Source organism: Rhodoferax potami (assembly GCF_032193805.1).
Classification (GTDB): Bacteria; Pseudomonadota; Gammaproteobacteria; order Burkholderiales; family Burkholderiaceae_C; genus Allorhodoferax; species Allorhodoferax potami_A.
Map to the genome: position 1 here is coordinate 919219 of NZ_JAVBIK010000001.1, position 57021 is coordinate 976239.

Here is a 57021-nt window from a genome sequence, read left to right on the forward strand (position 1 = left end):
TGTGGGCTTGCGCCCACCGACCGCCGAACTGGGTTTGATGATGACCGAAGCCCTGCCCTACTACGACGCAGCGCCCTGGCTGCTAGCCGCACCGGTCGTTGTGCTGGTGCTGGTGGTCAGCGCCCTGCAATCCGCCACCCGGCAAGCTTTGAAAGACAGCGTATGAGCGCCCCCTTGTTACAGGTCGATGACCTGCGTATTCACCTGGCAAGCGCATTGCCCGGGTCCCAAGGACGCGCCTTGCTGGAGGCCTGCAGCTTCAGCCTGCTCGCCGGTGAACGACTGACGCTGGTCGGCGAGTCCGGCGCGGGCAAGTCTTTGTTGGCACAGGCCATCATGGGTACCCTGCCCCCCGCTTTGCAGGCCAGCGGGTCGATCGCCATCGACGGTGTGGCCACCCACGGCCAACGCGAGCGCACGCAGCCTCTGTGGGGCCGCACAGTGATGATGCTGCCGCAAGAGCCGGGCACCGCACTCAACCCGTTGATGCAGGTGCACAGCCAGGTCGCAGAGGCCGGCCGGTACGCACGCGGCTTGCAGTGGCAGCACGCCCGGCAGGACGCGGAGCAGCAACTCCAGTCGCTGGGGCTCGGTGCCGCCGCACGCCTGTACCTGCACCAGATATCAGGCGGCATGGCGCAGCGCGTGGGGGTGGCCTGCGCCAGTGCTGCCGGTGCCCGCCTGCTGATTGCCGACGAGCCGACCAAGGGCCTGGACCCCGAGGCCTGCGCCCAGGTCGCAGCCTTGCTGATGGCCGCCCAAACGCAAGGCCAAGGCCTGCTCACCATCACCCATGACCTGGAACTGGCAGCCCACTTGGGCGGGCGGATCGCGGTATTGCGCCATGGCTGTATCGTCGAGCAAGGCCCTGCCACCGAGGTGCTACAAGCCCCCCGCCACCCTTACACCCGCGAGCTGATGGCAGCCCGGCCGCAACACTGGCAGCCTTACCCGTTTGCAGCGGCTGCAAGCGCAGCACCGGTGTTAGAGGCCCAAGGTCTTACCAAGCGGTATGGCGCGCGCACCCTGTTCGAGAACCTCGACTTGACGCTCCACGCCGGCGAGGTGGTTGCCATCAGTGGCCCCAGCGGCTGCGGCAAGACCACCTTGGGCAATATGCTGCTCGGCCTGAGCCCGGCAGACGCGGGAAGCGTGCGGCGCCCCGGGCCAGCAGCCCCCTGGAAATACCAAAAGCTGTACCAAGACCCACCAGCCGCCTTCTCGCCATTCCGCACCCTCGGACAGGCTTTAGACGATGCGCGCCACCTGCACTATTCCGGCTCTTCGCGCCGCGCCCCGCAGTCGCCTGAGAGCGGGCAATCGCGGTGGATGCAAGCCTTGGGCCTCTCCGACGCGCTGTTGGCGCGCAAGCCGCATGAGGTGTCAGGCGGGGAGCTTCAGCGTTTTGCGCTGTTGCGGCTGATGCAATTGCAGCCGGCCTTTATTTTTGCGGACGAGCCGACCTCGCGCCTGGACCCGATCACCCAGCGGGACACCATGCGGGTCATCTGCGACAGCGCCGCCCAACAAGGCTGTGCGGTGCTACTGGTCAGCCACGATGCCCACCTTGCCCGCCACAGCAGCCACCGCCATGTGCAAATGGCGGACCTGACGATGCAGGCCGCGGCCACTCCAGCCTGAGCACCCTGCGATGGCACGCAGGGGTGCCATCGCAGCTCAGCGGCTGTTTTTGCTATACATTCAGGAGCCCCACCTGTAGATTCAACGGGCTCTCACAGCGCCTGACCTTGTTATCCCCAAGACTGCTATGCCTGATAAAAAAGAACCCAAGCTCTGGCTGACGATCCTCAAGCTAGTAGCCGGTGCTGCGGTACTGGTCACCGCGTTTTGGCTTTTTTTGACGTTTTTGGACGGCTACTCTGAGGACACTTCCCCCGCACCCACCAGCAGGTCCAAGATGGACTGGGGTATAGCCAACGACTCGCCGATCCCGAGCCGCCGCTAAGGCCTGCTACTGGCCGGCCTCCACCCGCAGCCCGGGCTCACGGTTTTTGCAGGCGGGCAAACGTCTTGCGAAACTTTGCCACCTTGGGTGCTGCCACTGCCATGCAATAGCCCTGATTCGGGTTACGTGCGAAAAAATCCTGGTGGTAGGCCTCAGCGGGCCAGTAGTTCTGCAGCGCCAACACCTCGGTCACGATGGGCCGGTCATAGTGCTTGCTAGCTGTCAACTCGGCCAATAGCTCGCGCGCCACTGCCTCTTGCTCGGGCGTTGAGAAATAAATGCCACTGCGGTACTGGGTGCCTGTGTCGTTGCCCTGGCGGTTCAGGGTGGTCGGATCGTGGATGACAAAGAAGATTTCCAGAATCTCGCGGGTGCTGATGACCGCCGGATCGTAGACCAGCTTCACGACCTCGTTATGGCCGGTGGTGCCGGTGCACACGGCTTCATAGCTGGGTTGATGCACATGGCCGTTGCTGTAGCCGGACTCCACATCTACGATCCCTTGCACCTCTACAAACACCGCCTCTGTGCACCAAAAGCAGCCGCCGCCCAGGGTGATAGTTTGGAATGTGTGGTTCATCAGTTACTCCGGAGTTGAAAGACAAGGCCGCGCCCGCGACCCATGCAGTTCAGTCGGCGAGCCGGCCTGCATCTTACGGAGGCGCAGGGCAGCGCGGCTACGGCCCCTGCAAAGCACCTGAACTTTGCACAACTTTGCCAAGGCCATCGCACCCCGGGGGCAGCTTGGATTGACACTCCCTAGGGGCTCCGCTACATTAATAACCAATCAGTCAGTAATTTATGCCCAGTCTTCCCAGCCTCTGTGAAATCACCGCCCAAGCCCGCGCCAAGCGCGAGCGCCGCAAAGATGCGCGCCCCGGCGAACTGCTTGAAGCGGCTTTGGAGCTGTTTGTAGAAAAAGGCTTTGCCGCCACCCGCGCAGAAGAAGTAGCCAAGCTCGCTGGCGTCTCCAAGGGCACTCTGTTTTTGTACTTTTCGAGCAAAGAAGAGCTGTTCAAGGCGGTGGTGCGTGAAAACATTTCGGGTCGCTTCACCGAGTGGAGCGCCGAACTGGAGGCTTTCGAGGGCAACAGCACCGAGCTGCTGCGCCACTGCATGACGGCTTGGTGGGAGCGTGTGGGCTCGACCAAGGCCTCCGGCATCTCCAAACTGATGATGAGCGAAGCGGGCAACTTTCCCGAGCTGGCGGCGTTTTACCAGGAAGAAGTGGTGCTTCCGGGCAACGATCTGATCCGGCGGGTGCTCCAACGTGGGGTAGACAGCGGTGAGTTCCGCCAGCTTGATGTGGAATACGGTGTGTATCTATTGCTCGCCCCCATGATGTTTTTGGCGCTGTGGCGTCACTCGATCGGCTTGTGTACCGCGCACGACGCCACGCTCGACCCGGTGGCCTACCTCAACACCCATATTGACAACCTGCTGTTGGGCCTGCGCGTGCGGCCGGAAGCGGGATCCTAATTTTTTCGGCACTGAAAATGAAACCCTGGATCAAATGGACATCGGCAGCACTCGCTGTGGCGGTACTCGCGGGCGTGGGCCTGCGCTTGGCTGCAAGTAATAAAGCCAAAAAAACCACCCTGGAGGCACAACAAGCCGCCCTGCAGGTACCGGTGCGGCTGGAGCTGGCACCGGGCGACCTGATCCAGGCGCGGACACTGGACCTCACCCGCAACCTGCCGGTCTCCGGCCCGATCAAGGCCGTCAACTCCGCCTTCGTCAAAGCCCGAGTGGCCGGCGAATTGCAGGGCCTCACGGTGCGCGAAGGTGACCGGGTGCAAGCCGGCCAGGTTCTGGCAAGGGTGGACGCCACCGAGTACCAAGCCCGCACACGCCAAGCCCAACAACAGGCGGAATCGGCCAAAGCCCAAGTCGACATTGCGCGCCGCAGCTTCGACAACAACCGCAAACTGGTGGACCAGGGCTTTATTTCACAAACCGCGCTGGAATCCTCCAGCGCCAGCCTCGCCGCTGCGGAGGCCTCGTACCGCGCAGCCATGGCTGCAGCTGACATCGCCCGGAAATCGCTCGACGACACCGTCCTGCGGGCCCCGATCACCGGCCAAGTGGCGCAGCGCCTGGCACAGCCCGGCGAGCGCGTGGCCATTGACGCACGGGTGCTGGAAGTGGTGGACCTGAACCGCCTGGAAGTGGAAGCCAGCCTCGCTGCGGCCGACTCTATCGGGGTGCAGGTCGGCCAAGCCGTGCGCCTGAATGTCGAAGGGTCCAACCGCAGCCTGACCGGCAAAGTAGCCCGCATCAACCCCAGCGCCGTCGCCGGCAGCCGGTCCGTGCTGGCCTACCTGAACCTGGACACGACCGAAGGGCTGCGCCAGGGGCTGTTTGCCCAGGGCAGCATTGCGGTCGGGGTCAGTCGCGCCCTGGCGGTGCCGGTCTCCACCATTCGCACCGACAAACCGCTGCCCTATGTGCAATGGGTACAAGACAACAAGGTCGCCCACCAGACCGTAACCTTGGGTGAGCGCGGCGAAGCCGATGGCGTGCCCATGGTCGCGGTGACCGGGCTGGCTGAAGGCAGCCAAGTGCTTTCGGGCGCCGTGGGCGCACTGCGGGCGGGTACCGCTATCAAAACCGTAGCAGGTAGCAACTGATGTGGTTCACACGCGTTAGCCTGCAAAACCCGGTGTTTGCCACCATGGTCATGCTGGCCCTGGTGGTGTTGGGCATGTTCTCCCTGCAGCGTCTGCAGGTGGACCAGTTCCCCAGCATCGACTTTCCAGTAGTGGTGGTGATTACCGACTACCCCGGCGCATCCCCTGAAATTGTGGAGAGCGAAGTCTCCAAAAAGGTGGAAGAAGGCGTGAACGCGATTGCCGGCATCAACGCACTCACCTCGCGCAGCTACGAAGGCCAAAGCCTGGTGATCATCGAGTTCGGGCTACATGTGGACGGCCGCAAAGCGGCAGAAGACGTGCGCGAGAAAATTGCCACCGTCAAACCCCTGCTGCGCAGCGAAGTCAAAGAACCCCGTGTCCTGCGGTTTGACCCCTCGTCCCGGGCCGTCTGGTCGGTGGCCGTATTGCCCGACACCCAAAGCGGCACCGCCCTGAGCGCGGTAGAGCTGACCAACTGGGCAGAACAGAATTTCAAAAAGCGGCTGGAGAACGTGCGCGGCGTGGGCTCGGTCACCCTGGTGGGGGGCACCAAGCGCGAAATCAACCTCTACCTCAACCCGCAAGCGCTCGAGTCGTTCGGCATCACGCCCGACCAAGTAGTGAATGCGGTCGCCGCGGAGAACCAGGACCTGCCCTTGGGCACCCTGCAATCCGACACCCAGGAACGGGTGATCCAGATCCAAGCGCGCATGCAGCGCCCCGAAGATTTCGGCCGCATCATCGTTGCCCGAAAGAACGGTACTCCTGTGCGGCTGGACCAAGTGGCCCGTGTAGCCGATGGCGCCCAGGAGGCCGAAACCCTGGCCCTCTACAACGGCCAGCGCACCCTGCTGATGAATGTGCAGAAGTCGCAAGACGAAAACACGATCGTGGTGGTGGACGGTCTGGTCAAAGCACTGGCAGAGATGCAAAAACAGCTGCCCCCGGGCGTGCGGCTGGAGCAGATTACCGATGGCTCGCGCCAGATCCGGGTGTCGGTGAACAACGTGCGCCAAACGCTGATTGAGGGCGCGGTGCTGACCGTGCTCATCGTGTTCTTGTTCCTGAACTCGTGGCGCTCCACCGTCATCACCGGCCTCACGCTGCCGATTGCACTGATTGGCACTTTTCTGTTCATGGATGCCTTCGGCTTCACCATCAACATGATCACCCTGATGGCCCTGTCGCTCTGCGTGGGTCTGTTGATTGACGATGCGATCGTGGTGCGCGAAAACATCGTGCGCCATGTGCAGATGGGCAAAAACGCCTTTCAAGCGTCTCTGGACGGTACCCAGGAGATTGGTCTCGCGGTGCTGGCGACCACGCTGTCCATCGTGGCGGTGTTTTTGCCCATCGGGTTTATGGGCGGCATCATCGGCAAGTTTTTTCACGAATTCGGCATCACCATCGTGGCGGCGGTGCTGATCTCGATGTTTGTGAGCTTTACCCTCGACCCGATGCTCTCCAGCATCTGGCACGACCCGAGTATTGAACACCACGGCAAAGCGCGGGATGGCAGCCAAGGCCCCTTGGGCCTTTACGACAAGACCATTGGCCGGGTGACCGGTTGGTTCGACCGCGGTACCGAGGCCTTGGCAGAGGGGTACCAGAGCATCCTGCGCTGGGCGCTGCTGCACAAGCTGGCCACGGTGTTGATAGCGGTGGCCATTTTTGTCGGCAGTGTCTTCATGGTGCCTTTGCTGGGGACGGAGTTTGTGCCCAAGTCCGACTTCTCTGAAACCTCGCTGACCTTCAATACCCCGGTAGGCTCCTCGCTCGAGGTCACTGAAGCCCGGGCCAAGCAGGTCGAAGCCATCATCCGCGAGTTTCCGGAGGTGCGTTACACCCTCACCACCATCAACACCGGCAACGCCCAAGGAAAGATTTACGCCAACATCTACATCCGGCTGGTAGACCGCAAAGACCGTAACCAGAGCGTGGATCAGATGTCGGTGACGCTGCGTCAACGCCTGCGCAATGTGGCGGGCATTACCGTTACCCACGTGGGTCTGCTGGACTCGGTGGGGGGCCAGAAACAGATTCTGTTCTCCATCCAAGGACCGGACACCCGGGAGCTGGAACGCCTGACGACCCTGGCTCTTGAGAAGGTGCGCGATGTGCCCGGCCTGGTGGACCTCGACTCCAGCATGAAGCCCAACAAGCCGACGCTGGAGGTGCAAGTCAAACGCGAAGCCGCCTCGGACCTCGGGCTGAACGTCACCCAGATCGGTAGCAGCCTGCGCACCTTGATTGCCGGCAAAACCGTCGGCAACTGGCGCGCACCGGATGACCAGACCTACGACGTGAACGTGCGGCTCGCGCCCGATGCGCGCAATGCCGCGGCAGACCTGGAGCGACTGCCCTTCACTGTCGGCAGCAATGCCGATGGCAGTGCACGCATCGTCCGGCTCAACCAGGTGGCGAATGTGCGTGATTCCACCGGCCCCAACCAGATCAACCGGCGCGACCTGACCCGTGAAGTCTCTATCAGCGGCAACGTGTCGGGCCGCTCGGCGGGCGAAGTGTCGGCCGACATCCGCGCTGCCATGGATAGCATCAGCCTGCCGCCCGGCTACAGCTACAAATTCAGCGGCTCCACCAAGGACATGGCAGAGGCGTTTGGTTACGCCATCTCGGCGCTGGTGCTGGCCATTGTGTTCATCTACATGATCCTGGCCAGCCAATTCAAGAGCTTTTTGCAGCCGCTGGCGCTCATGACCTCTTTGCCGCTCACGCTGATCGGCGTGGTGCTGGCGCTGATGATGTTCAACTCGACGCTCTCCATGTTCTCCATCATCGGGGTGGTGATGCTGATGGGCTTGGTCACCAAAAATGCAATTTTGCTGGTCGACTTTGCGATCCGCGCCCGGGAAGACAGCACCGACGCGCAGGGCCGCACGGTACCGGGCCTGCCCCGCTCGGAGGCCCTGCTACTGGCCGCCAAAGTGCGCTTGCGCCCTATTTTGATGACCACCCTGGCCATGATCTTCGGCATGGTGCCGCTGGCCTTTGCCCTGAGTGAAGGTGCCGAAATGCGCGCCCCCATGGGCCAGGCGGTGATCGGCGGGGTGATCACTTCCTCGCTCTTGACGCTGGTGGTGGTGCCGGTGGTGTATTGCTACATGGACGACCTTGCGGCCTGGGCCCTGCGCCTGTGGCGCAAAGCCCCCGCCCCCGGCCGGTAAAATTTGTCACACCTGTTTAACGTGACCCAAGGAAACTTCGCCATGCATTCGAACCAAGCCCGCTTCAACATGATCGAGCAACAAATCCGCCCCTGGAATGTGCTCGACCTCCAGGTGCTGGAGTTGCTGGGCACCATCCACCGCGAAGACTTTGTGCCGGAAGCCCACCGCGCCCTGGCCTTTGCCGACACCGAGATCCCGCTCCCCGCAGGCCAATGCATGCTGGCACCCCGCCTGGAAGCCCGCATGCTGCAAGACCTGATGGTGCAGCCCCACGAAACCGTGTTGGAAGTCGGCGCAGGCTCCGGCTTCATGGCCGCGTTGCTGGCCCACCGCGCACGCCAGGTGTTGACCCTGGAAATCGTGCCGGAACTCGCCGCCATGGCCCGCAGCAACCTGGCCAAAGCCGGGCTGGGCAACGTCACCGTGCGTGAAGCCGATGGCTCCAAACTGGGTGCGTCCGAAGGCAAGTTTGATGTGATCGTGCTCAGCGGCTCGGTCGGTCAGGTTCCGCAAGACCTGCTGCAACACCTGACCATCGGCGGTCGCTTGGGCGTGATCGTGGGCGATGACCCGGTCATGCAATGCACCATCGTGACCCGCACCAGCGAAACCGACTTCCGCAGCTCGGTCACCTGGGAAACCATGGTCCAGCGCCTACAAGGCTTTGCAGAACCTGCACGCTTCCAGTTCTAAACCCAAAACGAATCGCATGATCAGTCAAATCCGTCCCACCGACCTCGAGGCCTGGTACACCAGCGTCGAAGGCAGCGGCCAGCCCTTGGTGCTGGATGTGCGCGAGCCCCACGAGCTGGCCCTGGCCAGTGTGGTGCCGGACGGATTCGAAGTCATAGGGATTCCCATGGGGGTGATACCGGTGCGCCTGACCGAGCTGCCCACCGACCGGCCGATTGCCTGCTTGTGCCACCACGGTGCGCGCAGCATGCAAGTTGCCATGTTTCTGCAAAGCCGCGGCTTTGCAGAGCTGGCCAATATCGCCGGCGGAATTGAGGCTTGGTCGGCCGAGCGCGACAGCACTGTGCCACGCTATTGACCGCACCGCCCCGAGACCCTGTTTTTTGACCTTCCGACTGAGAAAGCCCCTCATGCACCGCCTTTTCACCCCCCGCCTGCCTGTGTTGACCATGGCGCTGGCCGTCGCCGGTTTTGGCGCCGCCGTGCCGGCATCGGCCCAAAGCCTGCAAGACCTCTACACCGCTGCGCGCGGTTATGACGCCAGCTACCAGTCTGCCAAGAGCTTGTTTGAGGCCAACCTGGCCAAAGCCGAGCAAGCCAAAGCTTTATTGCTGCCCAGTGCCAACTTTGCCCTCGGCGCAAGCGGCAGCAGTCAAGACGTCAACTCGCCAGCTAGAAGCACCGATTGGGGCTACAAAGGACAAAGCGCCGAAATAAGCGTTACTCAGCCTTTGTACCGTCCTGCCAACAAGGCGAACTACGAAAAGGGCATGCGAGGCGCTGAGGCTGCCAAAGCCCAATTGCTAGCCTCTGAACAAGACCTAATCGTGCGAGTTAGCCAAGCCTATTTTGATGTGCTGGCCTCCACCGACAGCCTGACCTTCGTCAAAGCCCAAAAAGCGGCCGTGGCCGAGCAACTGGCCTCTGCCAAGCGCAATTTCGAGGTGGGCACCTCCACCATCACAGACACTCGCGAAGCCCAGGCCCGCTTTGACCTGGTGGTCGCCCAGGAACTCGCGGCGGAGAACGATCTGCGGGTCAAAACCATCGCCCTCAACCAGCTGGTGGGCATGAGCAATGCCAGCCCCAAGCCTTTGGCAGCGCCGGTCGTTTTGGCACCGCTGGAGCCAGCCAACCCCGAAGCCTGGGTGCAGCAGTCCGAAGGACAGCACCCTGCGCTGGCACAGCTCAAGATCGCGTTAGAAGTTGCCCAGCTCGACACCGCCATTGCCGAGGCAGGGCACAAGCCAACACTTGACGTCAGCGGCAAGTACACAGCGTCCAACGCACAAAACGGCGGCTCCAGTGGACCAGCCGCTTTTGATACCCGAAGCAACGTAGCGACCGTGGGCTTGAGCTTCAACCTGCCTTTGTTTGCCGGCTTTGCCACCCAAAACCGCATCAAGGAAACCCTGGCGCTCGAAGACAAGGCCCGCACCGACCTTGAAGCCAGCCGTCGCACCATCGCGCAGGCCACCCGCACCGCATTCTTCGGGGTGCAAAGCGGGCAGGCACAGGTCAAGGCGCTGGAAGCTGCCGAGGCCTCCAGCCAGAGCGCGTTGGAGGCCAACAAGCTGGGCTACCAGGTGGGTGTGCGCATCAACATCGATGTACTCAACAGCCAGAGCCAGTTGTTCAGCACCAAGGCCAGTTTGTCCAAGGCGCGTTATGACGTGTTGGTAGGCGGCCTGAAGCTCAAGCAGGCCGCCGGCACTCTGAAGGCCGACGACCTGGCACCCATCAACAGCCAGCTGGTGCCGTAATAGCGCCTCGGCGCACGACAGCGGCCACTTCGGTGGCCGTTTTCAATGCTGCGCCCCGGTGCGCAGCACCCAAGCCCAAGGCCGCGTCCTGCATGCCTTGCAAGCGCGCGGTATCACCCGCCGTTGCAGCCGCTTCAGCCACCGCGTGGTCGATGTTTTCGCACCTCAGCGCGGCGCCTGCATCTGCCGCCAGCGTGGAGGCTTCGGTGAAATTGAAAAGGTGCGGGCCCATGAAAACCGGCACACCGCAGGCCGCTGCCTCGATCAGGTTCTGCCCGCCCAAGGGTGCAAAGCTGCCACCCAACAAAGCAATATGAGCCAAGCCGAAGTAGAGCGCCATTTCGCCCAGCGAGTCGCCCACCCACACGTCCGCAGTCTCTGGCGCTTCGCCCCATTGGCTGCGGCGGGACACGGAGTAGCCGGCATCGACAAACAACTGCGCGACTTCGGCAAAGCGCTGCGGATGGCGTGGCACCACCAGCAGCTGGAAGGGCATTCGTAAGCCGGTCTGCGCGCCATTTGCTATCGATTCAGGAGCTGCTCGCGCAATATCCACGGGCGCCAAGGTCCACTTTTGTTTCAAAACGTCGAGCAGCATCTGCTCTTCGCCTTCCCGCGAGCTTGCAAACATCAGCACCGGGCGACCCGCACCTGCACGCCAGGCGCGGCCCCGGGCCAGCAGCGTTGCATCCGGCGTAGCGTCGAATTTGAAGTTACCCAAGACAGCTTGCACCGGCGCACCCAAGGCGCGCAGGCGCTGGGCATCCGCTTCGCTCTGGGCCCACACCGCATGCAGGCCACGATAGGCCGGACCGGCGAGCCAGCGCAGGCGCCGGGATTGCTGGTAGGTCTTGTCGCTCAAGCGGGCGTTGACCAGGCACAGGGGCACGCCGCGCTGTGCGCAGCCGGCCACCAGGTTGGGCCAGACCTCGGTCTCCATCAGCAGGCCCACGTCAGGCCGGAAATGCGCCAAAAAGCGACCCACCGCCGAAGGCGTGTCCCATGGCTGCCAGACCTGCACATCGCCCGGCTGCAGCAAAGCCTTGCCGGCCTCACGGCCCGTCGCCGTGCCGTGGGTCAGCACCAAGCGCATGCCGGGCAGGCTCTCGCGCAAGCGCGCCAGCAAAGCGACAGCGGCACGGGTTTCACCCAGTGACACCGCGTGCAACCAGACCACCGGTGCACCACCCGCTGCAGCGGCAGGCCCTGGGGCGAAGTGAACTGCATCGTCGTAATGGCCGAAACGCTGCTCCACCCATTCGCCATATAGCGGCTCTACTTTGGCGCGGCGGGCCAGTTTGCGGCGCACCCAGGGCTGGGCGGCATAAGTCAGCAGGGAATAAAGGGCACGCATCATCATGGTGGGTGGGCGCAGATTCAGCGGCTCAGCACGGGGGTCGCCAGCGACTCCCAAGCGGACCACACGGACTCTACGTCCGGGTACGGCTCTTCAAAAACGCTGCATTGACGCGCGGGTTTGCCCCGCGCATCCAGCGCTGCCGGGCCGGTGCGCCAGGCGGTGTCGAAGTTGTAGATCTGCACATGCGGCAAGTCGAGTGCGACCGCAATATGGCTCACGCCGCTGTCCACCCCGACCACGCCTGCGCAGTGGGCCAAGGTGTCAGTCAGCACATCCAGCCCCACGGCGGGCAATACCCACGCAGACTCCAGCCCGGTGGCGATCGCCCGGCTGGTTTCCAGCTCGCGGGCGCCGGCATGGGGCAAGGCCACGCAAAAGCCGGCGTTGTTCAACCGGCGGCCTAAGGCCACCCAATGGTCCAGCGGCCATTCTTTGTCGGCCCGCGAGGTGCCGTGCACCAACGCCACCAGCGGCTTGCGGGGCACAAAGGGGTTTTCAGCATGGCCCAGGTGTTTGGGCAGCGGCGCACTCAAGGCGCAATCCTTGCCCACCAGCCCAAAGCGCAGCGCCTCCGCAGGGGTGTAGCCCATTGCCTTGGCACACAGCAAGCGACCGCGCTGCACCGCATGCACATGGGGCTCCAGCGTGATGGCCGTGTCTGCCACCCAGCGCGTGGGCGCCTCGTAGCCCGAGCCTTCGGTCTGGTTGGCCATCGCGTAGCGGCGCCCTTCCGGCGTGGTGCGGGCCAGCCAAGCCACGAGTGCGGATTTGCTCAGGCCCTGCAGGTCAATCACCGCGTCATAGGCGTCTTGCTTAAGGTCGGCCTTGAAGCTGCGCCAAGCGGCGCGGGTCGCTGCGGCAAATGGCTTTTTGCTCCAGGCGCGGATGTCACACGGAATCACACGCGTCACGCCTTCGCAGCGCGCCACCAGCGGCGCAAAGCCGCGCTCCACCACCCAGTCAATGCGGGCGCGGGGAAACGCGGCGCGCAGGTCTTGCACTGCCGGCATCGCGTGCACCACATCGCCCAAGGACGAGAGTTTGACGATCAAAATCTTTTGCGGCGCTTTCAATGGGAAGCCTCCACGAGCACGGCATTTGGCTGGATGCGGCGCACCCATTCCATTAGCAAGGCCTGAATGCGGGCCAGCGCTTCGGGCGTGCGGCCCTCGCAGCGCATCACCAGCACCGGGGTGGTGTTGGAGGCACGCAGCAGGCCAAAGCCATCGGGCCAGTCCACGCGCAGGCCGTCTACAGTATTGAGGCGGGCATCTGCATTCAATGTGAGTGTGGCCAACAACTGCTCTACCAGCGCGTGGGCTTCGCCCTCTTGGCAGGAAATGTGCAGTTCAGGAGTAATGTAGCTATCGGGTAGCGCGTGCAGCACGGCGTTGGCGTCCGCACTGCGGCTCAGCACTTCCAGCAGGCGACAGGCGGCATAGGTGCCGTCGTCAAAGCCGAACCAGCGGTCGCCGAAAAACAAGTGGCCGCTGACCTCGCCGCCCAGGGGCGCATTTAACTCGCGCATCTTGGCTTTGATCAGCGAGTGGCCGGTGCGGTCCATCACCGGCACGCCGCCGGCGGCCTCAATCACCGGTGCCAAGCCTTGGCTGCATTTCGCATCGAACACTACTGCCCCACCGGGGTGTCGGGTCAGCACATCAGGGGCCAGCAACATCAGTTGCCGGTCGGTATGGATGGTTTTTCCATCGCGGGTGATCACCGCCACGCGGTCGCCATCGCCATCGAAGGCCAAGCCCACTTCGGCATCGCCATCACGCAAGGCGCGCACCAGGTCCACCAAGTTTTCAGGGCGGCTGGGGTCGGGGTGATGGTTCGGAAAGTTGCCATCCACCACGCTGTGCAGTTCCTGCACCTCGCAGCCGATGGCGCGCAACAAATCAGGCGCGCTGGCACCGGCTACGCCATTGCCGCTGTCCACCACCACCTTCATGCGGCGGGCCAGCTGAATGTCTTGGACGATGCGCGCGCGGTAGGCGGGCAGCACATCAGCCTTTTGCAGAGGCGTGGCAGGCACGGGCGCTACGTCAGCACCCGAGCTCGCCAACAGCCCTTCCATGCGCTGGCGGAGGTCCTGCACCGCATCGCCATACAAAGCTTGGCGGTGCAGCACCATCTTGAAGCCGTTGTCGTTTTTGGGGTTATGGCTGCCGGTGACCTGAATACCGTGCGGGCACAGGGTGTGGGTTGCGAAGTACAGCTGCGGCGTAGTGCTCTGGCCGATGTCAATCACCTGCGCGCCTGCCGCTGACAGGCCAGAGATCAGCGCCTCTGCCAACGCAGGGCTGCTCAAGCGTCCATCGCGGCCCACCGCCACCGCCTCGCCGCCCTGCTCGCGCACCAGCGCACCAAAGGCACGGCCCAGTAGGTGTGCCACCTCGGGCGTCAGCGTGGAGGGCACGGTACCGCGGATGTCGTAGGCTTTGAAAATTCGGGGGGACAGGAGCATGCAGCGCAAGGGTTCAGAGAGGGCCAAAACCGCCTTCTGGCGGGTGGGCTGGATTGTAGGCGGCAGGCACATGTCCGGAAACGGCTACTCCGGCGGGCGGCGCTGCGTATCATCAGCCGCATGCCCTCCACCCAGCCCCCTGTCAACCTTGCGCCAGAGCCGCCAGCAGATGACGCTGGCCGCTATCTGGCACTGCAGGCGCGGGATGCTCGGTTTGACGGCCGCTTTTTTACTGGGGTGACCAGCACCGGCATTTACTGCCGGCCGGTCTGCCGGGTGCGCACGCCCAAGGCAGAAAACTGCCGCTTTTTTGAGCGGGCGGCCCAGGCGGAAGCCGCCGGCTTTCGCCCCTGCCTGCGCTGCCGCCCGGAGCTGGCACCCGCGCAGAACGCGGCAATGCACTGGAGCACCCAAGACGCCAGCGCCATGCTCGCATTGCAAGCAGCAGACCTGATGGAGCACCCCGCACAGGCCGATGACGCTCCGGGCATCGCAGCCATCGCGGCCCGGCTGGGTATCAGCGAACGGCATTTGCGCCGCATCTTTGAGGCGCACTGGGGCATTACGCCACTGCGCTACTTGCAGACCCGCCGCTTGCTGACCGCCAAGCAGCTCCTCACCGATACGCGGTTGCCCGTGGCGGACGTAGCCCTGCTCAGCGGCTTTGCCAGCGTGCGCCGCTTCAACGCCGTATTTGTGCAGCATTACCGGCTACAACCTACGGCGCTGCGCAAGTCGACAAGCTCCCCCTCACACTCGTCGCCAGCTTCACTGGCAAAGGTCAGCGATCCAGTGCGCGATCTGGCACCTGAGGCCGCAGCTTTCCGTTTCCAAGGCGCTTACCGCCCGCCCTACAACGTCCAGCACCTGCTGGATTTCTTTGCCAACCGCGCCATTGCCGGACTCGAATCGGTGGACCCAGTTAAGGGACTGATCCGGCGCTCTATCAGCTTGCCCCACATAGGCACCATGCTGCGCGGGTGGGTCGAGGCGCAATGGGCCGTGGATCAACACCGTGTGCAGCTGCGCATCAGCGAGTCCCTGGCAAGCGCTCTGCCCGTAGTGCTGACCCGCATACGCGCCTGGCTGGACCTGGATGCAGACCCGGCTGCGATGGACCCGATGTTGTGCCCCGACTTTTCGGGGAGTGAAGGCATACGGGTGCCTGGCACCCTAGACGGGCTGGAGCTGGCTGTGCGCGCCATCTTGGGCCAGCAAATTACCGTAAAGGCCGCCCGCACCCTGACCGAACGGCTGGTGAACCATTGCGGCATTCCACTCGCCCGAGCGCCTGAAGGTTTGGCGCGTTGCTTTCCGGACGCCGCCACGCTCGCTGCGCTGTCGCCTGATGCATTAGTCAGCCTGGGCATCGTCAAACAGCGGCAACAAGCGATTCTGTCGCTGGCACACGCGGTGCAATCCGGCGCACTGCACCTGCAACCCGGCGGTGATGTAGCTGCCACCATGGCCCAACTGCAGACCTTGCCCGGCATAGGCACATGGACCGCGCACTACATCGCCTTGCGCGCGCTGCGCTGGCCGGATGCGTTTCCATCGGGCGATGTCGCGTTGCAATCTGCACTCGGCGTGCGTGAGGCCAATAACCCCGCTGCGGCAGCTGAGGCTCTGTCACACCGCTGGCGGCCCTGGCGGGGCTACGCCACCGTTCGCGCTTGGCAGTCACTATCAAAAACATAGCTATTCGCGCATATTCCATGAGCGCTAGAGGCCTATTTTATGAAAATTCCCACCACCGCACGCCTATCCCGCTGGACCAGCCCCTTGGGCCCCATGCTGCTCGCCGGCCATGATGCCGGCCTGCTCGGGGTCTGGTTTGAACAGCAAAAACACTATCCTGATGTCGCAGGGCTGGCATTCGGCGATCACCCCGCTGTCACCGAGGCACAAGCGCAACTGGCCGCCTACTTTGCCGGTGAGCGCACCCACTTTTCAATGACGTTGGACGCCAGCAGCGGCACCGCCTTTCAGCAATCGGTCTGGCGAGCTCTTTTGGACATTCCTTGCGGCGTTACCATCAGCTACTCCACCTTGAGCCAGCAGATCGGCAGGCCCTCCGCAGTGCGGGCAGTAGCGGCAGCAGTCGGGCGCAACCCCTTGAGCATCGTAGTGCCTTGCCACCGCGTGCTTGGCAGCAACGGCAGCCTGACTGGGTACGCCGGTGGCGTGGACCGCAAAGCAGCATTACTGAACCTCGAACAACGAAAGCCCTGAGTGAGCGCCCCCTCTACCTCCCCATCCTCGCCCGCAGCACCAGCGCGGGTCTTTGACTTCGTGTTGTTAGCCGCGATCTGGGGGGCCTCGTTTTTGTTCATGCGCACCAGCGGCAAGGCGTTTGGTGCACTGCCCACCGCGGGTTTGCGGGTCTGCATTGCCAGCCTGTTTTTACTGCCTTTGCTCGCTTTGCGCGGCCAGATCCCTGCCCTGCGCCAGCACTGGAAATTGTGCTTTACCGTGGGCGTGCTGAATTCAGCGATTCCATTTGCCTGCCTGTCGTGGGCGTTGTTGTCGATTTCCACTGGTCTGTCAGCCCTGCTCAACGCCACCGTGCCACTCTTTGGTGCGGCTATTGCCTGGTGGTGGCTGGGTGACAAGTTGCAGGGTTCACGCGTCCTCGGGCTGGTGGTTGGATTTTTGGGCGTGGCCATGTTGGCACTGAACCGTGACGCTGGCGGCGCTCCGGGGGCAGGCTCCAGTACGCTGGCCGTGATCGCTTGTTTAACAGCGTGCCTGTTCTATGGCATTTCAGCGAGCTTCACACGGCGCTTTTTGCCGGGCGTCCCGTCTTTGGTGCTCGCCACCGGCAGCCAATTGGGCGCCTCTTTAGTCCTGTTGCCACTAGCCATCTGGACGTGGCCCGCCGAACCCGCGCCTTTGCAGGCTTGGGGCGCGGTGATTGCTCTTGGCGTGGTGTGTACCGGCTTGGCCTATGTGATTTTCTTCCGCCTGATCGAGCGCACAGGCCCGTCGCGCGCCTTGTCCGTCACCTACGCTATTCCGGTGTTCGCCATTTTGTATGGCGTGGTGCTGCTCGGGGAGTCGGTCACCCTGTGGATGGGCTTGTGCGGCGCAGTCATTATGTTGGGCACCTCGCTCTCCACGGGCTTGCTGTCCTGGGGCAAGGCGCCTTTGCCACCGGGTGACTAAAGCAACCCGGCCATCACATTCACACTCAAGGCCAACACCATCATATTGAAGGCAAAGGCCGCGAGACTGTGCAGCAAAGTCAGGTGGCGCATGGGCCGCGAGGTGACCACCACATCCGACACTTGCGATGTCATGCCCACCACATGGGCGTAGTACAAAAAGTCGAAATAGTCGGGCGGCAGAACGCCCGGAAACTGCAGGCCACCGCCCGCGGGGTGACCTTTGAGCTCGGTCTGGTAGTACAGATGCGCGTAGCGAAAGGCAAAAATGCACTGCATCAGCAGCCACGAGCTCATCAGCGCCAATAGCGACACCAAAACATGGCCCACTCGGGTCATCAATGCCATGTCGCGGCTATTGGACAAGAGCATCGCAATGGCCGCCACACTCGCGAATGCAGACAAAAGCAAAAGGCTGAACCAGATCACACTGGGCTGATCCTGCGATTGCGCGCGGGACCGGGTGCTCTCCGCGTTGGTGAGAAAACAAAAAAGCCGTTGCAAATACATGCAACGGCTTATTGAATTTGGCGGAGTGGACGGGACTCGAACCCGCGACCCCCGGCGTGACAGGCCGGTATTCTAACCAACTGAACTACCACTCCTGGTAGCGGTAACCATTCGCTCTGTGTCTTTCGACTCTGAGCCAAGTCGCTTCCTTGCAGAAGCTGTTACCGACTTGTTGCCGCTTACCTTGCGGTAAAACTTGGCGACCCTACGGGGATTCGAACCCCGGTACTCACCGTGAAAGGGTGATGTCCTAGGCCTCTAGACGATAGGGTCAAAACCTAGAAAACTCTTCAAGAAAAAAGCCGTTGATTTAACAACGGCTTTTCCAAAATTTGGCGGAGTGGACGGGACTCGAACCCGCGACCCCCGGCGTGACAGGCCGGTATTCTAACCAACTGAACTACCACTCCTGGTAGCGATAACTATTCACTCTGTGTCTTTCGACTCGGAGCCAAGTCGCCTCCTTGCAGAAGCTGTTACCGACTTGTTGCCGTTTACCTTGCGGTAAAACTTGGCGACCCTACGGGGATTCGAACCCCGGTACTCACCGTGAAAGGGTGATGTCCTAGGCCTCTAGACGATAGGGTCAAAACCTTGGAACTAATCCGTTTCAGAAGAATTGGTGGAGGTAAGCGGGATCGAACCGCTGACCTCTTGCATGCCATGCAAGCGCTCTCCCAGCTGAGCTATACCCCCAATTTCCTGATCACATCACTAATTTTTGGTTAGCTTTGTTATCAACTTCCGAGCCTCAAATTATATACAAGTTTTTCAGGCTTTAGCAAGTCGCTCCAAAACTTTTGTTTTACCGCTGAGTTCCAATACGGCATCCAGCGAAGGCGTTTGCGCAGTGCCCATGACCAGTACGCGGACCGGCATCGCCAACTGGGGCATCTTGAGGCTGTGTGCGGCCAAGACTTCTTTAATCACCGCGGCGATCGCAGCCTTCTCCCACGCGCAATCGGCCAGCTTGGCCGCCAGGGCCGCAATGGCGGGCTTAACCGCATCGGTCACGTGCTGGGCCAGCTCTGCCGGGTCCACCTGCAAATCCGCATAAAACTTGGCAGCCCAGGTCGCGAGCGACACGGTGGTGTCACAACGGTCTTTGAGCAAACCGCACACCAAAGGCAAATGGTTGGCAATGACATCGTCTGCCAGCTGAACGCCCTGCTTGGCCAACTGCACGGCCACCAGTGGCGCCAAGCGTGCGTTATCGGCTTGCTTGATGTAGTGCGCGTTGACCCACAGCAACTTGGCGGGGTCCCACTGCGCGGGGCTCTTATTCAGGTGGGTGCCGTCGAACCAACTCACCAGCTGCTCACGGCTGAACAGCTCTTCGTCGCCATGGCTCCAACCCAGGCGGGCCAAGTAGTTCAACATGGCTTCGGGCAGATAGCCGCCTTCCTCGTAGGCAGTGACACTCACCGCACCACGGCGCTTGGACAGCTTCTGCCCATCGTCACCCAGAATGACCGGGCAGTGGCCGAACTCGGGCAAAGGCGCGCCGAGCGCATTAAAGATGTTGATCTGCCAAGGCGTGTTGTTGATGTGCTCATCGCCACGGAACACGTGGCTGATCTGCATATCCCAATCGTCCACCACCACTGCAAAGTTGTAGGTCGGGATGCCATCCGTGCGCACGATGATCAGGTCATCAATCTCGCGGTTGCTGATGGTGATGGGGCCTTTGACCAGGTCGTTCCAGGTCACATCGCCGTCCGGTGGGTTGCAGAAGCGCACCACCGGTTTGACACCTTCGGGAATGGCCGGCAAGGTTTTGCCGGGTTCGGGGCGCCAAGTGCCGTCGTACAGCGCTTTTTCACCACGGGCCTTTTTGGCCTCGCGCACCGCGTCGAGCTCTTCGGGGGTGCTGTAGCAGTAGTAAGCCTTGCCTTCTGCAATCAGCTGTTCCACCACGGCCTTGTAGCGCTCCAGGCGTTGCATTTGATACACCGGGCCTTCGTCGTACTCCAGCCCCAGCCAGCGCATGGATTCCAGAATCTGGTCCACCGAGTCCTGGGTGGAGCGGGCTACGTCGGTGTCTTCAATGCGCAGCACAAATTCACCACCGAAGTGGCGGGCATAAGCCCAGGAATACAGCGCGGTGCGGGCAGTGCCCAGGTGCAGAAAGCCGGTAGGAGAAGGGGCAATACGGGTGCGAATTTTGCTCATGTCAGATAGTTTGCAAACCACGCGCCAGATCGGCGGTGATGTCATTGATATGGTCGAGGCCCACGGCCACGCGAATCAGGCCTTGGCCAATGCCGGCCGCCTGACGTTGCACTTCCGACAAGCGGCCGTGCGAGGTACTGGCAGGGTGCGCCGCCAGCGTTTTGGTGTCGCCGAGATTGGTGCACAGCGAGAGCACCTGCATGCTGTCGAGCACATGGAATGCGTTTTTGCGCGCGGCATCCACGTCCGGTGCTTTCACTTCAAAGGACAACACCGCGCCACCATAGCCGGACTGCTGGCGCATGGCCAATTCATGCTGTGGGTGACTGCTCAAGCCGGGGTAAAACACACGTGCCACTTGCGGCTGCGCTTCCAGCCAACGGGCCAGCGCCAGGGTCGTCTCCGACTGCGCCTTCACGCGCAGGGCCAAGGTTTCCATGCCCTTGAGCAGCACCCACGCATTAAAAGGCGCCAGCACCATGCCGCAGGTGCGGATCACGGGCAAAAACACTTCGTCGCGTTGCTTCTGAGTGCAGCAAATAGCACCCGCCATCACACGGCCCTGGCCGTCCAAAAACTTGGTGCCAGAGTGGATGATGAAATCGGCGCCCATGCTCGCTGGACGCTGCAACACCGGCGTGGCAAAACAGTTGTCCACGGCCAAGAAGGCGCCTACGCTATGTGCAATGTCGGCCAAGGCTTGGATGTCGCACACCTCGGTGAGCGGGTTGGTCGGCGTCTCGGCAAACAGCAGCTTGGTGGTGGGACGCACAGCCGCCTTCCAAGCTCCAATGTCAGTTTGCGACACGAAAGTGGTTTCCACACCGAACTTCGCAAACTCACGGCTGAACATCGGAATCACCGAGCCGAACACCGATTGCGAGCAAATTACATGGTCGCCTGCCTTCAGCAGCGCCATGCCCAGCAACAAAATCGCCGACATGCCGGACGAAGTAGCAATGGCTGCTTCGGTGCCCTCGAGCGCCGCCAGCCGGATTTCCATGCTGGTGACGGTCGGGTTGCTTACGCGGGAATACGTGAAACCCTCTTCTTCCATCGCAAACCGCGCGGCGCTGGAGGCCGCGCTGTGTTGCACATAGCCGCTGGTGAGGTAAAGAGCTTCCGAGTTTTCGCCGTATTGGCTGCGCTCCAGGGCCGCACGCACCGCCAGGGTGTCGTTGTGCAGGCCTTCGGGTAAGGGAATTTGCTTCATGGTGTCAGTCAGCGTGGTTGGGCAGCGCCAGGCGGGAAGTGTCTTCCTGGCCTTCTTCAGCGCCTACACGGTTTTCGTTCAGGCGGGCAATGTCGTCCGACGAAATGTCGCCAGTCACGTACACGCCATCAAAGCAGGACGCATCAAAACCTGCCAAGTTTTTGCTCAAGGAGCCGATGGCTTTTTTCATACCATCCACGTCCTGGTAAATCAGCGCGTCGCAACCGATGATTTCACGCACTTCTTCGACGGTACGGTTGTAGGCCACCAACTCACTGCTGGTGGGCATATCGATGCCATACACGTTGGGGTAACGGACAGGTGGTGCAGCGCTGGCCAGGTAAACATTACGGGCACCGGCGTCACGCGCCATCTGCACGATTTCTTTGGAAGTGGTGCCGCGGACAATGGAATCATCCACCAACAGCACATTGCGCCCCTTAAATTCGCTGGCGATCACGTTGAGCTTTTGGCGCACTGACTTTTTGCGCACGCCCTGCCCTGGCATGATGAAGGTGCGCCCCACGTAACGGTTTTTCACGAACCCTTCGCGGTACGGCAAGCCCAGCAACTGGGCCAACTGCGCAGCGCTGGGGCGGCTGGATTCGGGGATCGGGATGACCACATCGATTTCGTTCGGCGGCACGGTAGAGATCACCCGCTTAGCCAAGGTCTCGCCCAGGTTCAAACGCGCCTGGTACACCGAGATACCGTCCATCACCGAATCCGGGCGGGCCAGGTACACAAACTCAAAAATACAAGGCATCAGCTGCGGATTCGCCGCGCACTGCTGGCTGTGTACCGTGCCGTCCAGCGCGATAAACACGGCTTCTCCGGGCTGCACATCACGCACAAACTGGTGGCTGGTGCCTTCCAGCACCACCGACTCGCTGGCCACCATGTGGGTGCCATCCGCACCCTTACCCAAGCACAAGGGGCGAATGCCAAACGGGTCGCGGAAGGCCAGCAAGCCGTGCCCGGCGATGTGGCAGATCACCGCATACGAACCTTTGATGCGCTTGTGCACTCGCGATACGGCGGTAAACAAGTCTTGGGGCTGCAGTGGCAGACCACGGGTGGAGACTTCGATTTCGTGGGCCAGCACGTTGAGCAAGACCTCGGAGTCGCTCTCGGTGTTGATGTGGCGGTGGTCCAGATTGAACAACTCAGCCTTCAGGGCCTTGGCATTGGTGAGGTTGCCGTTGTGCACCAGCACGATGCCGAAAGGCGCGTTCACATAAAAAGGCTGGGCCTCCTCTTCGCTGAACGCATTGCCCGCTGTGGGGTAGCGCACCTGGCCCAAGCCGGAGTTGCCTGCCAGAGAACGCATGTTGCGGGTGCGGAACACGTCCTTCACCATGCCCTTGGCCTTGTGCATGAAGAACTTGCGGTCCTGCTGGGTGACGATGCCGGCTGCGTCCTGGCCGCGGTGCTGCAAGAGCAACAGCGCGTCATAGATCAACTGGTTAACGGGTGCGTTGCTAACAACGCCAACAATTCCACACATAGGGTTTCACTCACTCAGGTAAATACTTGCCAAAATCTTGCGGTAGCAAAGGCTTCAAGCCTTTGAGGACCATGCCGGTCAGTTGGGGGCCGGTGGCTTCTGTCCACCAGACACTGGTGTGCAGCGGCGTCATGCCCACCACCACGGTCACCGCCAACAGCAGCAGCACGCCGCGCACCAGTCCAAAACCCGCCCCCAGCATGCGGTCTGCCGGGCGCAAACCCACCGCTGCCACCAATTTCTTGAGCAGAAAGGCCACCAAGCCTCCCGCAAAAATAGACGCCACAAAAACAATCACAAAACCGGCGGCATAGCGGATCGGCTCGCCGGCTCCGGACATCGACAGGTGCGCCGCCACATCGGGCGCAAACCACTGCGCCAACACAAACGCAGCAGCCCAGCTCAGGACCGACAGCACCTCAAACACCAGGCCCCGCCAAGCGCCAACGACCAGCGAGACCAACAACACAGCCAGAAAAATCCAGTCCACAGTGGGCATGGCGGGCTCGCTTTACAGCTCCAGAATGGCTGCAGGCAGGTTCAACTTTTTGAGCTTGTCGGCGGCTTTTTGCGCATCTGCCTTGCTGGCAAACGGGCCAATGCGCACACGGGTGCGCTGGCTCTCTTTGGCGCCCACCACCTGGGTATAGGTTTTAAAGCCGGCTTTTTCGACCTTGGAACGAGCTTCCTGCAACTTGGCGGTCTCGTTATAGGCGCCCACTTGCACCACAAAACGGCCGGAGTCCGCAGCGAGCTTCTTGTCGCTCGGTTTTTCGGTTGCTTTCACATCGCTTGGCGCCTTGCCATCCAACAAGGCTTGGGCCTTGGCAGCCTCGGCGGCAGCTTTGTCAGCGGGCTTGTCCGCTGCTTTATCGGCGGGTTTGGCCGGTGGCTTGGGTTCGGCTTTAGGCTCGGGCTTAGGCTCTGGTTTCGCCTCAGCCTTGGGCTCCGGCTTGGGCTCTGGCTTCACAGCAGGTGGCTTGGGCTCGGGTTTGGGCTCCGGTTTGGCGACGGCTACCTTGGTCTCGGCCACCTTGGTCTCGGCCGCCTTGGGGGCCGGTGTGCTGGCTGCTGGCGCTGCGGGCTCCTCGCGCTCCTCGATCACCACACCGCTGGACTGGGTCGCAGCGGGTACGGGCGGAGCACCGAGTGGGCGGACTTTGCCTTTGTCTGGAATCTCGATCGGAATATCTACGGCAATCGGGCGCGGTTGGCTATCAAACAGCAGCGGGAAACCGACTACGCCAATCAGCACCAACACGGCAGCACCCACCAGGCGATGGCGTGCGCGCTTGCGCATGGCCTCTACGCTCTCTGACGCGGTGGGTGGGGTGGGCTGTTCGTCGCCACCTTTGCGAAACTTGAAAAAGGCCATGAGCGGAAGACTTAAGGGTTCAGATGTTTGGCTTGCAGGCGTGGTGTGCCCTGTTGCAGAACGCCGCCCACGGTGTAGAACGACCCAAAGACCACGATTCTATCAGCGGGGTCTGCCGCGGCGATGGCAGCCTCTAGCGCCTGCATGGGGTCGGCGTGGACGGTGGCCGAGGCATCTTTGCGGGTGTTTTGGGCCTGCCACTGGGCCTGCAGGCTGGCACCGCTGGCGGCGCGCGGGCTGGGCAGGTCGGTGAAATACCAGCGGTCAATCATGGGGCCGACCTTGGCCAGCATGGGCGCCAAATCCTTGTCGGCCATGGCGCCAAAAATGGCGTGGGTGGTGGGGAAAAAGCCCATGGCATCCAGATTGGCCGCCAGCGCCGCCACCGAGTGCGGGTTGTGCGCCACGTCCAACACCAGGCTGGGCTGGCCAGGAATGATCTGAAAGCGCCCGGGCAGCTCCACAAAAGCCATTCCGTTGCGAACCGCCTGCGCGGTGACCGGCAGGCGCTCGCGCATGGCCGTCAGTGCCGCCAGCACGCCCGAGGCGTTGACCAACTGATTGGCGCCGCGAAGCGCCGGGTAAGCCAGCCCGCTGTAGCGGCGCCCGCGTCCGGCCCAGCCCCACTGCTGCTTGTCGCCGGAGACATTGAAATCCGTTCCCACCTGCCAAAGGTCTGCACCGATCTCCAGCGCGCGGTCCAGCACGCTTTGTGGGGGCACCGGGTCGCTGACGATGACGGGGCGACCGGTGCGCATGATGCCGGCCTTCTCGCGGCCAATGGTCTCGCGGTCCGGGCCCAGCAGCTCCATGTGGTCCAAGTCGATGCTGGTGATGATGCCGCAGTCGGTGTCGATGATGTTGACCGCATCCAGTCGCCCGCCCAAGCCCACTTCCAGAATGACGGCGTCCAGCCCCTCCTGGGACAGCGCCCACAAAATCGCCAGCGTAGTGAACTCAAAGTAGGTCAGCGCGATTTCAGGGCCGTTTTGGCACCGAGCCCCCTCCACCTCTGCGAAAGCAGCTACAAATTTAGTAGCAGGCGCCGCCTCGCCCAGCAAACGCATGCGCTCCTCAAAGTGCACCAGGTGGGGCGAGGTGTAAACGCCCGTCTTGTACCCGGCCTGCCCGAGAATGCTTTCCAGCATGGCGCAGGTGGAACCCTTGCCGTTGGTGCCCGCCACGGTGAACACCGGGCAGTCAAACCGCAGCCCCAGGCGCTTGGCGACCTCTTGCACCTTGCCCAGCCCCAGCTCTATGCCGTTAATGCCCTTGGGGTGCATGGACTCGATGTAGGCCAGCCAGCAGGCCAGAGAAGATTGCGCGTTCAGGGAGGAGGTTGCGGGTGTGTGTTCCATAGCGGGCGCCATTGTCGCCCACCGGCAATGCACTGCCACAATAGAGGGATGACCATTCTTTACGGCATCCCCAACTGCGACACGGTAAAAAAGGCCCGCACCTGGCTGACCGAACACCATGTTACCCACGAGTTTCATGATTTCAAAAAGCAGGGCGTACCCGCCGACCTGCTACCCGGCTGGATACGCGCCGTGGGCTGGGAAACGCTGGTGAACCGCAAAGGCACCACCTGGCGCAAGCTGGACGAGGCCACCCAAGCCGCCGTGGTGGACGCCACCTCGGCCGCCCAGCTCATGCTGGCCAATGCCAGCGTCATCAAGCGCCCGGTGGTGGTGTGGGCCGACGGCACCGTGACCGTGGGCTTCTCGGACACGGCCTTCCAAACCCGGGTGGCCTAAAATCTCGCCTTTGCCCTGCTGCGCTGTGGCGCGCGGGGCGCCGCCCTCTTCTCTTTACTTTTCCACGTTTGACCATGACCACGACCCACTTTGACAACGTTTCCGTCACCACCAAAGCCAATGTGTACTTCGACGGCAAGTGCGTGAGCCACGGCTTCACCCTGGCTGACGGCACCAAAAAGTCGGTCGGCGTCATCCTGCCCGCCACCCTGACCTTCAACACCGGCGCTCCTGAAATCATGGAATGCGTGGGCGGCAGCTGCGATTACAAGCTCGACGGCTCTGACGTGTGGGTTACCAGCGGCGAAGGCAGCAAGTTCAACGTGCCCGGCAACGCCAAGTTCCAGATCCGCGTGACCGAGGGCTTTGAGGCTTACCACTACATCTGCCACTTTGGTTGATTAGCGGCTTACTCAGCGGTTCAACCGCAGAGCGATTTACTCCTAATTTCATAGCTGCTCGCGCACATTTTGCGGGCGCTACAGCCCGATTAAGGCCTAAAACATGTCTAACACCATTCTGCAAAACATCCCCGTCGGCCAAAAGGTCGGCATCGCTTTCTCCGGCGGCCTGGACACCAGCGCTGCCCTCTTGTGGATGAAGCAAAAGGGCGCCCAGCCCTACGCCTACACCGCCAACCTCGGCCAGCCCGACGAAGCGGACTACGACGAAATCCCCCGCAAGGCGATGGAATACGGCGCCATCAAGGCCCGTTTGATCGACTGCCGCCCCCAGCTGGCTGCTGAAGGCATTGCCGCGCTGCAGGCCGGCGCCTTCCACATCACCACCGCCGGCCAAACCTACTTCAACACTACGCCCCTGGGCCGCGCCGTAACCGGCACCATGCTGGTGACCGCCATGAAGCAGGACGACGTCAACATCTGGGGCGACGGCTCCACCTTCAAGGGCAACGACATCGAGCGCTTCTACCGCTACGGCCTGTTGACCAACCCGTCCCTCAAAATCTACAAGCCCTGGCTGGACCAGCAGTTCATTGACGAACTGGGCGGCCGCTCCGAGATGAGCGCCTTCATCACCGCCAACGGCTTTGGCTACAAGATGAGCGCCGAAAAGGCCTACAGCACCGACAGCAACATGCTGGGCGCCACCCACGAAGCCAAAGACCTGGAATTTTTGAATTCCGGCATCAAGATCGTCAACCCCATCATGGGCGTGCCCTTCTGGCGCGACGACTGCGTGGTCAAGGCCGAAGAAGTGAGCGTCACCTTTGAAGAAGGCCGCCCCGTCGCCCTGAATGGCCAGCGTTTTGACGATCTGGTGAGCCTGATCCTCAAGGCCAACGAAATCGGTGGCCGCCACGGCCTGGGCATGAGCGACCAGATCGAAAACCGCATCATCGAAGCCAAGAGCCGCGGCATTTACGAAGCCCCCGGCCTCGCGCTGCTGTTCATCGCCTACGAGCGTTTGGTCACCGGCATCCACAACGAAGACACCATCGAGCAGTACCGCGAAAACGGCCGCAAGCTGGGCCGCCTGCTGTACCAAGGCCGCTGGTTCGACAGCCAGGCCATCATGCTGCGCGAAACCGCCCAGCGCTGGGTCGCCAAGGCCATCACCGGCACCGTGACCCTGGAACTGCGCCGCGGCAACGACTACAGCCTGCTGAACACCGAGTCCCCCAACCTGACTTACGCGCCCGAGCGCCTGAGCATGGAAAAAGTGGAAGACGCGCCCTTCAGCCCGCTGGACCGCATTGGCCAACTGACCATGCGCAACCTTGACATCACCGACACCCGCGCGAAGCTGGGCATTTACAGCAATGCCGGTTTGCTGGAGCTGGGCAAGGGGGATGACTTCTTGAAGTTGGGTAAGTAATCCGGCTCAAGCCCCAAAATAAAAGCCCGCCAAGCTGTCACTTGGCGGGCTTTTGCGTTTAGGACGTGGTGGCGCAAACATACTGGATTGGGGCATTGGGAATCAGATGTAGTTCAAGTTAAAGTCAGATCGAATCCCTCAAACCTGTTTATCGCGCAATGACTGACTCACTACGTGACCTTGCTCTCGAACTTCAAAGCTTTGCTCAAGAGCGTGATTGGCAGCAATTTCATTCGCCAAAGAACCTCGCTTCAGCGTTGGTCGTGGAGGCCGGCGAATTGCTTGAACATTTTCAATGGCTTACCGAGATTCAGAGTCGAGAGGTTTCTGCAGAAAAACGCGAGGCCATCGGGAACGAAATTGCAGATGTCCTCTTGTATCTGGTGCAACTTTCAACATCACTCGGCATTGACCCCATCGCAGCAGCGCAGACCAAGCTGAAGGCAAATGCGATCAAATACCCCGTTGAAAAGTCGCGGGGCAACAGTAAAAAATACGACGAGCTTTGAGCCTAGTGCGCCAATGATCATTTACCAGGCTACCAAGAGCGTTTTTCTTCATGACACGCTACGCGACGATATTGAAGATGTCATGTCACGGCATTTCCACAAAGCTACCGGGCACGGTGTTGGCCCGTCGGAAGTTCGATCATGGAAATACTCACTCATGGAGATGGCCAAAGTATTGAACGATGATGAAATCCCATCGGATGTTGGGGTAGCGATCGAATATCAGCTTCCACTCCAGAACAAGCGCATGGACTTTGTCATCACTGGCGAAGATGCCAGTGCCAGATCCAAAGTGGTCATCGTCGAATTGAAGCAATGGTCTGCGTCACGTCGCAGCGAAAAAGATGCGATCGTCTGGGCACATCGAGGCGGGCGAGCAGGTGAAACAGAGGGTCCGCATCCCTCCTACCAAGCATGGTCCTACGCTGCATACCTGGAAGACTTCAACAGTGCTGTGCAAGAAGGGGATATCAAGCTTCAGCCTTGTGCCTACTTGCACAACCATCCGCGAAACGGGGAAATCGATCACCCCCATTACCAGGAGCACATCAAGCGAGCACCTTTGTTTTTGGCGCATGAATGGGGAAAGCTGCAGAAGTTCATTCGACAACATGTGGTCTACGGTGATCGTAAGGGGATTCTCTACACCATAGAAAACGGACGCATCAAGCCATCGAAGATGCTGGCTGACAGCGTTGTCTCATTGCTTCAGGGGAAAAGCGAATTCATTCTTCTTGACGATCAAAAACTAGTCTTCGAGACTATTCTTCAGGTCGAGGCGAAGGCAGAGCAGCAAAAGCAGGTTGTGATCGTTCAGGGTGGGCCCGGAACAGGCAAATCTGTCATCGCCATCAACTTGTTGGGCGCTATGCTGAGCCGCAAACGCAATGCGCGGTATGTCTCCAAAAATGCCGCGCCACGCGCAGTTTACGAGGCCAAGTTGACAGGAGCTTTCACAAGGACGCGCATCAGCAACCTCTTCGGTGGGTCAGGCACCTTCGTGGACAAAGAGCCCGACACCTACGACGTGTTGATCGTTGATGAAGCCCATCGACTCAATGAAAAAAGTGGCCTGTTTTCACACCTAGGGGAAAACCAAGTCAAGGAAGTTATCTCTTCGTCTCGTTGTACGGTCTTCTTCGTTGACGACAACCAACGTGTAACTCTTAAAGACATCGGCAGTTCTGATGAACTTCGGTTTCGTGCCGGTAAAGCCGGCGCTGAGGTGACGGAGTTACAACTGACATCCCAGTTCCGCTGCAACGGATCGGATGGGTATCTGGAATGGCTGGATAACACCCTCGACATACGGCGCACAGAGAATCCAACACTAGACACCGGCGAATATGACTTCCGTGTTTTCGACAATCCAGAAGAGCTGCATGCACTGATTGCTCTGAAAAATCGAACAAACAACCGGTCTCGTGTCGTAGCAGGCTATTGCTGGAAGTGGCCCAGCAAGAAGGACCCCGCGGCTTGGGACATCCAGTTGCCAGAATTCGATTACCGCCGCCGCTGGAATCTGGATAAAGACGGTAGTCTGTGGATCATCACTCCGGGTTCGGTCGAGCAAGTCGGATGCATACACACATGTCAGGGTCTGGAGCTTGACTACGTTGGCGTGATTATTGGACCGGACCTCACCTACAAGGGCGGCCACATCGTGAGTGATGCAACCAAACGTGCATCCTCCGACAAATCTGTTCATGGCCTGAAGGCTTGGCTCAAGAGTGACCCTGAAAAGGCGCTTGCTATTGCCGATGAGATCGTAAAAAACACCTACCGGACCCTGATGACAAGGGGCATGAAGGGCTGCTATGTCTACTGCACGGATCCCGAGTTGCGAGCATTCTTCCGTAGTCGGCTCCAAGCAGTTCGCACAGGAGTTGTTGACTCGGAAGCCGCTACAAAGCCTTCGAACGTGTTGCAGCTACAGTTCGCATCGAAAGCTGAACGCGACGCTGGTGTCAATGCAGCACCTTTTATAGACCTGCGCTTTGCCGCAGGAAATTTCTCCGATCCACAGGCCCTAGCTGATGGTTCAGACGAATGGGTGAAGTTACCAGACTGGGTCAATCAGCAGCCGGGACTCTTTGTTGCCCAAGTAATTGGCGAATCAATGAATCGCCGAATTCCCAATGGGGCATGGTGCCTGTTTCGGGCGAATCCAACGGGCACGCGCGAAGGAAAAGTCGTGGTGGTACAACACCGAAGCATTTCAGACCCTGAGACCGGTGGTCGTTACACCATCAAACTGTATTCAAGTGAGAAGGTTGAGTCGCCAGATGAAGGGTGGAGGCACAGCCGGATCACACTGCGGCCAGACTCAAGCCAACCTGGCTTCCAGCCGCTTGTCCTCGAAGTGCCGGATCACGACGAGGACTTCTCTGTCGTTGCGGAAATGCTTATGGTCCTGGCCGTTCCAACGGAGTGATAGCTGGAATCGTCGCGAGACTTTTTACGTAACGCATCGGACTCCCGTCCGATACCCTCGAATTTCTTATTCAGCCAGCAAAGCAATGTACGCAGCGTAACTGTAGCTGCGATTTTTCTTCTGCCCGGTTACCTCGATCACGACGCCCAAGTCTTCCAGCACCTTCACCGCCGCTGTAGCAGTGGGGAAAGTGGTGGCCAGCTTCTGGCGCACTTGGTCGATGGTGAAGCGCGGCATCATGGGCAGCATTTCAAACAAGCGGTAGCTGCTGGGGCCAGCCTTGGGCGCAGCCAGCAAGGCGCGGCGGTCGGCAGCCAGTAGCGTGGCAATGGCCACGATGTTGCGCTCGGCATCTTGCGCGGCCAAAGCCACGCCTTCCAGAAAAAACGCCACCCAGCCTTCCCAGTCGCCCTCGGTGCGCACGTTGGACAGGCGGCGGTAGTACTCGGCTTGATGATGCTTGAGGTAGCCGCTGAGGTACATCAAGGGCTCGGACAGCAAGCGCCAATGTTCCAGCAGCGCTGCAATCAGCAGGCGGCCAATGCGGCCGTTGCCATCCAGATAAGGGTGGATAGTCTCAAACTGTTGGTGGATAAGTGCAACCTTCACCAGCGGTGGCAAGGCTTGCGTTTCGTCGTGGATGAAGCACTCCAGATCAGCCAGCAGCGAGGGCACATGCTCGGGTGGTGGTGGCACAAACACCGCGTTGCCGGGGCGGGTGCCGCCAATCCAATTTTGCGAACGACGCAGCTCGCCCGGTTGCTTGCCATTGCCACGCGCACCATCCAGCAGCAGCCGGTGGGCGTCGCATAGCAGGCGCACGCTGAGGGGCAGGCCCGCGGGATCGCGCAGCTGCGACTGCACCAAGCGGAAGGCGCGCAGGTAGTTGGTGACCTCTTCCACATCGTCGGTGTTGCTCACCGCGAAGCCGGCTTCCTCGTCAAACAGGTCATCCAGCGTGGCCTGGGTGCCTTCGATCTGCGAAGTCAACAGCGCCTCTTTGCGGATAGCGCTGTAGAGCAGCCAGTCCACCGAGGGTACCAAGCCGGCCACACCAGACAGGCGGGCCAGCGCCAGCTCCGCAGCCCGGTTGGCTTCTGTGTAGCTCGCGGGGGCCAGCACGGGTTGGACTGGCGGCAACGGGTGCGGCACAAAGGCCTGCACCAACTCGCCCATGGTGGTGGAAGGTAGGTAGGTAGGTACCAGTTGCGCGCATGATATGAAAAATTTCTTTAATTGAGTCGGCGCAAATTAAAGCATTCTTTAACAGAGCAGGCAATAACAAAAGGTGACTTTCACAGGCACGCATCCGGGCGGAAGTTTGGTTACAGAATCTCCATACCAAATCAGCCTGTAGCGCTCGCGGAATATGCGGGAGCAGCTATCAAAAACATAGCAAATACAGAGAGCACCTGCTCTTAGAGCGGAGAAATAAATCGAGCTTTGCCCCAGTCAGCCGCACCATTAGTTGCAAATCCACCAAAGTTGCCGATTTGATTGAAAAACATACAACTAGTGGATTACACTTCGTCCACCCGTTCATACAAGGAGTTTCAGGATGACTATTGCCAGACGCCCCCTCATTGCCGCAGCTTTGGTATGGATGGCAGCCCTGCCGGCTGCGCACGCCTTGGAGCCCGCCAAGGGCAAGGTGATCTTGACCATCACCGGCAAAGTGGCTGACAAGAACAGTGCTGAAGGCGCCGCCTTCGACCTGGCCATGCTGGAAAAGCTGCCCCAGCAGACCTTCAGCACCAAAACGCCTTGGGACAAAAACCCGATCAAATTCAAGGGCCCTTTGCTGCGCGACGTGCTGGCGGCGGCCAAAGCCAGCGGCACCACACTCAAAGCCGCGGCTCTGAACGACTACCAGACCAGTATTCCATTTGACGACGCCGCCAAGTTTGACGTGATCGTGGCCCACCAAATGAACGACCAGGCCATCCCGGTGCGCACGAAGGGGCCGCTGTTCATCGTCTACCCGTTTGATACCAAGGCTGAGCTGCGCTCCAACGTGTATTACGAGCGCTCGGCTTGGCAATTGAAGTCGATTGCAGTGGATTAAGGGCGTCCTTTGAACGGCTCCGGCAAAAACAAGCGCTACCTGTTGTGGCTTGCTGTCGGCACGGGTGTGCTGGCGGTGGCCATGGCTGTTTTGCTGGGTCTGCAGATCACCCAGAAGCGGGCGATTGAGCGGGCCAACGACCTGCGGGCAGATTCGGTGACCGCGCTGGTATTCCAGTTTGAGCGGGAGTTTTTGCGCTTCCGCCAGACGCTAGAGGCCAGCGTGATCCGCCCCGGCGCCCCGGATGCCGACAACCTGACCCTGCGCTATGACCTGTTTTTGAGCCGCCTGAGCCTGCTGCGCGAAAACCCGACGACCGAACTGATCACCCACCGGGCCGAATACCAGGCCGCCATGCCTCACCTCGACGACCTGATCGCCGAGGCAGACAAGGTGATGGCAGCCAACCCACTGAACAAAAAAGACCTGGCGACCCTGCTGGTAGCGTTCAACACCATTGGGGTGGACGTACAGGCTTTGAGCCTTGCAGCCAACTCTGAAGTGGCGGCCTTGCTGGAGAGCCAGGACAAGACGATGCTGCAGCAAAACGACGAGATCATCCGGCTCACGTTGGCCCAGCTGCTGTTTTTGCTGGTAGCCGCAGGCGCGCTGGCCTTGCGCCAACGCCGCCAGGAGCAAGAGCGCCAAGCTCTGGAAGACCTGACCCACGAGCTGCGCGAAGCCCATTTCCGCGCGGAAGCCGCCAACCGCGGCAAGAGCCAGTTCCTGGCCAACATGAGCCACGAGTTGCGCACCCCCTTTAACGGGATGCTGGGCATGATGAGCTTGCTGGAAAGCACCCCACTCACCCCGGTGCAGGTGGATTACATCAAGACCGCCAAGGGGTCCGCCAACCACTTGCTGACGCTGCTGAACGATATTTTGGATGTCTCGGCGCTGGAAGCCGGCAAGATGACGGTGAACCCCGAGCCTGTGCACCTGGCCGCGCTGTTGAGCGAGGTGAATGCACTCATGAACCCGCTGGCGGTGGAAAAGCAGCTGAAGTTTTCTATCGTGGTGCAAGCAGACCTGCCTCCCTGGGTGCTGGCCGATGCCACCCGCCTGAAACAGATTTTGTTCAACCTAGTCAGCAACGCACTCAAGTTCACCGAGCATGGGGGTGTGACGCTGACCATCGTGCCCCGCCCGCGCACCGACGGCAACACGGGCTTGGCCTTTCTGGTGGAAGACACGGGCATCGGCATGGACGACCATGTGCTCTCACGCCTGTTTCAGCGCTTTTACCAGGTGGACGGCGGGCTGGCCCGCAAGTTCGGGGGTACGGGCCTGGGGCTAGAGATATCACAGACGCTGGCCCGCATGATGGGCGGCGCCATTGAGGTAGAGAGCACCCCGGGCAAAGGCTCGGTGTTCACCTTGCACCTGCCATTCACCACCTGCCCGGCTCCGCCCAACGCGGGCATGTCAGTGGCTATTCAGACGCTTTTCAAGCCCTTGCCTGCCACTACAGCTACCCATGCGCCGGACACTGGCGCACCGGCAGGTGCGTCGGGCATTGCTGCACCCCTCGAAGCGCTGCGGGTGCTGGTAGCCGAAGACCACCCGGTGAACCGCAAGTTTGTAGGCATCTTGCTCGACAAAATGGGTTGCAAGGCCACCTTTTGCGAGAACGGCCAGGTTGCCGTAGACGCCGCGCAGCGCGAGGTCTTTGACCTGGTGCTGATGGATGTGCACATGCCCGTGATGGACGGGCTGACCGCCGCCCGCATCATCCGCGGGATGCCGGGCCCGATGGGGCAGGTGCCCATCATTGTGCTAACAGCAGACGTGATGAACGACGCCAAAGAGCAAGCCATGGCCGCCGGCGTGAACGACTTTGTGACCAAGCCGGTGCAAATCGGCCAGCTGCAAGCGGCGATGCAGAAATGCCTCGCTGCCGCCCCAGCAGCCCTGCCAGCCGCCTCAGACCCTGCGGCGCAGGCCTAGCAAGCCGTGGCCCGGCAGGCCGCGCTGCAGGTAGTCCATAGCAATGGGCTCGAGCGCAGCGGCTTGAATACCCAGATCGGACAAACCCGCCTCCAGGCCGCTGGCCACGTTGTCCACCTTCATCGAATCAAGGTTGTCGCCACTCATGAGCGGCTCGCCGGGGGCGAGCTGCATCATGGCGGCTTGCAGGCGCCCCGCCCATTCGGGCAGCGGAATCACCGGGCGGCTACGCCCCTCCGCAATGCCGGCCCACATGCCAGCGCCCTTCACCAGCGCGCCCAGGGTGTAGACCTGTGGGCCGCAAGCCTCCCACACGCCGGTCGCCCCTGCAGCTGCACGGGCTTGTATCAGCCGCACCACGGCGGTGGCGACGTCTTCCACCCACACCGGCTGAAAGCGCGCGTGCGCGCCCGCCAGCGGCATAAAGGGGAACACTTGTTGCAGCTTGGCAAACATGTTCAAAAACTTGTCTTCCGCACCAAAAATGACGCTGGGGCGCAGCACCGACACGGCCAAGGCCGGGTGGCTCAAGGCCAACTCGCCCCGCGACTTGCTGCGCAGGTAGCGCGAAGGCGCAGCATCCGGCTGCTGCGGGTTGGCGCCCAGCGCGCTGATGTGCACCAGGCGCGGTACACCAGCCGCCACCGCGGCACGGGCCAAGTTGGCGGGCAAATCCACATGCACCCTTTGGAAAGCTGCCTCGGTACCATGGAGGATGGCCACCAGGTTCACCACCGCATCGTGCCCGGCCAGCGCCTGCTGCAAGGCTGCCGGGTTGTGCACATTGAGCTCTGCCACCGTGACGGTTGGCAGGGTTTGCAGCTCGCGCGCGTTGGCGGCGCGCCGTGTGGCCACCGTGACGGTGTAGCCCTGTTTGACCAGTTTCTGGACCACGTGGCGCCCGACAAAGCCGGTGCCACCGAGAACAAATATATTTTTCATGCAGACAGGGTAGCCCCTTCGGGCACCTGACTGCAAGACAGGGGTTTAGATCACTACCGGCTCCGGCTCCAGCAGAATGCCGAAACGCTCGTACACACTGGTCTGAATGGCTTTGGCGAGCGTCATGACTTCGCCGCCAGTGGCGCCGTTACCGTCCACCCCGGCGCCGCGGTTTACCAGTACCAGCGCTTGCTTTTCATACACACCGGCTTGGCCTACCGATTTGCCCTTCCAGCCGCACGAGTCGATCAGCCAGCCGGCAGCCAGCTTGACCGAGCCGTTGTCCAGCCGGTAGTGCACGACCTTGGGGTCGCGGGCGATGATGTCTTCGCACTGCTCGGCAGTGACCGTGGGGTTTTTGAAGAAACTGCCGGCGTTGCCGATGACGGCAGGGTCTGGCAGCTTGGCGCGGCGCACCTCGCACACCCAGTCGTAGATCTGGCGGGCAGTGGGCTCGGTTACGCCGTGCTCGGCCATCTTGCGCTCGATGTCGGCATAGCCCAGCACCGGCTTCCACACCTTGGGCAGAGCAAAGCGCACCCGCAAAATCAAGGCCCGGTCTTTCAGGCCCAAGGGTAGGTGCATGTCGGCCTCGCCGCTGCTGGCGTGTTTGAACACCGAGTCGCGGTAGCCAAAAGCGCATTGCGCGGCGTTCAGGGTGAATACTTGGCCGGTCAGCAGGTCGATGGCGTCCAGCGAGTCAAAGCGGTCTTGCAGCTCCACGCCATAAGCGCCCACGTTTTGCACTGGCGAGGCGCCCACGGTGCCGGGGATCAAGGCCATGTTTTCCATGCCCGGCAGGTTCTGGTCCAGCGTCCAGGTCACAAAGTCGTGCCAGTTTTCGCCAGCGCCGGCTTCCACAATGACGGACTTGGCCGTTTCGCCCACGACCTTGAGCCCGCGGACCTCGACCTTCAGCACCAGGGGTTTGACGTCGCCAGTCAGCACAATATTGCTGCCGCCCCCCAGCACAAACTTCGGGCTGGCGGCCCACTCAGGATCGGCCAACAGTTGGTGGACGTCGGCTTCACTGGTGATTCGGGCCAGCGCCTGGGCCTTGGCCACAATGCGGAAGGTGTTGAACGCCTGCAGGGGAATGTTTTTCTCGACTAACATCCTCAGATTGTCTCATTGCATTTTTTAGAGCGAGCCCCATGCCCTCATTTGATACCGTATGCGAAGCCGACTTGGTCAAGGTCAAGAACGGCGTAGAAAACACTGCCAAAGAAATCGGCACCCGCTTTGACTTCAAAGGCACAGCCGCCAAGATCGAGATCAAGGACAAGGAAATCACCCTGATCGGGGATGCCGAGTTCCAGCTCGACCAAATTGAAGACGTGTTGCGCAACAAACTCACCAAGCAGGAAGTCGATGTGCGCTTCCTGGACCGTGGCGATGTCCAGAAAATGGGCGGCGACAAGGTCAAGGTGGTGATCAAGGTGCGTAACGGCATCGAATCCGAACTGGCCAAGAAGATCCAGCGCCTGATGAAGGACAGCAAACTGAAGGTGCAGGCTGCGATTCAGGAAGAAAAAGTGCGCATTACCGGCGCCAAGCGCGACGACCTGCAGGCCGCCATGGCGCTGATCCGCAAAGATGTGACCGACATCCCCCTGACCTTCGACAACTTCCGCGACTGATGCGCACCGCCGCCCGCTTTCTGTTTGCCCTGTTGCTGGCCCCCGCTGTCTGGGGCCAGACGGTCGCCATTAACGGAACGCTGGGCGACAAGGCGCTGCTGATTGTGGATGGCGGCTTTCCCAAAAGTGTGGCCCTAGGGGCCACCCACATGGGTGTCAAGGTAGTGTCCATGCAGGGCGACACGGTCGTGGTCGAAGTTGCCGGCAAAAAAATGTCCCTCCGGGTTGGCGATGCGCCTGCGAATGTGGGCACCGGGGCAGGCCAGCCGGCGAGCGGCAACCGGGTTGTGCTGGCGGCGGGGCCGGGTGGTCACTTTATGTCGGATGGCCAGATCAATGGACGTATCGTGCGGTTCATGGTGGATACCGGCGCTACCGCTGTGTCTATCAGCGCGGCCGAAGCCGACCGTATCGGGCTCAAGTACCAAAACGGTGACCGTGTGCAAATGAACACTGCCAACGGCGTAGTGCCCGGATGGCGCATGACACTAAACAACGTCCGCTTGGGCGATGTGTCAGTCAGCGGCGTAGATGCCGTCATCACACCGGCTTCGATGCCCTATGTGCTGCTAGGCAATAGCTTTTTGGGCCGTTTCCAGATGAACCGGACCAACGATCAGATGATTTTAGACAGGCGTTTTTGAACCGGATGGCAGTCGTGCGAGACGAAAACGCTTACGAAGACTTGTTGGGCCAATGGTCTGACCTAGAATCCGGCTTGGGCGTCATTTTGGGCAGCCCCGCAACTACACAGCAGTTTGCCTACCGGGTGGTGCAATACGACCGGTGGATGCAAGGCCTGCTGCAGCGCGACCCGGATGTGGGCCTTTACCTGCTGTTTCAATTGGCCAGCAATTCGCCGGTCGGGTACAGCGCCTCGCACGCGCTGGTGTGTGCGGTTTTGTGCCACATGGTGGGCACCGAGCTGAAGCTGCCGCCTGCTGAACGCAACAGCCTGGTCCACGCGGCGCTCACCATGAATGTGGCCATGACTGCCTTGCAAGACCAGTTGGCTACCCAAACCGAGCGGCCTAACCAGGCCCAGCAAGACGCCATTCGCGCGCACCCGATCAAGGGCGCCATGATGCTGGCGAACTTGGGGGTGTCGGACGACGCGTGGCTGGAAATCGTGTCCAGCCACCATGACGATGCAGTAGACCGCAATACCGGCGACGAAACCCACCGCACCCTGCTCTTGACCCGGATTTTGAAGGTCGTGGACCGGTATGCGGCCATGATCAGCCCGCGCGCGTCCCGTACCGGGCGCAGCGCGATTGAATCGGCCCGCTCGGTGATGGCACGGGCAACGGCGGGGGTTGACGAAATCGGGCAGGCGCTGGTGCGCTCGGTGGGCCTGTGCCCGCCCGGCACCTATGTGCGCCTCGAGAACGATGAACTTGCGGTAGTGGTGCGGCGCAGCGGTAAAACCAATGAGCCTTTTGTGGTGGTCATTGGCAAACCCAGTGGCGAATTTCATTCGGTCCCGCGACTGCACGCTACAGGCAATGCGCCGCCGAAAATCCGCTCTGCCCTGCCCTCGGTGGCGGTGCGCACACCGCTCAACCACTTCTATTTGTTGCAGCTCGGCAGCCAAGCCCTCAGCTTGGCGTGAGGCTGCCCTCGGCAGCCGCCTTTCGATTTACTTGCCGCCTTCTTTTTTCTTGCCCAGTTTGGACTCTGTGCCCTTGACCAAGCGGGAGATGTTCTCAGAATGGCGCCAGATCAGGAACATGGACATCACCGCCGTTGACAGCAGCAAGTTGCGATCGGTGATCCAGGCGACACTGTCGCCGAAGGCGTAATACGCCGGTGCGAACAAGGCCGCCACCAAAGACGCCAAAGACGAGTAGCGGAAGGCATACGCCACGATCAGCCAGGTGAGGCCCGTGGCCAGCGCCAACCAGCCGCTGGTCGCGACCAACACGCCCATCGCGGTGGCCACGCCCTTGCCGCCCACAAACTTGAAGAACACCGGGTACAGGTGGCCGATGAAGGCGGCAAAACCGGCCAGCGCCATAGTGCCCTCGCCCAGACCATAAGGCTGGCCCCACCACTGAATGGCAGCCACCGGCAGCCAGCCTTTGACCGCATCGAGCAGCAGCGTAACGACTGCAGCAGCCTTGGAGCCCGAGCGCAGCACATTGGTGGCGCCAGGGTTTTTGCTACCGTAAGTGCGCGGATCGTTCAGGCCCATGACGCGGCTCACGATGACGGCAAACGACAAAGACCCGATCAGGTAAGCGGCTACGGTGGCCAGCAAGGGGTGCAACACAGAATTCAAAACAGGTTCTCCAATCACTCTTCCAGCGCGCACTGTACAGGCTTGGCGCCCAATAACTCCACACAAACCTGGGGATCAATCCCTACGAGGTACCCACGCCGGCCACCGTTGATGCAGATGCGGGGCAACTCCAGAATGCTGGACTCGATGAACACCGGCATGGTTTTGCGGGTGCCGAAAGGGGAGGTACCGCCGACCATGTAGCCGCTGTGCTTGTTGGCAACTTCCGGGGCACAGGGCTCGACCGATTTGACGCCGATCTGCCGCGCCAGATTCTTGGTAGACACCTTGCGGTTGCCGTGCATCAACACCACCAGGGGCTTGGCGTCTTGGTCTTGCATGATCAGAGTCTTGACCACGGTGAACGGGTCAAACCCGAGCACCGCTGCGCTGTGCTGCGCGCCGCCATGCTCCAGGTACTCGTAAGGGTGTTCGGTGAACGCCACCTTGCTTGCTTTGAGCAGCTGGGTGGCAGGGGTTTCAGAGACGTGGTCTTTTTTGGCCATAAGGGCGTATTTTCATACGCCTTGCGCCTCTGATTTCGTTACACCGCCGGATCGCGGATTTCCCAGCGGACTTCGTCGATCTTTTTGAGTAGCTCTTCGGGCAGCACGGTGCCCCAAGCGTCGATGTTTTCATCGAGTTGCTCCAGGGTGCGCACACCGATGATGGTGCTGGCCACTTGCCACTTGGTGTAGCAGAAGGCCAAGGCCATCTGGCTGGGTGTGAAGCCGTATTCGCGGGCCAAGGCGTTGTACTTGCGCGCGGCTTTCAGGGCATCGGGGCGGCCCCAGCGCTGCTTGCGGGTGGACTCGAACTTGCGCAGTCGCACATCGGGCGACACGTTCTCGCCCAGCAGGCCTTCGTCGTCGTATTTGCCGGTCAGCAGGCCAAAGGCCAAGGGCGAATACGGCAGCAGCGACACGCCCAGGCGGTGCATGGTTTCGTCGAGGCCGTTTTCTACCGTGCGGGCCAGGAGGCCGTAGTTGTTTTGCACGGTGGCAATACGGGGCAGGCCATGCTGCTCGGCTAAACGTACAAACTCGTGCACGCCGTAAGACGTTTCATTCGACAAACCGATGGCGCGCACCTTGCCGGCCTTGACCAGCGTGTCCATGGCGCGCAGCTGCTCTTCGATGGCGCTGCCCCCCACGTTTTCATTGGCGGGGTTGTAGTACATGCCGCCGAACATGGGTACATGGCGCACTGGCCAATGAATCTGGTAGAGGTCGATGACGTCGATATTCATCCGCTGCAGGCTGCCTTCTGCTGCGGCAATGATGTCTTCGGCGGTCAGGTTGCTGCTGCCATTGCGCACCCAAGGCATGCCGCGCGAGGGGCCGGCCACTTTGGTCGCAATGACCAGTTTTTCGCGGGCGCCGGGATTGGCCTTGATCCAGTTGCCGATGATTTTTTCGGTCAAGTTAAAGGTCTCGGCGCGGGGGGGCACCGAGTACATCTCGGCCGTGTCGATGAAGTTCACCCCCCGCTCCAGCGAGCGGCTCAGGATGGCGTGGGAGGTGGGTTCGTCCACCTGCTCACCGAAGGTCATGGTGCCGAGGCAGATGGGGGTAACGCGCAGATCGCTGCGGCCGAGTTGGATGGTGTTCATGGGGTCAGAGAAGAAAAGTGTTGGAAACGGGAGCTTGTAAAGGATGTTAGCGTGATCGCAAAGACCTAGTCGCCGCCCCCGCCGCACCCACCACCGCAGCCGCTATCGCCACCGCCGTCCCCTCCCGAACTGCTGCTATCAGCCCCACCGAAGCTGCCAGCATCACCGGGCGCACCGCAATCGCTGCCGCCGTCACCAAAGCTGGTGCCGCAATGCGCATCCGCGTTTTGCCGGTTCATTGCGCCACAGTCCGCCACATAGGTAAAGCCACCCGCAATGGCGAACTTTTTATCTAAGGCAAACAACAGCGGCAAGCGGCTGGGCTGGCGGGGGTCAATGCTTTCCTCTTTGCAGGCCCAAAACCACACCCGGCGCAAGCCGTCGTTGCGCCGCGCATCACGCCCCAGCACTTCGGCCGGGCTGTGGTGCAGCATGTTGCCAAATGCCGCATGGCACCAATGCTGGTAGCCCCGCGTGTGCAGAATGAACTCGTGCCAGGCCGCATCCACTACCTTGGATGGCATCGCAACAAACTGGCGATTGCTGCGCAAGTGCGACATGAAAAACTGGCGCAGGCCGTGCAGGACCAGCTCGGTGTCGCGCGCACTGAGCTGCGGGTACAGCGCCATGAGCTTTGCGCCCAAAAAGCGCGGCAGCGGTGCCTCCCGAACAAACTGACGGCGCAGGCTAAGCTCCCAGGCCCGCAGAGACAAAAAGAGAAACACGGACAGCGCCGCACTGAGCACCAGGGTCATAAAAAACATGCTGCGCCAAGGGCTGGCGACGTACTGGATGAGAGTGAACAAGGGCACCGCCAGCCACTTGCTCCAGCTCAACCACCCAATACGCCGAAGCAGCGTAGGCCGAAACGCGCTGCTAAGCGCGGGTAGCTGCATAACGCGCCTCCTCTTGCAAACGAAGCACCCGGCGTTGCACTTTGCCGGTGGTGGTCATGGGCAAGGCGTCTACAAACTCGATTTCTTTGGGGTACTCATAAGGGGCCAGCTGGCCTTTCACATGGGCTTGCAGTTCTACCGTGAGTTGGGCATGAAATTGCGCTGTAGCGCTCGAATTACCTGCGCAAGCCGCTACAAAATCGGGAGCAATCACCACGTAGGCCTTGACCAATGCGCCGCGCTCGGCGTCGGGCTTGGGCACCACCGCGGCGTTGATAACTGCGGGGTGTTTGACCAGGCAGTTCTCGATTTCGCCGGGGCCGATGCGGTAGCCCGCGGCCTTGAACACATCGTCGCTGCGGCCCTGGTACCAGAGGTAGCCATCGGCATCGCGCACCGCGAGGTCGCCGGTGCGGCACCAGTCGCCGGTGAACTTGGCGTCTGTGGCTTTTGGGTTCTTCCAGTAGCCCAAAAAGAAAATCGGGTCGGGCTGGCCGTGCACATCTAAGCGGTTCAGCGCTACATCGCCGGGCACGCCCACCGGACATTCGTTGCCAGCCTCGTCAATCACCGCCACCCGGTGGCCGGGGTAGCCCATGCCCATGCTGCCGGGCTTGGACGGGTAGCGCAAATTGCAGTTACCCACGATGTAGTTCATCTCGGTCTGGCCGAACATTTCGTTAGGCTTAACGCCCAGCTGCTTTTCGCAGTACCCGAAGACGGCGTCGCCCACGGCCTCGCCCGCACTCATGATGGCGTCCAGCTTGAGCTTGAACTGCTGGCGCACGGTCTTGCCCTTTGCACCGCCCGCGCCGGGATAGGCCTTCATCATCGCCTTCAGCGCCGTGGGGAACAAAAACGTGTGGGTTACCCCGCAGTCGCGCATCAGCTCCAGCGCGGTTTGCGGGCTGAAGCGGCCGTGGTAGGCCACGATGGGGCGGCCGAAATACAGCGTGGGCAGCAGTGCGTCCATGAGCCCGCCGGTCCAAGCCCAGTCTGCGGGAGACCAAAACACCGCGTTAGAGCGTTGGTTGGTTTTGCCGTCAAACCCGAACCAGTTCTGGCTGGCCACAAAGCCGCTCAGGTTGCCAATCAGCGCCCGGTGCGGGATCAGCGCGCCTTTGGGGTTGCCGGTGGTGCCACTGGTGTAAATCAGCACGGCGGGCTCTTCGGCCAGGGTGTTCACGGGCTCAAAAGTGTCAGGGCTCGCGCGCAAGGCGGCCTCCCAGGCGGCGTCCAGCGGGCCGCTCAGCAAGGCTGCGTCCGCCCCCGCCAGGCCGACACCCACCACCGCCCGCAGCTGCGGGCAGGTGTGGCGCACGCCGGCCAGCGCAGGCAGCGAGCCGGCATCGCAAATGGCGACCACCGCTTCACTGTCTTGCAGCCGGAACTCCAGCGCCTCGGGGCCGAACAACATCGACAGGGGCATGGCCACCGCCCCCATTTGCATCACAGCCATGTAGGCCACAGCGGTCTCAAAGCGCTGGGGCAGCACAATGCCGACGCGGTCGCCCCGCTGCACGCCCCGCGCGGCCAACACATGGGAGAGGCGGTTGGCCTGCTCCTGCAGCTGCGAGTAGGAGTAAAAAATGCTCTCAGCGCTGGTGGAATATGCGCATATAACTATTCTTTTAGTAGCACCCGGCGCCTCTGCCCAGCGGCGGCTACACGCCTGGGCCATGTTGAAATGCTGGGGCACCTGCCAGCGGAAGCTGCTGTGCAGGGCTGCATAGCCCGGGGGAAGTGTGCTCGTGCCAGATGTGTCTCTGCCTTGACTGGTGGCCATGCCTTGTCTCCTGATCTGTCCTTATGATTTGCACAATGTACCAAGTCAGACGCCCCCACCAAAGCCAATTCGTTTCTATCCGCAACCTCGATTACCACGTGCAAGTCTGGGGCGAGCCCGGCCCGGGCAAGGTGCCCCTGGTCATGGTGCACGGCTGGATGGATGTGGCTGCGAGCTACCAGTTTGTGGTGGATGCGTTCAGCGAAGACCACTACATCATTGCCCCCGACTGGCGCGGTTACGGCCGGACCCGGGCCCCGCTGGCCGACAACTACTGGTTCCCGGACTACCTGGCAGACCTCGACTTTCTGCTGGACCACTATGCCCCCGGACAGCAGGTCAACCTGGTGGGCCACAGCATGGGTGGCAATGTGGTCATGCTGTATGGCGGAGTGCGGCCCGAGCGCATCCGCCGGCTGGTGAATCTGGAAGGGTTCGGTATGCCCGCCACGATTCCGGCCCAGGCGCCCGGCCGCTTTGCCACCTGGATGGACGAACTCAAAAAACTCCACGCCGGTGAGATGGACCTCAAGGCCTATGACAGCGCCGACGGCGTAGCCCGCCGCCTCATGAAAACCAACCCGCGCCTGAGCCAGGAAAAAGCCGATTGGCTGGCCCGCCATTGGGCCGCTGAAAACGCCGATGGCAGCTGGTCTATCCTGGGCGAGCCCGCCCACAAGGTGACCAACGCCCAGCTCTACCGGGTCGAAGAAGTCATGGCCATTTACCAGCGGCTGACCATGCCGGTGCTGGCCGTGGAGGCCTCAGACAACAGCCTCGATATGTGGTGGAAAGGCCAGTACACCCTGGCCGAGTACCACGAGCGCCTGAAAGTGGTCCCGCAAGTGGAAGTTGCCCGCATTGAAGATGCCGGCCACATGATGCACCACGACCAGCCCGGCGTGCTGGCGGAGCGGATTGAGCGCTTTATCCGTTGACTTTACAGGGCCGGAATACGGCATATAGAATGAGAACGTATCTCATTTTGATTTGCAACCATCCTCGCCCTCTATGAAGAATCTGACTCCCCGCCATGTTGCCCTGACCGTCGCCCTGATGGGTGCCTGCCTGCCTGCTGTTCAGGCGCAGGACAAGGTGCTGAATGTGTACTCTGCCCGCCATTACCCCGGTGATGCGCAGCTGTACTCTGCCTTCACCCAGGCCACCGGCATCCAGATCAAGCGGGTAGATGCGGACGATGCCGGCATCCTGCAGCGCCTCAAGGCGGAGGGCACAGCCTCCCCTGCCGATGTGATTTTGTTGGTGGACGCCTCACGCCTCTGGCGTGCCGAGGTGGATGGCTTGTTCGCGCCGGTCAAATCCAAAGTGCTGGACGATGCAATCCCCGCCCAGTTGCGCGGCAAGACCAGCGCCGAAGGCACTTCGTGGTTTGGCTTCAGCACCCGCGCACGGGTGGTGGTCTACAACAAGGCCCGCGTGTCCAAAGACAACGTGGACACTTACGAAGAGTTGGCCGACCCGAAAAACAAAGGTCTGCTGTGCACCCGCAGTGGCTCACACCCTTACAACCTGAGCCTGTTCGGCGCGATGAACGAGCACTTGGGCAGCGCCAACACGGAAGTCTGGCTCAAGGGCCTGGTGAGCAACATGGCCCGCAACCCCGTGGGTGGCGATACCGACCAGATCAAGGCGACCGCCTCCGGCGAATGCGGCGTGGCGCTCACCAACACCTATTACCTGGCCCGCCTGATGCGCAGCGACAAGCCTGAAGACCGCGCGGTCATGGAGAAGGTTGGCGTAGTGTTCCCCAACCAAAGCAGCTGGGGCACGCACGTCAACATTGCCGGCGGCGCGGTTGCGAAAAACTCCAAGAACATGGCGTTTGCCCAGCAGTTCCTCGAGTTTCTGGCCAGCGCACAGGCGCAGGACTACTTTGCCAATGGCAACAACGAGTGGCCAGTGGCCAAAGGCATCAAAATCAGCAACCCTGCCTTGGAGAGCATGAGCGGCGGCAGCTTCAAGGCTGAGACGATTCCTGTCAGCGTTGTGGGCATGAACCAAGTGAAGGTGCAGCAGATGCTGGACCGCGTCGGCTACAAATAAGCGCTCAGCGCCACCAACCAACGGCTTGGCTGCGTAATGCAGTCAGGCCGTTTTTTTATTCAGGGTGCGGCTCAAAAGAATCACAGGAACCAAGCCCACCAGCACCAAGACCAGGGCCGGCAAGGCCGCCTCGCCCAAGCGCTCGTCTTTGGCGAGCTGGAAGGCCACCACCGCCAAAGTATCGTGGTCGAAAGGGCGTAAAACGAGGGTGGCGGGCAGCTCTTTCATCACATCCACGAACACCAGCAAGCCAGCAACCAGACTGCTGCGCACCAGCAGTGGCCGGTGCACCCGCCACCACAGGCCCCAGCCGCTTACACCCAGCATGCGGGCGGTTTCGTCCAACGACGCTGGCACTTGGTTGTAGCCGCTTTGCACGGTGTGCAGGGCCACCGCGGTAAAGCGCACAAGATAGGCCCACACAACGCCCAACACGGTGGTGCTGATCCAGAAGCCCACCTGCCAATCCGGGCGCGCTGCTTGGAGCCAGCCCACCGGAATCAGCAAGCCCACCACAATTACCGCGCCGGGCACTGCGTAGCCCATGCCAGCCAGACTGACCACAGTGCGGGTGAGTCGCGTGGGTGTGCGGCGTGCAGCAAATGCCAGCGCCAGGGCAATCGCGGCGGCCAGCACCGCAGTGCACGCCGCCAGCTTGAAACTGTTCAGGCTCCAGCCTATGAAGCTACCCCACGGCAGCGGGGTATCTTCGGCGCCCCAAGCCTGCCAGAGCGGTCGCAACATGAACAGCACTGGCAGCACAAAGCCCAGCAATACCGGCAGCGCACATACCCCCGTGGCCAACAACGCGCGCACACCGGTCAGCGCCACCGGCTGGGCCGCAGCGCGCCGGCCTTTGACACTCGCGTAGCGCATGCGTTGCCGGGCGTGGAGCTCCAGGCGCAACAGCAGCGCCATCAATACCAGCAACGCAGTCGCCAGCTGGGCAGCGGCAATCCGGCTGTCCAGCACCAACCATGCCTTGTAAATACCAGCCGTGAAGGTTTGGATGCCAAAGTAGCTCGACACCCCGTAGTCCGCCAGCGTCTCCATCAGCGCCAGCGCCACACCGGCCATGATGGAGGGCCGCGCCAACGGCACCGCAATCGTAGCCACCCGACGCCCCAGCGAGGCGCCCATCAACCGGGCTGCATCCATCAAATGCGCGGCACGCTCCAGCAAAGCCACCCGCACCAGCAAATACACATAGGGGTAGAGGGTGCACACAAACACCAGCGCGGCCCCACCGAGGCTGCGCACCTCTGGCAACACCCGCCCCTCCAGCCCGAACGCAGAGCGCAGCCAGGTTTGCGCAGGCCCGCTGAACTGTAGATAGTCGGTATAGGCATAGGCAACCACATAGGCGGGCATTGCCAGGGGCAGGAGCAAGGCCCACTCCCACTGCTTGCGCCCCCGGAAGTCAAACAGGGTCACGGCGCAGGCGCAGGCGGTGCCCACCACGGCCACCCCCAGCGACACCACCACGCTCAGCACTACCGTGGTGAACGCATATCCGCCAAGCACCGAGCCCGCCATTTCGCGCAGCAGCGCCGCGCTCTGGGCATCCCACTGCAGCACGGCGACCACCAAAGCCAGTATCGGCAAGGACACCAGCCCCCCGATCAACCACAGCGCCAGATGGGCAGGCAATGCACGGATACCGGACGCGAAAGAGGGCAAAAAGCGGGGAGGCACAGGCAATTGGGTCGGGTTAAGGCGCTCCGGGGGACCCCGTAGCGCGAAATGAGAATTGTAAGTATCTACAATTTTGCGTATGTACCTTGAACTCCAAGACCTCAGCGTCCGCTATCTAGCCTCCCGCCCCCTGGCGGTGGACAGTGTGAGCTTCGGCTTGCGCGCCGGTGAAATCGGCGTGTTGATCGGCCCTTCGGGCTGCGGCAAGACCACCCTGCTGCGGGCGATTGCGGGACTGGAGGCTACCCATGCGGGCAAGATTTCGCTCGGGGGCGTGACCGTGAGCGGCGAGGGCAATGCTCTCCCCCCTGAACACCGGCAAATGGGCATGGTGTTTCAAGACTACGCGCTCTTTCCCCACATGGATGTGAGCAAAAACATCGCTTTTGGCATCCACAGCCTGCCTGCAGGCGAACGCCAAGCGCGGGTGCAAGACGTGTTACGCCTGGTCGGGCTGGCCGAGCACGCCCACCGCTACCCGCATGAGCTCTCCGGCGGGCAGCAACAGCGAGTGGCGCTGGCACGCGCACTGGCACCGCAACCCAAGTTGCTGCTGCTGGATGAGCCGTTTTCCAACCTGGACGTCGATTTGCGCGAGCGCCTGGCCCAGGAACTCCGCACGATCTTGAAAGCCGCCGGCGCCACCGCCCTGTTTGTGACCCATGACCAGCTCGAGGCCTTTGCCATCGGCGACCTGATCGGGGTGATGCACCAAGGTCAACTCCACCAATGGGCCGACGCCTACACCCTCTACCACCGGCCCGCCACGCGCTTTGTGGCCGACTTCATTGGGCACGGAGTGTTTACGGCGGCCCGCGTGGAGCTGCACGACGAAAACGGTGTAACGCACAAACATGTGGTGACCCCGTTGGGTGAACTGCACGGTATCCATCAGCACGAACAGGACCGCTTGAGCTTGGGCCCTTGCGACATCCTGCTGCGGGCGGACGACATCGTGCACGACGATGCCTCCGAGGTGCAGGCCCGGATTGTGAACAAGGCGTTCCGGGGCAACGAGTTCCTCTACACCCTCGAATTGCGCACTGGCGAGACGGTCATGGCCCATGTGCCCAGCCACCATGATCACCGGATCGGCGAGTGGATCGGCATCCGCCCGGAGGTCGACCACGTGGTCACCTTCGCCAGCGAAACTCCTAAGGGGTGATGGCAACTAAAATAGCGGGTTAACCATATACACAGCAAGCAGGACCCGCATCATGGAAGCAGAACGCATCAACCTCATCGGCACCACACTGGCAGACCTGACAAGCAGGACCCAGGAACTCAGGGGGTATCTTTGACTACGATGCCAAAGCCGAGCGCCTGCGCACTGTCAATGCCTCGCTAGAGGACCCAGCGGTCTGGAATGACCCCAAAAAAGCCCAAGAATTGGGCAAAGAGAAGAAGCTGCTCGACGGCGTAGTTGTTACGCTGGATGATTTGAGTGGCAACCTCTCCGACAACACCGAATTGTTCGAGATGAGCAAAGAGGACGGTGATGAGGCCGGCCTACTCACGATCGAGGCCGAAACCACCAAGTTGGCAGAAACCATCGAAGGCTTGGAATTCCGCCGTATGTTTAACAACCCGGCCGATCCCCTGCCCTGCTTCCTGGACATCCAGGCCGGTGCCGGTGGTACTGAGGCCTGCGACTGGGCCAGCATGTTGCTGCGCCAGTACCTGAAATACGCGGAACGCAAAGGCTTCACCGCCACGGTGGAAGACATCACCGACGGCGATACCGCCGGTATCAAGGGCGCCACCATCAAGATCGAAGGTGAATACGCTTTTGGCCACCTGCGCACCGAAACTGGTGTGCACCGGTTGGTACGCAAATCGCCGTTCGACAGTTCGGGCGGCCGCCACACATCCTTCGCATCGGTGTTTGTGTACCCTGAGATTGATGACTCGATCGAGATCGAAATCAACCCGAGCGATGTGCGCACCGACACCTTCCGTGCCTCCGGCGCCGGTGGTCAGCACATCAACAAGACCGACTCTGCGGTGCGTTTGACCCACATCCCCACCGGGATCGTGGTGCAGTGCCAGGACGGTCGCAGCCAGCACAGCAACCGTGACGTGGCCTGGAAGCGCCTGCGCAGCCGTTTGTATGACTTTGAGTTGCGCAAGCAACAAGAAGCCCAGCAAAAGCTGGAAGACACCAAGACCGACGTGGGCTGGGGCCACCAGATCCGCTCTTACGTGCTGGACAACAGCCGCATCAAGGACTTGCGCACCAACGTCGAAGTGTCTGCCACCCAAAAGGTGCTGGATGGTGACTTGGATGTGTTCATCCAGGCTTCGTTGAAACAAGGGATCTGATCCATGGTGCACGCGCTCATCTTTGACATGGACGGCACCATGATCGACTCCATGCCCTCGCACAAACGCAGCTGGGCGGAGTTCGCTCAGCGCCAGGGCCTGGAGGTCGACATCAGCGACGTCATGCGCCGCACTACCGGACGCACCGGCATCGAATGCATGCGCATTCTGTTTGGCCTGCCCGAGATGGGCGAAGACGAAGCCATGGCCCATGTGCATGTCAAAGAAGCGGTGTACCGTGAATTGTTCTCGCCGATATTTGCCGAGGTCGCAGGCTTCAAGGCCTTTTTTGACCACGCCCATGCCTGCGGCCTTAAGCTGGGTGTCGGCACGGCGGGCGACCGCCAGAACCAGGCCTTTGCCTACCAGCACCTGCAAATGAAAGTAGCACCGCTCACCACCGTGGGCGGCGACGAGGGTTTGCCGGGCAAGCCCGAACCCGCCATCTTTCTGGAGGCTGCGCGCCGCATGGGTGTGGAGCCCGAGCGCTGTATCGTGTTTGAAGATGCCCCCCTCGGCATCGAAGCCGCCCGCCGCGCTGGCATGCGCGCCGTGGGCATTGCCAGCAGCCACCATCCTGATGAACTGACGGGCCCGCACGTGCTGGCCGTCGTTCCCGATTACCACGCTTTGATCGCATCCCGTTTTTTGGAGACACACCATGTCGTATCTTCGTGAGGCCTCGGGCCCTGCCGCCGTGATTCACCGCGGCGACTACACCGCCCCTGCATTTTGGATCGATACCGTCGACCTCAGCTTTGACCTGGACCCTTCCAAAACGCGGGTGCTCAACAAGATGACCCTGCGCCGCAACCCCGACGTGCAGGCCCAGCCGCTGCGTCTGGACGGCGAGGAGCTGAACCTGGCGCGGGTGCTGGTCAACGGCCAAGGCACCAGCTTCAAGATGGACGGTAACCAGCTGGTGCTGGAAAACCTGCCCGAAGGCACTGAGCCTTTCGCGCTGGAGATTTTCACCACCTGCGTGCCGGTAAAAAACACCAAGCTCATGGGCTTGTATGTGAGCAACGACTCCTTCTTCACCCAGTGTGAAGCGGAGGGTTTCCGCCGCATCACCTATTTCCTCGACCGCCCCGATGTGATGGCCATGTACACCGTGACATTGCGTGCCGACAAGGCCAAGTTCCCGGTGCTGCTCTCCAACGGCAACTTGGTGGACAGTGGCGACCTGGAGGACGGCCGCCATTTCGCCAAGTGGGTCGACCCGCACAAAAAGCCTTCATATTTGTTTGCGCTGGTGGCCGGCCAGCTGGTGGCGCGCGAGCAGCGCATCACCAGCCGCGCAGGCAAAGACCACTTGCTGCAAGTGTTTGTGCGCCCTGGCGACCTCGACAAGACCGAACACGCCATGAACAGCCTGATGGCATCCGTGGCTTGGGACGAAGCACGCTTCGGCCTGCCGCTGGACCTGGAGCGCTTCATGATTGTGGCGACCTCCGACTTCAACATGGGCGCCATGGAGAACAAGGGCCTGAACATCTTCAACACCAAATACGTGTTGGCGAACCAGGCCACTGCCACCGATGTGGACTACGCCAATATCGAGAGCGTGGTCGGGCATGAGTACTTCCACAACTGGACCGGTAACCGCATCACCTGCCGCGACTGGTTCCAGCTGAGCCTGAAGGAAGGCCTGACCGTTTTCCGCGACCAGGAATTCAGCCAAGACTTGTGCGCCGAGCCCAGCGCCCGTGCGGTCAAGCGCATTGAAGACGTGCGCGTGCTGCGCACCGCCCAGTTCCCCGAGGATGCGGGCCCCATGGCCCACCCGGTGCGGCCTGACAGCTACCTGGAAATCAACAACTTCTACACCGTCACCATTTACGAAAAAGGTGCCGAGCTGGTGCGCATGATGCAAACGCTCACCAGCCGGGCCGGTTTCGCCAAGGGCATGACGCTGTACTTCGAGCGCTTTGACGGCCAGGCGGTCACCTGTGACGACTTCGCCCAAGCGATTGCCGACGCCAACCCCGGCTCTGCACTGGCGGCCCTGCTGCCCCAGTTCAAGCGCTGGTACAGCCAGGCAGGCACCCCACGCGTGGCGGCCCGCGGCGAGTACGACGCTGCGGCCCAGACCTACACCCTGCATTTCAGCCAGAGCTGCGCGGCGACGCCGGGCCAGCCGGTGAAAGAGCCGTTTGTGATTCCGGTGAGCCTGGGCCTGATCGGCGCCGCCAGCGGAGCCGCCTTGCCGCTCTCCGTGGACGGCCAAGCCGTGGGTGGCAGCCACTTGCTGGTGCTTACCGACGCCCAGCAGAGCATCACCTTCCAGAACGTGGCAGAAGCGCCTGTGCCCTCGATCCTGCGCGGCTTCTCCGCACCGGTGGTGCTGGACTTTGACTACAGCGATGCGCAGCTGCTCGCCCTGCTGGCGAACGACACCGACGCCTTCAACCGCTGGGAAGCCGGTCAACGCCTGGCCCTGCGAAGCGCTATCAATTCCATAGCTTCTTCCGCAAATTCCACCAGCGCTACCCCGCTAAATGATGCCTATATTGCCGCCATGCGCGCGGTGCTGCGTCACCCCACGCTGGATGCTGCATTCAAAGAGCTGGTGCTGACACTGCCGTCCGAGACCTACATCGCCGAGCAGCTGGATGTGGTGGATCCGCAGCGCATCCATGCGGTGCGCGAAGCCATGCGCCTGCAACTGGCCACCGCCCTGCACGCCGACTGGGAATGGGCCTTTGCGGTGCACGAAAACAACGGCGGCTACCGCCCCGACCCCGTCTCCAGCGGCCGCCGGGCTCTGGCCGGCATGGCGCTCAATTTCTTGTGCCTCGCGGCGACCCAGAACGGCGACAGTGTCTGGCCCGGCAAGACGCTGCAGCGTTTCAAAGACGCCGGCAATATGACCGACCGCTTCAACGCCCTGCAAGCCCTGGTCAACAGCGGTCACGCCCTGGCGGGCCAAGCCCTGGCCCGCTTCCACGCCCTGTTCAAGGACGAAGCACTGGTGCTGGACAAATGGTTTGCCCTGCAGGCCGGCACGAGCGACCGTGGCGGCCAGGTGCTGCCGGCTGTGCGCCAGCTGATGGCCCACCCCGACTTCAACCTCAAAAACCCCAACCGCGCCCGCAGCGTGATTTTCAGCTTCTGCAGTGCCAACCCCGGTGGCTTCCACCGTGCGGATGCGGCCGGCTACGTGTTCTGGGCCGACCGTGTGATCGAGCTGGACGCCATCAACCCGCAGGTCGCTGCCCGCCTGGCGCGCGCGCTGGACCGCTGGAAGAAGCTGGCCGAGCCCTACCGCTCTGCAGCCCGCGAGGCACTGGCCCGCGTCGCTGCCAAGACCGACTTGAGCAACGATGTGCGCGAAGTCGTGGACCGCGCGCTGGCTGATTGATTTTTTAAACTTAGGGACTTCACATGACACAACGCATTTCGCTCACGCGCTACCTCATCGAGAAACAGCGCGGCAGCCAAGACGCCGGCGGCCAGGGCACGATTCCGCCCCAGCTGCGCTTGCTGCTGGAGGTGGTGGCACGGGCTTGCAAGAGCATCAGCCTGGCGGTGACCAAGGGTGCCTTGGGTGGTGTGCTGGGCGCTGCCGAGAGCGAAAACGTGCAAGGCGAAATCCAGAAGAAGCTCGACATCATCGCCAACGAAGTGCTGATCGAAGCCAACGAATGGGGCGGCCATTTGGCGGCCATGGCCAGCGAGGAAATGGAAGGCATCTACGTGGTGCCCAACCGCTACCCGCAGGGCGAATACCTGTTGATGTTCGACCCTCTGGATGGCTCGAGCAACATCGATGTGAACGTGAGCATCGGCACCATTTTCAGCGTGCTGGTCAAACAGCCCGAAGGCCCTGGCGTGAGCGAGCAAGACTTTTTGCAAGCCGGCCACCAGCAAGTCGCTGCCGGCTGATTGCATTTACGGCCCGCAGACCACACTGGTACTGACCGTGGGCGAAGGCGTCGCCATGTTCACCCTGGACCGCGAGCAAGGCTCGTTTGTGCTGACCCAGGAAAACGTGCGCGTGCCGGAAGACACCCAGGAATTCGCCGTCAACATGAGCAACATGCGCCACTGGGCGGCGCCGGTCAAGCGCTACATCGCCGAGTGCCTGGAGGGCAAAGACGGCCCGCGCGGCAAAGACTTCAACATGCGCTGGATTGCCAGCATGGTGGCCGATGTGCACCGCATCCTGACCCGCGGCGGCATCTTCATGTACCCGTGGGACAAGCGTGAACCCGGCAAGCCGGGCAAGCTGCGCCTGATGTACGAAGCCAACCCCATGGGCTGGTTGATCGAACAGGCTGGCGGCGCTGCATCCACCGGCACCGAGCGCATTCTGGACATCCAGCCCACCCAGTTGCACCAGCGCGTGAGCGTGGTGCTGGGCTCGAAGAACGAAGTGGAACGCGTAATGCGATACCACGCAGAGCACCAGGGCTGAACTCCCGGGCTAGCAGCCCTGCTAAAGCAGGGCGCTTTGCTCGGGCTCGGCGCTGTGCTGCAGGAATGTCAGGCGCACCACCGTGGGCAAGCCGTCAAAGCGGGTGACATGCAGCGTCGCGCCATTGCGCCGCGCTGCGAGTTGGCCGATAGCCAAGCCCAACCCCATGCCTTGCTGCTCATGTACCTCGCGGTCCGCCTGGGACAGGGCACCGATTTGAGAAATGAACTTTTCCGGCATGGCCACGCCAAGATTGGCGATTTCGAGCTGGTACCTGCCATGCAACAAGGCCTTGCCGGTCACGCCCACCGGCCGGCCCGGCTTGGAGAAGCGCAGGGCATTGACCAGCAACTCGGTCATGATTTTGTGGAAATCCGGGCTCCAGCACTGCAAGTGACACGGCTCCACACGGACCTGCACCGGATGGCCGGCAAACACGCCTGACACCGTCTCCGGCGGTACCTTCAGGACCGCCTGCACTTCTTTCGCAAAAGCGGTGCTGCCTAACACCTCAACCATGGCCTGGGCCACATCCAGCCGGTAGGCCATGGAGCGGGTTTCGCGGTGGACCTGCGCGGCACTGAGCTCCGCCCAGTCCATCATCCGGCTGATGGTTCGCCCCAGTGCCAAGGCACTGCGGTGCACATCCTCCAGCATGCCCTGCACCCGCTCTGGCGTATAGCGCTCACGCCGTGTGAGTAACAGCTCCGTCGACCCGAGGATGCTGACCATGGGAGTGCGCAGCTCGTGAGGAATAGTGGCCAATACCGCAGAGCGCAGCTGCTCTTGCGCCCGCTCTGCATCGGCTCTGTGGCGACTGGCTTTTTCGAGCAGCGAGACGACAGCAGAAATCAGTTCGTGTTGCGTCCACGGCTTGGTGAGATAGTCATCGGCACCGGCGGCCATGGCTCGGCGCACGCTGACGCGGTCGTTGTCCGAAGTGAGCATCAAAATCGGGGTGGTACCCAGCGACTCACTCGAGCGTGCCTCGCGCACCACGTCCCATCCATCCAGGATCGGCATATGGATATCGCACAAGATCACATCAGGTTGCTCGCGCAAGGCGGTATCCAGCCCTTCGCGGCCGTCTCCAGCCTCCAGCACGTCATAGCCTTGGCGACGCAGCACACTGACAGTGAGCTGGCGCACGGCCAGGCTGTCATCCACTACCAGAATCGTCGGGGCGCGCGCGCCTGAAAGAACTGTACTCACCGGGACCGCACTTTCAGGACGAAACAATCAGCCCCATGCGGGCACAAATCGCATAGGTGGTGTTCCAGCATTCACGCAGGCTCTCGGCCTGCCGATGGCATTCATCGGCGGAAAAACTGTGGCCTTGTTTTTCAATCGTCAGCGCCATGCGCGACAAGGCGGCCAAACCCAAGCTCGCCGCCACCCCTTTGAATGAGTGGCCCAGCTCCAAAAGCTTGTCGGTCTCCCCGGCCTCCAGGGCGGCCAAGACCTCAGCGTAGCAGTGCGCGTCTGTGCGCATCGCGCCATCCAGCAAAGACTGGTAGCCCTGCAGCGTCACGCCGACACACAAGTCCCCGATCATGGCCATGTTCAAGTGCTCGGCGACATCGCCGGGGCGGAAGCGGCGCCGCGGTTGCCGGGCCGGGGGTGCTTCTGGCGTCGGGGCAGCCACCTTGGCAGGCGCTGGCGCAACGGGTGCCGCTTGTGAGGCACCACGCAAACCAAACTTGCGCACCAGCATCTTTTCCAGCTCATGCACATTGACGGGTTTGGACAAAAAGCCATCCATACCGGCAGCGTGTACCCGGTCTTTGGACTCTTCAAACACATCTGCGGTGAGCGCAATGATGGGCAGACTGCCATACGGTGCCGGCAAGCGGCGGATCGCCTCGGTGGCCTGCAAGCCATCGACCTCGGGCATGTGGAGATCCATCAACACCAAGTCCGGCAACTCTTTTTGCACCTCTTGAATCGCCAGGCCGCCATGCTCTGCGAACCGGACGGTGTGGCCCATATTGCGCAGCAAGGCCTCCATGTATTTGCGGTTAATGGCGTTGTCTTCGGCGACCACCAGATTTAGGCCGGGGCTGCCCGCTTCGCGTCGTGCGACCATGGCATCCGAAGTTTGCTCAGTGGGCGGAGTGCTCAGGGGCAGGCACAGGGTTGCAGTGAAAACACTGCCTTTGCCTTCGACGCTGCTGGCCTCAATGTCGCCGTCCATGCGACGCGCAAGATTGCGCGAAATCTCGAGCCCCAGTCCGCTCCCGCCATGCCGACGCACACTGCTGGCGTCGCCTTGCTCAAAGCGCTGAAACAACTTCGCCAGGACGGCTGCCGACATGCCCATGCCCTCGTCCGTCACCCGGATTCCAATCCGTGCCGCGGTATCCGGCGCACCCGGCTCTAGCTCCATGGGCCACACCTCGAGCAGCACCGTGCCTTGCTCACTGAACTTGAGCGCGTTCGACACCAGGTTGAGCATGATTTGCTTGACCCGAGTACCGTCAGCCATCACCCAGCGGGGCAACGCCGGGTCTTGGCGGACATTGAGCACCAATCGCTTCTCGAGCGCGACCGGGCGCATGAGTGCGTGGACATCCGTCACCAGGGCTGGAAGAAAGGTGCTCTCGGGTTTGAGCGTCATCTTGCCGGCCTCTAAGGCCGAGGCATCCAGAATGTCGTTGAGCAAGCTCAGCAAATGCTTGGCAGAGCGATTCGCAGTTTGAATGTAGTCGTCCTGCTGAGCGTTCACCGGTGTGGCTTCGAGCAAACTCAACATTCCCAGCATGCCGTTTAAAGGCGTGCGCAATTCGTGGCTCATATTGGCC

At 61.5% G+C, this 57021-nt stretch carries 50 protein-coding genes, 5 tRNA genes and 1 pseudogene (2 of these 56 cut by a window edge); 29 read left to right on the top strand and 27 right to left on the bottom strand.

What is annotated here, in order from left to right; translation table 11 throughout:
* The 3 genes from RAE19_RS04390 to RAE19_RS04400 all read left to right on the top strand — a co-directional run.
* A protein-coding gene (locus RAE19_RS04390; RefSeq protein ID WP_313873768.1) for an ABC transporter permease crosses the window boundary here: on the top strand, positions 1-166 show its 3' portion. The gene continues 659 nt to the left of window position 1, outside the view; the window shows 166 of its 825 coding nt (coding positions 660-825); the start codon falls outside the window, past its left edge; its stop codon occupies positions 164-166.
* Positions 163-1641, top strand: a complete 1479-nt coding sequence (locus RAE19_RS04395; protein WP_313873769.1) for an ABC transporter ATP-binding protein — start codon at positions 163-165, stop codon at positions 1639-1641. The genes RAE19_RS04390 and RAE19_RS04395 overlap by 4 nt, the downstream gene beginning before the upstream one ends.
* Before the next feature lie 127 nt (positions 1642-1768).
* Positions 1769-1966: a hypothetical protein gene (locus RAE19_RS04400; RefSeq protein ID WP_313873770.1), complete on the top strand. Its 198-nt coding sequence runs from the start codon at positions 1769-1771 to the stop codon at positions 1964-1966.
* 37 nt (positions 1967-2003) lie between these two features.
* On the opposite strand, the gene msrA is transcribed toward RAE19_RS04400, so the two are convergent.
* Positions 2004-2546, bottom strand: a complete 543-nt coding sequence (msrA, locus tag RAE19_RS04405) for a peptide-methionine (S)-S-oxide reductase MsrA (RefSeq protein WP_313873771.1) — start codon at positions 2544-2546, stop codon at positions 2004-2006.
* Between the two features lie 221 nt (positions 2547-2767).
* On the opposite strand from msrA, the gene RAE19_RS04410 reads away from it, so the two are divergent.
* From RAE19_RS04410 to RAE19_RS04435, 6 genes are read left to right on the top strand one after another with little or no spacing between them, the layout of a single operon-like run.
* On the top strand, positions 2768-3445 hold the full coding sequence (locus RAE19_RS04410) for a TetR/AcrR family transcriptional regulator (RefSeq protein ID WP_313873772.1): 678 nt from the start codon (positions 2768-2770) through the stop codon (positions 3443-3445).
* A gap of 17 nt (positions 3446-3462) precedes the next feature.
* Positions 3463-4596: an efflux RND transporter periplasmic adaptor subunit gene (locus RAE19_RS04415; protein WP_313873773.1), complete on the top strand. Its 1134-nt coding sequence runs from the start codon at positions 3463-3465 to the stop codon at positions 4594-4596.
* Positions 4596-7784 carry an efflux RND transporter permease subunit gene (locus RAE19_RS04420; RefSeq protein WP_313873774.1) on the top strand — a complete coding sequence of 1063 codons (3189 nt, stop codon included), beginning with the start codon at positions 4596-4598 and terminating at the stop codon, positions 7782-7784. Before RAE19_RS04415 ends, RAE19_RS04420 begins: the two co-directional genes overlap by 1 nt.
* Positions 7785-7826: 42 nt before the next feature.
* The gene (locus RAE19_RS04425) at positions 7827-8480 is read left to right on the top strand and encodes a protein-L-isoaspartate O-methyltransferase family protein (RefSeq protein ID WP_313873775.1); all 654 of its coding nucleotides are present in this window, start codon (positions 7827-7829) and stop codon (positions 8478-8480) included.
* 16 nt (positions 8481-8496) lie between these two features.
* Positions 8497-8838, top strand: a complete 342-nt coding sequence (locus RAE19_RS04430; RefSeq protein ID WP_313873776.1) for a rhodanese-like domain-containing protein — start codon at positions 8497-8499, stop codon at positions 8836-8838.
* Between the two features lie 52 nt (positions 8839-8890).
* Positions 8891-10243, top strand: coding sequence for a TolC family outer membrane protein (locus tag RAE19_RS04435; protein WP_313873777.1), 1353 nt, complete (start codon positions 8891-8893; stop codon positions 10241-10243).
* On the opposite strand, the gene RAE19_RS04440 is transcribed toward RAE19_RS04435, so the two are convergent.
* The 3 genes from RAE19_RS04440 to RAE19_RS04450 are packed head-to-tail and all read right to left on the bottom strand — an operon-like array spanning position 10221 to position 14073.
* On the bottom strand, positions 10221-11603 hold the full coding sequence (locus RAE19_RS04440; protein ID WP_430962512.1) for a 3-deoxy-D-manno-octulosonic acid transferase: 1383 nt from the start codon (positions 11601-11603) through the stop codon (positions 10221-10223). The two genes, RAE19_RS04435 and RAE19_RS04440, sit on opposite strands and share 23 nt — an antisense overlap.
* 17 nt (positions 11604-11620) lie before the next feature.
* Positions 11621-12676 (bottom strand): lipopolysaccharide heptosyltransferase I, encoded by a 1056-nt coding sequence (gene waaC / locus RAE19_RS04445; RefSeq protein WP_313873778.1) that lies wholly within the window; start codon positions 12674-12676, stop codon positions 11621-11623.
* A complete protein-coding gene (locus RAE19_RS04450; protein ID WP_313873779.1) occupies positions 12673-14073 on the bottom strand; it encodes a phosphomannomutase/phosphoglucomutase in 1401 nt (466 codons plus the stop codon). Before RAE19_RS04450 ends, waaC begins: the two co-directional genes overlap by 4 nt.
* A 120-nt stretch (positions 14074-14193) precedes the next feature.
* Between RAE19_RS04450 and RAE19_RS04455 the strand changes: the two genes are divergently transcribed.
* Genes RAE19_RS04455 through RAE19_RS04465 form a run of 3 tightly spaced genes read left to right on the top strand, consistent with a single transcriptional unit; the run spans position 14194 to position 17238 of the window.
* Positions 14194-15771 carry an Ada metal-binding domain-containing protein gene (locus RAE19_RS04455; RefSeq protein WP_313873780.1) on the top strand — a complete coding sequence of 526 codons (1578 nt, stop codon included), beginning with the start codon at positions 14194-14196 and terminating at the stop codon, positions 15769-15771.
* 39 nt (positions 15772-15810) lie between these two features.
* Complete coding sequence (locus RAE19_RS04460) at positions 15811-16305, top strand: methylated-DNA--[protein]-cysteine S-methyltransferase (RefSeq protein WP_313873781.1); 495 nt, start codon at positions 15811-15813, stop codon at positions 16303-16305.
* Positions 16306-17238: a DMT family transporter gene (locus tag RAE19_RS04465; protein WP_313873782.1), complete on the top strand. Its 933-nt coding sequence runs from the start codon at positions 16306-16308 to the stop codon at positions 17236-17238. It begins immediately after the preceding gene.
* Here the strand turns inward: RAE19_RS04465 and RAE19_RS04470 are convergent.
* The 12 genes from RAE19_RS04470 to folC form a co-directional block, all read right to left on the bottom strand.
* The gene (locus RAE19_RS04470) at positions 17235-17747 is read right to left on the bottom strand and encodes a DUF1345 domain-containing protein (protein WP_313873783.1); all 513 of its coding nucleotides are present in this window, start codon (positions 17745-17747) and stop codon (positions 17235-17237) included. The two genes, RAE19_RS04465 and RAE19_RS04470, sit on opposite strands and share 4 nt — an antisense overlap.
* A gap of 18 nt (positions 17748-17765) precedes the next feature.
* Positions 17766-17842, bottom strand: a tRNA-Asp gene (locus RAE19_RS04475).
* Positions 17843-17944: 102 nt separating this feature from the next.
* Positions 17945-18020 (bottom strand) — tRNA-Glu (locus RAE19_RS04480).
* Positions 18021-18080: 60 nt separating this feature from the next.
* Positions 18081-18157, bottom strand: a tRNA-Asp gene (locus RAE19_RS04485).
* Positions 18158-18259: 102 nt separating this feature from the next.
* Positions 18260-18335: transfer RNA gene (locus RAE19_RS04490), tRNA-Glu, on the bottom strand.
* A gap of 32 nt (positions 18336-18367) precedes the next feature.
* Positions 18368-18443, bottom strand: a tRNA-Ala gene (locus tag RAE19_RS04495).
* A gap of 75 nt (positions 18444-18518) precedes the next feature.
* On the bottom strand, positions 18519-19919 hold the full coding sequence (gltX, locus tag RAE19_RS04500) for a glutamate--tRNA ligase (protein ID WP_313873784.1): 1401 nt from the start codon (positions 19917-19919) through the stop codon (positions 18519-18521).
* A 1-nt stretch (position 19920) separates the two neighbouring features.
* On the bottom strand, positions 19921-21132 hold the full coding sequence (locus RAE19_RS04505) for an O-succinylhomoserine sulfhydrylase (RefSeq protein WP_313873785.1): 1212 nt from the start codon (positions 21130-21132) through the stop codon (positions 19921-19923).
* A 4-nt stretch (positions 21133-21136) separates the two neighbouring features.
* Positions 21137-22639, bottom strand: a complete 1503-nt coding sequence (gene purF, locus RAE19_RS04510; RefSeq protein ID WP_313873786.1) for an amidophosphoribosyltransferase — start codon at positions 22637-22639, stop codon at positions 21137-21139.
* Between the two features lie 10 nt (positions 22640-22649).
* A complete protein-coding gene (locus RAE19_RS04515) occupies positions 22650-23138 on the bottom strand; it encodes a CvpA family protein (protein WP_313873787.1) in 489 nt (162 codons plus the stop codon).
* A 12-nt stretch (positions 23139-23150) separates the two neighbouring features.
* On the bottom strand, positions 23151-24014 hold the full coding sequence (locus RAE19_RS04520) for an SPOR domain-containing protein (protein WP_313873788.1): 864 nt from the start codon (positions 24012-24014) through the stop codon (positions 23151-23153).
* Positions 24015-24025: 11 nt separating this feature from the next.
* Positions 24026-25372 (bottom strand): bifunctional tetrahydrofolate synthase/dihydrofolate synthase, encoded by a 1347-nt coding sequence (gene folC, locus RAE19_RS04525; protein WP_313873789.1) that lies wholly within the window; start codon positions 25370-25372, stop codon positions 24026-24028.
* A 48-nt stretch (positions 25373-25420) separates the two neighbouring features.
* Between folC and RAE19_RS04530 the strand changes: the two genes are divergently transcribed.
* From RAE19_RS04530 to RAE19_RS04550, 5 genes are all read left to right on the top strand, one after another.
* Positions 25421-25771, top strand: coding sequence for an ArsC family reductase (locus RAE19_RS04530; protein ID WP_313873790.1), 351 nt, complete (start codon positions 25421-25423; stop codon positions 25769-25771).
* A gap of 74 nt (positions 25772-25845) precedes the next feature.
* The gene (locus RAE19_RS04535) at positions 25846-26172 is read left to right on the top strand and encodes a pyrimidine/purine nucleoside phosphorylase (protein ID WP_313873791.1); all 327 of its coding nucleotides are present in this window, start codon (positions 25846-25848) and stop codon (positions 26170-26172) included.
* A gap of 103 nt (positions 26173-26275) precedes the next feature.
* The gene (argG, locus tag RAE19_RS04540; protein ID WP_313873792.1) at positions 26276-27607 is read left to right on the top strand and encodes an argininosuccinate synthase; all 1332 of its coding nucleotides are present in this window, start codon (positions 26276-26278) and stop codon (positions 27605-27607) included.
* Positions 27608-27765: 158 nt separating this feature from the next.
* On the top strand, positions 27766-28116 hold the full coding sequence (locus RAE19_RS04545) for a nucleotide pyrophosphohydrolase (RefSeq protein WP_313873793.1): 351 nt from the start codon (positions 27766-27768) through the stop codon (positions 28114-28116).
* A 13-nt stretch (positions 28117-28129) separates the two neighbouring features.
* Complete coding sequence (locus tag RAE19_RS04550; protein WP_313873794.1) at positions 28130-30550, top strand: DNA/RNA helicase domain-containing protein; 2421 nt, start codon at positions 28130-28132, stop codon at positions 30548-30550.
* Positions 30551-30616: 66 nt separating this feature from the next.
* Here the strand turns inward: RAE19_RS04550 and RAE19_RS04555 are convergent, their stop codons facing one another.
* Positions 30617-31726, bottom strand: a complete 1110-nt coding sequence (locus tag RAE19_RS04555; RefSeq protein ID WP_313873795.1) for a Fic family protein — start codon at positions 31724-31726, stop codon at positions 30617-30619.
* Between the two features lie 382 nt (positions 31727-32108).
* On the opposite strand from RAE19_RS04555, the gene RAE19_RS04560 reads away from it, so the two are divergent.
* Together RAE19_RS04560 and RAE19_RS04565 are read left to right on the top strand one after the other, a co-directional pair.
* Positions 32109-32615 carry a molybdopterin-dependent oxidoreductase gene (locus RAE19_RS04560; protein ID WP_313873796.1) on the top strand — a complete coding sequence of 169 codons (507 nt, stop codon included), beginning with the start codon at positions 32109-32111 and terminating at the stop codon, positions 32613-32615.
* Positions 32616-32624: 9 nt separating this feature from the next.
* On the top strand, positions 32625-34562 hold the full coding sequence (locus RAE19_RS04565; protein WP_313873797.1) for an ATP-binding protein: 1938 nt from the start codon (positions 32625-32627) through the stop codon (positions 34560-34562).
* On the opposite strand, the gene RAE19_RS04570 is transcribed toward RAE19_RS04565, so the two are convergent.
* Both RAE19_RS04570 and murB read right to left on the bottom strand, forming a co-directional pair.
* Entirely contained in the window at positions 34539-35504 is a 966-nt protein-coding gene (locus tag RAE19_RS04570) for a complex I NDUFA9 subunit family protein (protein WP_313873798.1), read from the bottom strand. The two genes, RAE19_RS04565 and RAE19_RS04570, sit on opposite strands and share 24 nt — an antisense overlap.
* Before the next feature lie 45 nt (positions 35505-35549).
* Positions 35550-36620, bottom strand: coding sequence for a UDP-N-acetylmuramate dehydrogenase (gene murB / locus RAE19_RS04575; protein ID WP_313873799.1), 1071 nt, complete (start codon positions 36618-36620; stop codon positions 35550-35552).
* A gap of 38 nt (positions 36621-36658) precedes the next feature.
* Here murB and RAE19_RS04580 point away from each other — a divergent pair, with 38 nt between their 5' ends.
* Genes RAE19_RS04580 through RAE19_RS04590 form a run of 3 tightly spaced genes read left to right on the top strand, consistent with a single transcriptional unit; the run spans position 36659 to position 38756 of the window.
* Positions 36659-37144: a YajQ family cyclic di-GMP-binding protein gene (locus RAE19_RS04580; RefSeq protein ID WP_313873800.1), complete on the top strand. Its 486-nt coding sequence runs from the start codon at positions 36659-36661 to the stop codon at positions 37142-37144.
* Positions 37144-37788, top strand: a complete 645-nt coding sequence (locus RAE19_RS04585) for a retropepsin-like aspartic protease family protein (RefSeq protein ID WP_313873801.1) — start codon at positions 37144-37146, stop codon at positions 37786-37788. Before RAE19_RS04580 ends, RAE19_RS04585 begins: the two co-directional genes overlap by 1 nt.
* Positions 37789-37802: 14 nt before the next feature.
* Positions 37803-38756 carry an HD-GYP domain-containing protein gene (locus RAE19_RS04590; RefSeq protein ID WP_313873802.1) on the top strand — a complete coding sequence of 318 codons (954 nt, stop codon included), beginning with the start codon at positions 37803-37805 and terminating at the stop codon, positions 38754-38756.
* Positions 38757-38783: 27 nt separating this feature from the next.
* On the opposite strand, the gene plsY is transcribed toward RAE19_RS04590, so the two are convergent.
* The 5 genes from plsY to RAE19_RS04615 all read right to left on the bottom strand — a co-directional run bounded on the left by plsY (position 38784) and on the right by RAE19_RS04615 (position 43719).
* The gene (plsY, locus tag RAE19_RS04595; RefSeq protein WP_313873803.1) at positions 38784-39425 is read right to left on the bottom strand and encodes a glycerol-3-phosphate 1-O-acyltransferase PlsY; all 642 of its coding nucleotides are present in this window, start codon (positions 39423-39425) and stop codon (positions 38784-38786) included.
* 14 nt (positions 39426-39439) lie between these two features.
* On the bottom strand, positions 39440-39931 hold the full coding sequence (locus tag RAE19_RS04600; RefSeq protein ID WP_313873804.1) for an aminoacyl-tRNA deacylase: 492 nt from the start codon (positions 39929-39931) through the stop codon (positions 39440-39442).
* Positions 39932-39969: 38 nt separating this feature from the next.
* Complete coding sequence (locus RAE19_RS04605; protein ID WP_313873805.1) at positions 39970-41037, bottom strand: aldo/keto reductase; 1068 nt, start codon at positions 41035-41037, stop codon at positions 39970-39972.
* Between the two features lie 65 nt (positions 41038-41102).
* Complete coding sequence (locus RAE19_RS04610) at positions 41103-41933, bottom strand: glycine-rich domain-containing protein (protein WP_313873806.1); 831 nt, start codon at positions 41931-41933, stop codon at positions 41103-41105.
* Positions 41914-43719: an acyl-CoA synthetase gene (locus RAE19_RS04615; RefSeq protein WP_313873807.1), complete on the bottom strand. Its 1806-nt coding sequence runs from the start codon at positions 43717-43719 to the stop codon at positions 41914-41916. Before RAE19_RS04615 ends, RAE19_RS04610 begins: the two co-directional genes overlap by 20 nt.
* Positions 43720-43754: 35 nt before the next feature.
* Here RAE19_RS04615 and RAE19_RS04620 point away from each other — a divergent pair, with 35 nt between their 5' ends.
* Together RAE19_RS04620 and RAE19_RS04625 are read left to right on the top strand one after the other, a co-directional pair.
* On the top strand, positions 43755-44657 hold the full coding sequence (locus RAE19_RS04620) for an alpha/beta fold hydrolase (protein ID WP_313873808.1): 903 nt from the start codon (positions 43755-43757) through the stop codon (positions 44655-44657).
* Positions 44658-44775: 118 nt separating this feature from the next.
* A complete protein-coding gene (locus tag RAE19_RS04625) occupies positions 44776-45783 on the top strand; it encodes an extracellular solute-binding protein (RefSeq protein WP_313876178.1) in 1008 nt (335 codons plus the stop codon).
* Between the two features lie 42 nt (positions 45784-45825).
* On the opposite strand, the gene RAE19_RS04630 is transcribed toward RAE19_RS04625, so the two are convergent.
* Positions 45826-47478, bottom strand: coding sequence for an ABC transporter permease (locus RAE19_RS04630; RefSeq protein WP_313873809.1), 1653 nt, complete (start codon positions 47476-47478; stop codon positions 45826-45828).
* Positions 47479-47557: 79 nt separating this feature from the next.
* Between RAE19_RS04630 and RAE19_RS04635 the strand changes: the two genes are divergently transcribed.
* The 5 genes and pseudogenes from RAE19_RS04635 to RAE19_RS04655 all read left to right on the top strand — a co-directional run bounded on the left by RAE19_RS04635 (position 47558) and on the right by RAE19_RS04655 (position 54220).
* A complete protein-coding gene (locus RAE19_RS04635) occupies positions 47558-48643 on the top strand; it encodes an ABC transporter ATP-binding protein (protein WP_313873810.1) in 1086 nt (361 codons plus the stop codon).
* 52 nt (positions 48644-48695) lie between these two features.
* A protein-coding gene (gene prfB, locus RAE19_RS04640) for a peptide chain release factor 2 (RefSeq protein WP_313873811.1) occupies positions 48696-49800 on the top strand; the annotation gives its coding sequence in 2 pieces (ribosomal slippage) (positions 48696-48776 and positions 48778-49800; 1104 coding nt in all).
* 3 nt (positions 49801-49803) lie between these two features.
* Positions 49804-50478, top strand: a complete 675-nt coding sequence (locus RAE19_RS04645; RefSeq protein WP_313873812.1) for an HAD family hydrolase — start codon at positions 49804-49806, stop codon at positions 50476-50478.
* Entirely contained in the window at positions 50462-53164 is a 2703-nt protein-coding gene (gene pepN / locus RAE19_RS04650; RefSeq protein ID WP_313873813.1) for an aminopeptidase N, read from the top strand. Before RAE19_RS04645 ends, pepN begins: the two co-directional genes overlap by 17 nt.
* Positions 53165-53187: 23 nt before the next feature.
* Positions 53188-54220: pseudogene (locus RAE19_RS04655) on the top strand (class 1 fructose-bisphosphatase).
* 21 nt (positions 54221-54241) lie between these two features.
* Here RAE19_RS04655 and RAE19_RS04660 read toward each other — a convergent pair.
* Complete coding sequence (locus RAE19_RS04660; RefSeq protein WP_313873814.1) at positions 54242-55432, bottom strand: hybrid sensor histidine kinase/response regulator; 1191 nt, start codon at positions 55430-55432, stop codon at positions 54242-54244.
* Between the two features lie 13 nt (positions 55433-55445).
* On the bottom strand, positions 55446-57021 hold the 3' portion of the coding sequence (locus tag RAE19_RS04665; protein ID WP_313873815.1) for a response regulator. It continues 719 nt past the right edge of the window; 1576 of the gene's 2295 nt are visible here — the last part of the coding sequence; its start codon lies off the right edge, out of view; it ends in the stop codon at positions 55446-55448.

What these genes read in the sequence shown, in the direction of transcription:
- RAE19_RS04440 (WP_430962512.1), bottom strand. Translation starts at nt 11,603, where the DNA reads ATGATGATGCGTGCCCTTTATTCCCTGCTGACTTATGCCGCCCAGCCC.
- RAE19_RS04455 (WP_313873780.1), top strand. Translation starts at nt 14,194, where the DNA reads ATGCCCTCCACCCAGCCCCCTGTCAACCTTGCGCCAGAGCCGCCAGCA.
- RAE19_RS04635 (WP_313873810.1), top strand. Translation starts at nt 47,558, where the DNA reads ATGTACCTTGAACTCCAAGACCTCAGCGTCCGCTATCTAGCCTCCCGC.
- RAE19_RS04615 (WP_313873807.1), bottom strand. Translation starts at nt 43,719, where the DNA reads ATGGCCACCAGTCAAGGCAGAGACACATCTGGCACGAGCACACTTCCC.
- RAE19_RS04625 (WP_313876178.1), top strand. Translation starts at nt 44,776, where the DNA reads ATGGGTGCCTGCCTGCCTGCTGTTCAGGCGCAGGACAAGGTGCTGAAT.
- RAE19_RS04550 (WP_313873794.1), top strand. Translation starts at nt 28,130, where the DNA reads ATGATCATTTACCAGGCTACCAAGAGCGTTTTTCTTCATGACACGCTA.
- RAE19_RS04430 (WP_313873776.1), top strand. Translation starts at nt 8,497, where the DNA reads ATGATCAGTCAAATCCGTCCCACCGACCTCGAGGCCTGGTACACCAGC.
- RAE19_RS04585 (WP_313873801.1), top strand. Translation starts at nt 37,144, where the DNA reads ATGCGCACCGCCGCCCGCTTTCTGTTTGCCCTGTTGCTGGCCCCCGCT.
- RAE19_RS04460 (WP_313873781.1), top strand. Translation starts at nt 15,811, where the DNA reads ATGAAAATTCCCACCACCGCACGCCTATCCCGCTGGACCAGCCCCTTG.
- RAE19_RS04410 (WP_313873772.1), top strand. Translation starts at nt 2,768, where the DNA reads ATGCCCAGTCTTCCCAGCCTCTGTGAAATCACCGCCCAAGCCCGCGCC.
- RAE19_RS04415 (WP_313873773.1), top strand. Translation starts at nt 3,463, where the DNA reads ATGAAACCCTGGATCAAATGGACATCGGCAGCACTCGCTGTGGCGGTA.
- RAE19_RS04450 (WP_313873779.1), bottom strand. Translation starts at nt 14,073, where the DNA reads ATGCTCCTGTCCCCCCGAATTTTCAAAGCCTACGACATCCGCGGTACC.
- RAE19_RS04420 (WP_313873774.1), top strand. Translation starts at nt 4,596, where the DNA reads ATGTGGTTCACACGCGTTAGCCTGCAAAACCCGGTGTTTGCCACCATG.
- RAE19_RS04570 (WP_313873798.1), bottom strand. Translation starts at nt 35,504, where the DNA reads ATGAAAAATATATTTGTTCTCGGTGGCACCGGCTTTGTCGGGCGCCAC.
- folC (WP_313873789.1), bottom strand. Translation starts at nt 25,372, where the DNA reads ATGGAACACACACCCGCAACCTCCTCCCTGAACGCGCAATCTTCTCTG.
- murB (WP_313873799.1), bottom strand. Translation starts at nt 36,620, where the DNA reads ATGTTAGTCGAGAAAAACATTCCCCTGCAGGCGTTCAACACCTTCCGC.
- RAE19_RS04530 (WP_313873790.1), top strand. Translation starts at nt 25,421, where the DNA reads ATGACCATTCTTTACGGCATCCCCAACTGCGACACGGTAAAAAAGGCC.
- RAE19_RS04470 (WP_313873783.1), bottom strand. Translation starts at nt 17,747, where the DNA reads ATGTATTTGCAACGGCTTTTTTGTTTTCTCACCAACGCGGAGAGCACC.
- RAE19_RS04610 (WP_313873806.1), bottom strand. Translation starts at nt 41,933, where the DNA reads ATGCAGCTACCCGCGCTTAGCAGCGCGTTTCGGCCTACGCTGCTTCGG.
- RAE19_RS04515 (WP_313873787.1), bottom strand. Translation starts at nt 23,138, where the DNA reads ATGCCCACTGTGGACTGGATTTTTCTGGCTGTGTTGTTGGTCTCGCTG.
- msrA (WP_313873771.1), bottom strand. Translation starts at nt 2,546, where the DNA reads ATGAACCACACATTCCAAACTATCACCCTGGGCGGCGGCTGCTTTTGG.
- RAE19_RS04620 (WP_313873808.1), top strand. Translation starts at nt 43,755, where the DNA reads ATGTACCAAGTCAGACGCCCCCACCAAAGCCAATTCGTTTCTATCCGC.
- RAE19_RS04400 (WP_313873770.1), top strand. Translation starts at nt 1,769, where the DNA reads ATGCCTGATAAAAAAGAACCCAAGCTCTGGCTGACGATCCTCAAGCTA.
- gltX (WP_313873784.1), bottom strand. Translation starts at nt 19,919, where the DNA reads ATGAGCAAAATTCGCACCCGTATTGCCCCTTCTCCTACCGGCTTTCTG.
- RAE19_RS04605 (WP_313873805.1), bottom strand. Translation starts at nt 41,037, where the DNA reads ATGAACACCATCCAACTCGGCCGCAGCGATCTGCGCGTTACCCCCATC.
- RAE19_RS04395 (WP_313873769.1), top strand. Translation starts at nt 163, where the DNA reads ATGAGCGCCCCCTTGTTACAGGTCGATGACCTGCGTATTCACCTGGCA.
- RAE19_RS04645 (WP_313873812.1), top strand. Translation starts at nt 49,804, where the DNA reads ATGGTGCACGCGCTCATCTTTGACATGGACGGCACCATGATCGACTCC.
- RAE19_RS04600 (WP_313873804.1), bottom strand. Translation starts at nt 39,931, where the DNA reads ATGGCCAAAAAAGACCACGTCTCTGAAACCCCTGCCACCCAGCTGCTC.
- RAE19_RS04520 (WP_313873788.1), bottom strand. Translation starts at nt 24,014, where the DNA reads ATGGCCTTTTTCAAGTTTCGCAAAGGTGGCGACGAACAGCCCACCCCA.
- RAE19_RS04505 (WP_313873785.1), bottom strand. Translation starts at nt 21,132, where the DNA reads ATGAAGCAAATTCCCTTACCCGAAGGCCTGCACAACGACACCCTGGCG.
- RAE19_RS04580 (WP_313873800.1), top strand. Translation starts at nt 36,659, where the DNA reads ATGCCCTCATTTGATACCGTATGCGAAGCCGACTTGGTCAAGGTCAAG.
- RAE19_RS04435 (WP_313873777.1), top strand. Translation starts at nt 8,891, where the DNA reads ATGCACCGCCTTTTCACCCCCCGCCTGCCTGTGTTGACCATGGCGCTG.
- RAE19_RS04545 (WP_313873793.1), top strand. Translation starts at nt 27,766, where the DNA reads ATGACTGACTCACTACGTGACCTTGCTCTCGAACTTCAAAGCTTTGCT.
- purF (WP_313873786.1), bottom strand. Translation starts at nt 22,639, where the DNA reads ATGTGTGGAATTGTTGGCGTTGTTAGCAACGCACCCGTTAACCAGTTG.
- RAE19_RS04535 (WP_313873791.1), top strand. Translation starts at nt 25,846, where the DNA reads ATGACCACGACCCACTTTGACAACGTTTCCGTCACCACCAAAGCCAAT.
- RAE19_RS04560 (WP_313873796.1), top strand. Translation starts at nt 32,109, where the DNA reads ATGACTATTGCCAGACGCCCCCTCATTGCCGCAGCTTTGGTATGGATG.
- pepN (WP_313873813.1), top strand. Translation starts at nt 50,462, where the DNA reads ATGTCGTATCTTCGTGAGGCCTCGGGCCCTGCCGCCGTGATTCACCGC.
- argG (WP_313873792.1), top strand. Translation starts at nt 26,276, where the DNA reads ATGTCTAACACCATTCTGCAAAACATCCCCGTCGGCCAAAAGGTCGGC.
- RAE19_RS04555 (WP_313873795.1), bottom strand. Translation starts at nt 31,726, where the DNA reads ATGGGCGAGTTGGTGCAGGCCTTTGTGCCGCACCCGTTGCCGCCAGTC.
- RAE19_RS04425 (WP_313873775.1), top strand. Translation starts at nt 7,827, where the DNA reads ATGCATTCGAACCAAGCCCGCTTCAACATGATCGAGCAACAAATCCGC.